Source organism: Geothrix fermentans DSM 14018, assembly GCF_000428885.1.
GTDB classification, from domain to species: domain Bacteria; phylum Acidobacteriota; class Holophagae; order Holophagales; family Holophagaceae; genus Geothrix; species Geothrix fermentans.
Genome location: NZ_AUAU01000016.1, coordinates 55,042 through 109,713 on the forward strand (window position 1 = coordinate 55,042; position 54,672 = coordinate 109,713).

Genomic DNA, 54,672 nt, shown 5'->3' on the forward strand with positions numbered 1-54,672 from the left:
GGCCCTGGTGCTCGTGGAGGAGGACAAGTGGCGCGAGGCCGAGCCCTATTTCGGCCGCGCCCTGGCCCTCACCCCCCAGGATCCCGAGGTGGTGGGCCAGTGGCTGGACGCCCTGGATCGCCGCCCCGCCAAGAAGGCCCTGGGCGAGGCCGGGAAGAACGCCCGCCTGCTGGCCGAGGCCCAGCGCCTCCTCCCCGGCGTGCGCACCCGCGCCCGCGGCGTGGCCGCCGTCAGCGACGCCTACCTGCACGGCGGCCGGCCGGACCTCGCCTGGCAGGTGGCCCAGAACCACCTCCCCCAGGTGGACGCCCCCAGCCTCCTGCGCCTCCAACTCGGCAAGGTGGCCGCCAGCAGCGGCCTTCACCGCCCAGAGGGCCTCGCCGCCCTCGACCAGGTGCTCCGCGAACCCCTCGAAGGTGGCGCCGCCGGCTATCCCGGCGCCTGGTGGCGCAAAGGCCAGATCCTCCAGGGCCTCGGCCGCAGGGACGAAGCCCGCAAGGCCGCCCAGGAAGCTCTCAAGCTTGATCCGAAGCATCGCGGGGCGAGGGAGCTGATGGACGCATTGGAGCAGGATCGCTGACCTTTTGCGTCACTCCCTTGACGCATTCCCGGACCCGGGGCCCGCAAGGCCGCGGAACGCCGTCACGATCGCCTTTCAAACCAAGGATTCGCCTTCTTGCTGGCACCTTGGCACGGAGGTTGATACTTTATGCCCGGCAACCGCCCATAGGAGAGACCACATGAAGAACCAGAAGGGCTTCACCCTCATCGAGCTGCTGCTCGTGCTGGCCATCATCGGCATCATCAGCGCCATCGCCATCCCCGCCCTGCTCGGTCAGCGCGCCCGCGCCCGCGACAAGAGCTGCCAGGAGAACGCCACGGGCCTGATCTCCGATTCCATCGCCGCCTATGACCGCGCCTCCGAGGCCGGCATTGCCCCCGCCGATGGCGCTGGACTCTGGCTCGTCCTGACCACCGATGTGGCGCCCCTGAAGGCCGCCGCCATCCACGTCACCACGGACAAGAACCCCTGGGCCGGCACCGCTGGCGCCGCCAACAATGCCTTCAGCGTCATGGCAGCGCTTGGCACCGCGGATGAGGCTGGTGCCCGCGCCCTGGCCACCACCCTCGGCACCGTGGGTTCCGGCTTCCTGCCCCCCACCGCCGCCGCTGCCGGCGTCCCCGGCGTGGCCGGCGCCATCGGCGTGGGTGTGCAGCTGAACGGCACCTTCAAGGACGGCACGGGTGCGGACCAGTCGGTCTTCACCAAGGTCGGCGCCATCGACTAACACGATTTCCAGTCGTGCGACGGGGATCCCAACTGGGGTCCCCGTTTTTTGTGAGTTCCATCCAGATCGCCCCCGGATTCCCCCGTGGGCCGTGGATGGGCGAGAATGAACGTGGAATCCTGGGAGTGACGAGATGACCGTGGCCATCCAATCGGCGGGGCTGACACGCCGCTTCGGGAAGATGCTGGCGATCCAAGGGCTGGATCTCTCCGTCCAGGCCGGAACCATCACGGCCTTCCTGGGGCCCAACGGCGCAGGCAAGACCACGACCATCTCCCTGCTCCTCGGTCTGCTGAAGGCCGATGGCGGCACCTGCGAGGTTCTCGGGCTTCCGCCTGGCCATCCGGAGGCCCTGGCCAGGATCGGAGCCCTGGTGGAATCGCCCTCCCTCTACGATCACCTGACCGGGTGGGAGAACCTGGAGATCACCCGGCTGATGCGGGGCGCCCCCGCCTCGGACATCGACCGGGTGTTGAAGCTGGTGGATCTGGCGCGGGACGCCCGGCGCCCGGTCCGGGAGTACTCCCTGGGCATGCGCCAGCGGCTGGGCATGGCCCTGGCCCTGCTGGGGGACCCGCGGCTGCTCATCCTCGACGAGCCCACCAACGGGCTGGACCCCTCAGGCATCCAGGACATGCGCGAGCTGATCCGCAGCCTGCCCAGGCAGGCGGGGACGACGGTGTTCCTGTCCAGCCACCTCCTGGCGGAGGTGGAGCAGGTCGCGGAAGACCTGGTGGTCATCCACAAGGGGCGGCTCCGCTACCAGGGTTCCACGCTGGGCCTGGGGACCGCTGGCCCGGCGGAGCTGATGGTGCGCGTGGGCGAGGCGACCAAGGCCCAGGCGGCCCTTGGAGCCTTGGGCTTCCCGGTCCGGGAGGCGGATGGGCGCCTGTGGATCCAGGCCACGGAGGAGGAAGCGCCGCGGATCGCGGCCACCCTGGTGGAGCAGGGGTGCACCCTCTACGAGCTGGCACCCCACAAGGTGAATCTGGAAGCCCGGTTCCTGGCGTTGCTGGAGGAGGCATGACCGCCCTGCGGCCCTTCTTCCAGGCTGAACGGGTCAAGTGGCGCAAGAGCTGGCTGCTGGTCACGGCAGTCCTGGCCCCCCTGTGCCAGACGGGCTTCCTGGCGGTGATCTTCTGGTTCTCCGAAAACCGGATCCGCATGTTCAAGCCGGGCTTCCAGTTCTGGCTGGAACTGAACTTCGCGGCGTGGAACCTGGTGGTGATGCCCATCGTCACGGCCCTCATCTGCGAGCTGTCCTGGGAGCAGGAACGGGAGGCCCGGGCCTGGAACCTGCTCCTGATCCAGCCCGTACCCAGGCGCACCCACTACCTGGTGAAGGTTCTCAGCCACTTCGCCTTGATCACGGCCTCCCTGGTGCTGCTCGCCCTCCTGCTCCTGCTCGGCGGGCTCGTCCTCCAAAGCCGGCCCGGCTTGCTGATGGGCCCCCTGCCCCTGGCCACCTTCGCGCGGTTCCTCGGCTATTCGGCCTTGGCCCTGGCGGCGGTGGCGGCCTTCCAGACCTGGCTGGCCATGCGGATCCCCGGATTGTGGATCGGCTTGGCGGCGGCCCTGGCCGGAAGCTGGCTGACCCAGCGGCTGGTGGATGGATCCGCCCTGATTCAATTCCTGCCGTGGGGGTTGGCGGCCCAGGCCACCCTCGTGTTCGAGCGCTGGCGCCTCCTTCCGTGGGCGCACGCTCTGGGCAATCTGGCCTCCGCGGGGGTGCTGGTGCTTCTCGGAGCCAGCGATTTCACCCGGCGCCACGAACCCCGCGCCTGAGGAGCATCCCGTGCGACCCTTCACCCGCCTGATGACCGCCGAAGGCCTGAAATTGCGCCGCTCCCCGGCCCTTCGCCTGGTCTGGCTGCTCCCGCTCCTGTTCATCCTCGTGGAGGGGTTCTTCATCGAGCGCCCGTTCCTGAGCCTCCGGACCCTGACGCCGAAGGCCCAAACCACCTGGGACCTGCTGCAGGTCAAGATGGTGGTGGCCCTGTGGGGCGGGTTCTTCCACCCCCTGATGCTGGCCATCCTCCCGGCCCTGATCTTCAGACCCGAGCACCGGTTCAAGACCTGGCGTCACCTGCACGCCATGCCCCTGGCCCGCCGCGGCATCTTCCTGGCGAAGGCCATCTACACGCTGCTGCTGAGCGCGGCCCTGCTGATCCTCATCGGTCTGCTGCTCGCGGTGGAGCGGAAGTTCATGGGATGGATGAACCCCCTGTTGGCCTTCCCCTTGCACGGGCTGCAGGTGGCGAAAACGCTTGGCTGGTTGTGGCTGGGCAGCCTGCCCGTGATGGCCATCTATCTGTGGGTCTCGGACCGCATCAACAGCCTGGCGGTGCCTGTGGTCTTCGGCCTGGTGGGCCTGCTGCTCACCATCGCCCTCACCGGCCAGGAGCTGCCCCAGCCCTGGCGCCGCGACCTCATCCCATGGGTGCTGCCCTATGCCGCGGCAGAGCAGGTGATCCACCAGGGGCCCGCCCAGCAGGAGGGGCACATGGCACTGAAGGAGTTCCAGCCGGAGCCCAACGTGCTGCGCCTCCCCAGCGGGAAGAAGATCCGCACCTGGCAGAACGTCCCCGATGAGGTGCTGTTCCCTCCGCCGCCGCCGACACCCGCCTGGCTGTTGGCTGCGTTCAGCCTGGGTGCCGGCGTGCTGCTCCTCGGCCTCGGCTATGCAGACGCCGGACGGAACCGGGTCTGACCGGTCACATCCTCCGGGCTGGGCTCCGGCTCAGTGCAGCCGTTCCAATTCCTGTCCGGCCTGGTTGGTCTTGTAGGCGGTAGCCCCGTTCAGATGGGTGTCCTTGACCGTCAGGGTGTAGGTCAGGCCGCTGGCATCCACCACCAGGTTGTAATCCATCTTGCTGTTCCCCTGGGGCACGAAGGTCGGGAGGAGGGTCGGGCCGCTGGCGGCGCTGCCGTCGGCCTTCCAGTCGTAGGTGCCGGCCACGGCGTAGATGCCCGACTCGGCCCGGCGGTTCTCAAGGGACATCTGGAGGGTCTTGGTGTTGGCCATGGCGTCGCCGATGACCCGGGCCCGGCGCCGCTGCCCCATGTAGCTGGGGATGGCGATGGCGCTGAGGATGCCGATGATGGCCAGCACCAGCAGCAATTCGACCATGGAAAAACCGCGGGCCGAACGAGGGGAGCGACGCGAGAGTCGGGACAATAAGCCGGACATGGAACCTCCATTGGTTCTGGATCGGATGCAAGGGCCGTGCGAACCCAGGTCAATCCTTCCCGAACACATTGGCCAGGTTGAAGATGGGCAGGTACATGGCGACCACGATGAAGCCGATGATGCCGCCGAGCATGGCGATCATGATGGGTTCCATGAGGCTGGTGAGATTGGCCACGGCGTTGTCCACCTCGTCCTCGTAGAAATCGGCCACCTTGGCCAGCATGGCATCCAGGGCGCCCGTGGCCTCGCCCACGCCCACCATCTGCACCACCATGGGCGGGAAGACCTTGGTCTCCGCCAGGGGCGTGGCGATGTTGCGGCCCTGCTCCACGGCATCCTTGGACTTGAGGATGGCGTTCTGGATGACCATGTTGCCGGCGGTGCGGGCTGTGATGTCCATGCCTTCGAGGATGGGCACGCCGGAGCTGATGAGGGTGCCGAGGGTGCGGCAGAAGCGGGCCACGGCGGTCTTGCGGAGGACATCGCCGATGATGGGGATCTTCAGCATGAGCGAATCGATCTGGAGGCGGCCCGCGGGCGTCTTGTAGTACTGGCGCAGGCCCACCACGATGAGCGCGATGGCGATGATGATGATCCAGCTGTAGTTGATGAGTATGCTGGAGAGGGCCATACAGACCAGGGTGGGGAAGGGCAGCTTGCTGCCCAGGCCGTCATACATGGCCGAGAACACGGGGATGACCTTCACCATGATGATCACCACCACGGCGATGGCGATGGTGATGACGGCCACGGGGTAGGTCATGGCACCCTTCACCTTGGCGGTCAACTTCACGGCCTTCTCGATGTAGCCCGAGAGGCGCTGGAGGATGACGTCCAGGATGCCGCCGCTCTCGCCGGCGCCCACCATGTTCACGTAGAGGTCGTCGAAGGCCTTGGGGTGCTTGGAGAGGGCCGCCTGGAGGGTGAGGCCCTTCTCCACATCCAGCCGTACGGCCTCGATGATCTTCTGGAAGCCCTTGTCCTGCTGCTGGGCACCCAGGATCTCCAGGCACTGCACCAGGGGCAGGCCCGCATCGATCATCACGCTGAACTGCCGGGTGAAGATGGCCAGTTCCTTGGGTTTCACCTTGCCGAAGGACTTGGTGCCCTTGGCGGCCATGGCGCTGATGGACGTGACCTCGATGCCGTTGCGCTTGAGGGTGGCCGTGGCGGCATCCCGGGAGTCGGACACCAGGACGCCCTCCTGGGCCTCCCCCAGACGGTTCTTGCCTTTCCAGGCGTATGCGGGCATGCGGACCTCGGCGAGCTAGGAACGGTGGTGAACCCAGGATAGGCAGGAATGGATCAGTGGTGAAGACCTAATGGGTCGAGCAGAAAGGTTTAGGTGTACTTGATGTTGGGGTTCCGTCCGCCCAGGGCGGGGTTGCTGGTGGTGGCGGACTGGGCGGCGGCGGCGGCCCGGCCGCCGGCGGCGCCCACACCCACGCCCCGGTTGATGAGCTCCCGCAGCTCATCGGTGTTGGAGGAGTACTCGAAGGCCTGCTCCTGGGTGATCTCCTTGCGGAGCACCAGGTCCGAGAGGCTCTGGTTGAAGGTCTGCATGCCGTACTTGGACTGGCCGGACTGCATGGTGCCGTAGATCTGGTGGATCTTGTCCTCGCGGATGAGGTTCCGGATGGCGGAGTTGGGGATCATGATCTCCAGGGCCAGGGCCCGGCCCTTGCCGCTGGCCTTGGGGATGAGGCTCTGGCAGATGACGCCTTCCAGCACCAGGGAGAGCTGGGCGCGGATCTGGGCCTGCTGGTGGCTGGGGAACACGTCCACGATGCGGTTGATGGTCTGCACCGTGCTGTTGGTGTGCAGGGTGCCGAAGGTGAGGTGGCCCGTCTCGGCGATGGTGAGGGCCGATTCGATGGTCTCCAGGTCGCGCATCTCGCCCACCAGCACCACGTCGGGATCCTGGCGCAGGGCCGAGCGCAGGGCCTTCTTGAAGCTGTGGGTGTCCGCGTGGATCTCCCGCTGGTTCACCAGGGCGCGCTTGTGCTTGTGGACGTATTCCACCGGATCCTCGATGGTGAGGATGTGCACGGGCTCCTCGGTGTTGATCTTGTCGATCATGGCGGCCAGCGTCGTGGATTTGCCGGAGCCCGTCACCCCGGTCACCAGTACCAGGCCCCGCGGCTTGTCGCAGAGGGCCTGGACCGAGGGGGGCAGGCCCAGCAGGTCGAAGCTGCGGATGTTCTCGGGGATGGTGCGGAACACGCCCGCCGTGGCGCCCCGCTGGTTGAAGACGTTGGCGCGGAAGCGGGCCACGCCCTGGAGGCCGAAGGAGAAGTCCACCTCCAGGTCCTCCTCCAGGCGGTGCTTCTGCTGGTCCGTCATGACGCCGTAGCAGAGCCAGCGGGTCTGGGAGGCATCCATGGGCGGCAGCTTGAGGGGCACCATGCGCCCGTCGATGCGGATCTGCGGCGCGGACTCCGTGGTGATGTGGAGGTCCGTGCCCCCGTACTCCACCATCGTCTTGAGCAGCTGCTGCAGCGGAGCTACGTAGTTGGAACCGATCTCGCTCATTTGAACCTCAGGAAAGGCAACTGCTTGGACAGGATTAACAGGATGAAAGGCAGGATTGACAGGATTAAGGCTGGCGCGGGGATCGGAATTTCTTTTTGATCTGGAGGCTTCGGGCGCCGAAATTCAGCAGCAAGGCCCGTTCCAGGCCCGTGGCAGTCAGATAATTGACGACCTGAACTTCGTGCTCGGGGAGGATGGTCTGCACCGCCTTCAATTCGAGGATCAGCACACCTGCGACCAGGAGGTCCGCCCGGTACACCCCCACCAGTTCGTCCCGATAGCGAACCTCAAGTTTCACTTCTCGCTCAAACGGGATGCCCTCCAAAGCCATCTCAAGGGCCAGGGCATTCTGGTAGACCGCTTCGCTGAAGCCAGAGCCCAATGAGGAGTGCACCCGCATCGCCGCTCCGATCACCCGGCCTGACAATTCATCCTCAGCGGATTCGTCTCCCATCAGGCAATCCTTCTTTTAAATCCTGTTAATCCAGCTTTCAATCCTGTTAATCCTGTCAAAGAACCCGCCGTGTGGGTCGGCGCCTACAACACGGTTTCGCGGATGATCTCTTCGATGGTGGTGACGCCGTCGAGCACCTTGCGGCAGCCGGAGCGGCGGAGGGTGATCATGCCCTCCTTCTGGCCCTGCTCACGCAGCTCGATGGCGGAGGCGCCCGTGAGGATCATGTCCTTGAGGGTCTCGGACATCTCCAGCACTTCGTAGAGGCCCACGCGGCCCTTGTAGCCGCGCTTGTTGCAGACATCGCAGCCCACGGGTTTGTAGAAGGTGATGCCCCGCTGGATCTCCTCGGGGGTGAACCCCACTTCGCGGAGGGCCTCCTCGGGCTGGTGGTGGGTGTCCACCGCCTTGCAGCTGGCGCACAGGCGGCGCACGAGGCGCTGGGCGCAGATGATGTTCACCGAGGTGGCCACCAGGAACGGCTCCACGCCCATGTTCATGAGGCGGTTGATGGTGCTGGGGGCATCGTTGGTGTGGAGGGTGGAGAGCACCAGGTGGCCCGTGAGGGAGGCCTTGATGGCGATCTCGGCGGTCTCGAAGTCCCGGATCTCGCCCACGAGGATGATGTTCGGGTCCTGCCGGAGGAAGGAGCGCAGCGCGGCGGCGAAGTTGAGGCCGATCTGCTCCTTCATCTGCACCTGGTTGATGCCGGGGAAGTTGAACTCGACGGGATCCTCGGCGGTGAGGATGTTGGTGTCCACGGTGTTGAGCTTGGCGATGGAGGAATACAGGGTGTTCGTCTTGCCCGACCCCGTGGGCCCCGTCACCAGCACCATGCCGTAGGGCTTGGAGATCTGGCGGTCCCAGCGCTCCAGGCTCTCGGGCTCGAAGCCGAGCTTGGTGAGGTCGAGCATGAGCTTGTCGCTGTCCAGCAGCCGCAGCACGATCTTCTCGCCGAAGAGGGTGGGCAGGATGCTCACGCGGTAGTCGATGACCTTCTGCCGACCGCCCATGTTCACCCGCAGCTTGATGCGGCCATCCTGGGGCAGGCGCTTCTCCGCGATGTTGAGCTTGGCCAGGATCTTCACGCGGGAGGTGAGGGGATCCTTCAGCTTGAGGTTGGGCCGCATGACCTCCTGGAGGATGCCGTCGATGCGGAACCGGATGCGGTAGTTCTTCTCGTAGGGCTCGATGTGGATGTCGGAGGCGCCTTTCTTGATGGCGTCGATGAGCACCATGTTCACGAGCTTCACCACCGGCGCGTCTTCACTGCCCTTCTTCAGGGCACCGACGTTGATGCTCTCCTCGTCGTCGTCCGTGGTTTCGTATTCGGCGTCGGCATCCAGCTCCTGCTCCAGATCCTGGAGGTCGAAGTGCTCGTCCTGCTCGTTGAACGGCTTCCCGCCGCTGGTGTCCGTGGGTCCGGCCGCCGGCACGCCGCCACCCATGGTGGTCCGGGCGCCCTGGTTGTCCGCCAGGCGCACGCCGCTGGAGCCGCCGTAGTACCGCTCCACGGCCCGGACCAGGCCCATCTCGCTGGAAACGACGGGATCCACGTTGTAGCCCGTGTGGAACCGCACGTCATCCATGGCGAAGATGTCCGTGGGGTCGGACATGGCCAGGGTGAGCACGTTGCCCGTGCGCTGGAGGGGCAGCACCTTGTGCCGCTGGGCCAAGTCCTTGGGGATCAGGGCGATGACCGTGGGGTCGATGGGCGGCCACTGCTCCAGGTCCGCCGCCGGGACGCCGTACTGCATGCCCAGGAAGCTCACGATGTCCTGATCCGAACAGTACCCCTGGCGCACGACGATGCTGCCGAGCTTGCCGCCCTCGCGCCGCTGGATCCTGATGACATCCTCCAGCTGGGCATCCGTGATGAGCTGGGCCTTGACGAGCATTTCCCCGAGCTTGCTGACCACTGCTGCCTCCGGATGGGGTGAGGCGATGGTAACACCACCCGGGGCGCCCCCAGACGCGGCCCATTGTATGCTTGCGCCATGCCCGTCCAAGGAACCCCGCCCCAGCGCCTGCTGCTGGCCCGGCAGCTGATCCGGGAGAAGGGATTGTCCAGGACGGACCTCGCCCTGCTTGAGGACATTCTCCGGGAAGGGGCCGGCGACCTGGATCCCCTGCTGGAGGCCCCTTCGCGGGAGGCCGCCCCCGTCCGGGAATCCCCGGACCAGGCGAACCTGAGGCACCACCTCGGCCTCTTCCTGGCCTTCCTGCACCAGCTCTCCCCCCAGCGGCTGGAGGAGACCCGGCTGCCCATGGGCCCGGTCCTCCAGCACAGCCTGGGCCGCCTGGAGGAGCTGACCGCGACGGCCCACCGGGAGCTGATGGTGGAGCAGGAGCAGCCCGCCTGGGTGGGGCTCCTCCTGGACCTCATGGCCTCCCTCCGGGTCATGGCCCCTCCGTCGGGCGGGGACGCAGCGGCGCTCCGGGGCCTCTGGGCCGCCTTCCTGCAGGATCACCGGGATTCCTTCCGCCAGATCCTGGCCGCCCTCCAGACCTGCGCCGAAGGACCGGAGACCGTGGCCGCCCTGAACGCGCAGATGAAAGTGGTGAACCGGGCCATCCAGGGCCGGGGCCGGCTGGAGGAATCCCTGGCCCGGCTGGCGGAGCAGCTGGAGGCCTGCATCCCGCCGGAGTTCCATGCCCGGGCCGAGCCCCTGCTGCTGCTGCACCACGTGGTGTCCAACCTGCGCCTCGGCCTGATGCGCCCCCTGGACCCGGGCGCCCACTGGCCCGCCGTGGAGCAGGTTCGGGGAAGCCTCCGCTGGCTCTGGGACCACCTGGGCTGGGTGCTGCCCCGCATGGACGCCGAGCTGTTCCGGGACCGCGTCCCGGCCGATCTGAGGCAGCTGCTGCAGGAGCTCCGCCGGGAGGACCGGACCGTCTTCTCCGTGGTGGCCCAGGCCCTGGTCAGCCACATCTCGCTCCTCGGCCTGATGGAATCCCTGCGCCAGCCGGCGGAACCCGGCGCCCAGGACCTCTTCGCGGCCGTGCCCACCTTCCTCGTCGTCGAATCCGAGCTGGGCCGGGTGGCGGAGCGCGCCTACGACCCCGCCCGGGCCGCGCTTCTGGATCCGGACCGGCCCGAGACGCCGCGCCTCCGGGCCTACCTGCGGCAGGCGGTGCTGAACCTGCGCCAGGACCAGGCTACCCTCCAGGGCCTCCTCCACCAGGCCCTGGCCGCGGGAGATCTCGAACAGCTGGCCCAGGCCCAGGACAACCTCCGGAGGCTGCTCGTCAACCACCAGAAGCAGCTGGCGGGCGAGCTGGTGGGGCTGTTCTCGCCGGATGTCCAGCAGCGGCTCTTCCCGGATTCCCCAAGCCTGATGGAAGAGGGCGAGCGGCTCCGGCTGCGCATCCAGCGGCTCTGGGAGCAGGTTCCGCCCATCCACGCCCACCTTCTGCTGAGCCTGGAGCTCCAGGACTGGCCGCGCCTGGCACTGGGTCTCGCCCAGGCCTACCGCCACCTCCTCGCCTTCCGCCGCAGCGCGGAGTTCCCCCTCATGCGCCGGCCGGACCGGGAGGAGGCCGGCCGGCTCATCCAGGACCTGGGCCGGCTGCTGGAGTCCCCGGAGGAAGTGCACCAGGCCCTCCGGGACGCCATGGACGTCCTTGGGGAGCTGCTCCGGTTCCTGGAACTGTTCATGCTCCGCATCAACGCCCGCGTCCCCCTGATCCGCCGCGACCTCGAAGTGGCCCAGGAATCCCTGAAGCTCATCGCCGGCCTGAACGGAAACCCCACCGGCCCGGAACGCACCCGGATCTCGCACCGGCTGATCCAGAACGCCAAGCGCCTGGGGGTCCGGGACGCCCAGGCGCTGACCCTCCTGAAACGCTGGGTCCGCGCCGAACGCGGCCAGAAGGAAGGCGCCCCGCCGGTCCTGGACCAGCTCGCCGCCCATCTGGGCCAACTGGTCCTGAGGCTGGAAGCCGCGTTGGGCTAGGATTGCCTAATAGAACCCCCTTCGGGAGCCCCATGCATCGCATCCACTGGCTGGAACCCCATCCCTCCCGGGCGGGCGATGCATTGCGCGAGGCCCTCGCGGGCTGGGGGCACGAGGTGGTGCCGGGAGCGGGTCCGGGATCGCTGGTGCTGGTCGCCGAGCGGCCGGACCCGGCCCTGATCCCCCTGGAGGGATCCGAGATCCTGTGGTGGGTCCAGCGGGCCGAAGCCGAGGAGGTCAGCGCGGTGCTGGGCCAGCGGCCCGGCTGGGTGCTCCTCCAGGACCGCCCCCTGGAGGCCGCCCGGGAGGCCCTCCGGCAGCTGCGCCAACGGGACCTCGGCAGCGAGGGCTGGCTGCGCCAGATGCTGCACCTCGCCACCCTGGACGACCTGCTCAAGCTCATGCTCGGCCGGGCCATCCGGCAGTCCCGGGCCCAGGGCGGCGCCATCTGGATCCGGAAGGAGGACACCTTCTTCCAGCGGGCCGGGGACGGATCGTTCCCCGAGGCCCCCCTGCCCCGCCCGGAGGCCCTGGACCTGGTGCACCGCGGGAAGGGGTTCCTGCTGGCCGCTTCGGAGCAGCTGGGCCTCCTGCGCCTGGTGGACCCCCGGGAGCCGCCGGAGCGGTTCCTCACGGGGTTCGGGGACGTGGAGCCCCTGCTGCTCAATGCCTGGCGGCTGGAGGAGAGCCGCGCCCTGTCCTTCAAGGACGACCTCACGGTGGCCCAGAACCGCCGCTGCCTGGAGGCGGAGCTGCCCCAGGCCGTGCGCGCGGCGGCCGCCAAGGGCGAGTCCGTGGCCCTGGTCTTCATCGACGTGGACGACCTCAAGCAGGTGAACAGCCAGTACGGCCACCCCGCGGGGAGCATCGTGCTCGAGGCCGTGGCCCGGATCGCCCAGCGGCTCTGCCGCGCCCACGATCGCCTCTACCGCTACGGGGGGGACGAGTTCTGCATCCTCATGCCGGGAACCCTGGCCCGGGGCGCCCAGAAGCTGGCGGAGCGCCTGGTGCAGGTCGTCCTGAGCCAGCCCGTGGCCCTGGGCGACGAGCGCCTGGCCATCTCCCTCAGCGCCGGCGTCGCCGCCTTCCCCGAGCACGCGGACGGCGCCGGCCACCTCATCGAGGAAGCCGACCGCGCCCTGCTCCGCGCCAAGCGCGAGGGCAAGCGGCAGGTGGTGGTGGCGGGGGCATGACACCCATTCGCGTTCAATCGTAAGAGATCCACCACGGAGGCCCAGAGCATGGGCACACGGGAAGCGGCGGGTCCGGATGCCCCAAAAAGGATCCGGACTCGCCGCCTCCCGTGGCTTCCGGCTTGGCCGGAAGCGGCCTCCGGCCTGCCCATGACGGAGGAACACGGAGGCCTCCGTACCTCCTCCGTGGCCCCGGTGTCTCCGTGGTGAAGCTCTAGCATTGAACGCTTGGTGGTGTTGAGGCCCTACTTCCGCTTCTTCTTCCGGCCCTTCTCCGCTCCGAACACCTTGGCGAGGAAACCCTCCTCGCCTGCTCCGGCGGGCTCACCCTCCAGGCTCCGGCGGAGCTGCTCCAGGAGCTCGCGCTGTTCGCCGGTGAGGGACTTGGGCACGGCCACCCGCAGGTGCAGGTAGAGGTCGCCGCGGCCGGCGCCCTGGAGGCGGGGGACGCCCGCGTTCACCAGCTTCACCACGTGATCGGCGGGAGTGCCCGCGGCCAGCTTCACCTTGTCGGGACCGTAGGGGGTCTCCACCTCCAGGGTCCCCCCTGTCACCAGCAGGGGCCAGGACACCTCCAGGCGCTGGTGCAGGTCCAGGCCATCCCGCTCGTACTTCGGATCCGCCTCCACGTCGAAGACCACGTACAGGTCGCCGGTGCGGCCCCCAAAGCGGCCGGCCTCGCCCTGGTTCTGCAGGCGGAGCCGGGTGCCCCGGTCCACGCCCGCGGGCACCTTGAAGCTGACCTTCGACTTGCGCTGGATGCGGCCCTCGCCCCGGCACTCGCGGCAGGGCTTGGGGATGATGCGCCCCTTGCCCTCGCAGCGAGGGCAGGGCGTGAGCATCTGGAAGAAGCCCTGGCGCATGGCCACCTGGCCCGCGCCCCGGCACTGGGGGCAGGTCTCCGGTCGGGTCCCCGGCTCGCAGCCGGAGCCGTGGCAAGTGCCGCAGGCCTCCAGGCGCGGGATGCTCAGTTCCACGCTCTCCTTGCCGAAGATGGCGTCCCGGAAGCTCAGCTTCAGGTTGTACTGCAGGTCCGAGCCCCGCTCCTCGCCGGTGGACCGGCGACGGCCCCCACCGCCGAAGAGGTCCCCGAAGAGGCCGCCGCCGAAGAAGCTGCCGAGGATGTCCTCGAAATCCGCGAACTGGTTCGGGTCGAACTGGAACTGCTGGCCGCCCCCGGCGCCTCCCACGCCCGCATGGCCGTACTGGTCGTAGGCCCGCCGCTTTTCGGGGTCCGACAGCACGCTGTAGGCCTCGGCGGCCTCCTTGAACTTCTCCTCGGCTTCCTTGTTGCCCGGGTTGCGGTCGGGATGCAGTTCCATGGCCAGCTTGCGGTAGGCCTTCTTCAGCTCGTCCGCCCCGGCCTCCTTGGATACGCCGAGCACTTCGTAGTAGTCACGCTTCATGTTTGATCAGTCCTCAGTCTTCAGTCTTCAGGGCTCAGTCTTCAGTGGCGGCCCCCATTCGGGCGGCCGGCTGATCCGGGCGTCTTGTCGAATGAAACGGCAAGACCCGTCACCAGGCGAGCCACTTCCTGGGACAACCCAATCAAGTCTCCATTCTCACCCAAAAAGCCCAGTTGCTGGGCGAGGTCCAGCTGGAATTCGAGTTCCCCCTCAGATCCAAGGGCGATGTCCACGAATCTAAGGAAGTCCTGTTCGCTCCGACGGGCACAACCCTCCACGAGATTGGAGGGAACAGATACCGCGGACCGGCGCAGCTGAGAGGCGAGCCCAAACCGCTCTTCTGAGGGAAATCCTGCCGTGGCGCGGTACACCTTCAGGGCCAGCTCCCGGGCCTTTGCGAAAGCCACCAGCTGGGGTGATCCCTCATGGCGGCTCCACACGCATGGTCCTGAACGGCCTCACTGAAGACTGAAGACCGAGGACTGAAGACTGGATCTCAGTTCGGTCCCGCCCCCTCCTGGTCCTCGTGCTCCAGGGAGGCCATCATGGCTTCGCTGGCGGCGAGGACGGCGTCGGTCAGCAGGTTCTGGGCCTCGAGCAGCTGGCCCTCGCAGGCCCGCAGGGCCTCGGAGTCCTGGGCGGCCACGGCCCGCCGGGCCCTGGAGAGCACGTCCCGGATCATGGCCTGCTGATCCTCCCGCAGGAACTTGCCGCACTCCGCGAAGCTCTTGTCGCAGGAGAAGATCAGCCCCTCGGCGGAAGCGATGTACTTCAGCGCGTCCCGCTTCTTCACGTCGGTCTCGGCGTTGGCCAGGGCCTCGCGGATCATGCGCTGGATCTCCAGCTCGGAGAGGCCGGAGCTGGGGCGGATGCTCAGGCCCTGCTCCAACCCGGTCATGAGGTCGCGGGCGGAGACCTTGACGATGCCGTTGGAGTCGATGTCGAAGGCCACTTCGATCTGAGGCACGCCCTTGGGCAGGGGCGGCAAGTTGATGAGGTCGAAGCGGCCGAGGCTCTTGTTGTGCTCCGCCAGCTCGCGTTCACCCTGCAGCACGTGGATCTCCACCCGGTTCTGGTTGTCCGTCACCGTGGTGAAGGTGCGGGCGTCGCGGGTGGGGATGGTGGCGTTGCGCTGGATGATCTTCACGAAGCCGCCGCCCTGGGTCTCGATGCCCAGAGACAGGGGCGTGACGTCCAGCAGCACCAGGTCCTTGATGTCGCCTTTCAGCACGGCGCCCTGGATGGAGGCGCCGGTGGCCACCACCTCGTCGGGATTGATGCTCCGGTTGGGCTCCTTGCCGAAGAAGTCCCGCACGAGGCGCTGCACCAGCGGCATGCGGGTCTGCCCGCCCACCAGGATCACTTCGTCCACCTGGTTCGGCGTCTTGCCGCCCTGCTCCAGCGCATCCTTGATGGGGATCAGGGTCTGCTGCACCAGGCCGCGGGCCATGCCCTCCAACTGCTCCCGGCTGAGGGTGGCCTCCAGGTGCTGGGGGCCGCTGGCGGCCTGGGCGATGAAGGGCAGCCGGATGTCCACGCGCTCCAGGGTGGACAGCTCGCACTTGGCCTTCTCGCTGGCCTCCTTCAGCCGCTGGAGGGCCATGCGGTCCGAGGACAGGTCGATGCCGGTCTTCTCGTGGAACTGCTCCACGAGCCAGTTCTGGATGGCCAAGTCGATGTCCTCGCCGCCCAGGAAGGTGTCGCCGCTGGTGGCCAGCACCTCGAACACGCCGTCGTTCATCTCCATCAGCGTGAAGTCGAAGGTGCCGCCGCCGAAGTCGTAGATGGCCAGGATCTGCTTGAGCCCCTTCTTGTTGAAGCCGTAGGCCAGGGCCGCCGCCGTGGGTTCGTTGATGATGCGCTGCACGTTGAGGCCGGCGATCTTGCCGGCATCCTTGGTGGCCTGCCGCTGGGCATCGTCGAAGTAGGCGGGGACCGTGATGACGGCGTCCGAGACGTCCTCGTGCAGGAAGGCCTCGGCCGCCTGCTTCAGGGAGCGGAGGACGATGGCCGTGACTTCGGGCGGGGCGTAGTCGCGCTCGCCGACACGCAGCCAGGCATCCCCGTTGGGGGCGGCCACCACCGGGAAGGGGAGGCGGCCCACGGCCTCCTGGACCTTGGGGGCGCTGAACCGCTGCCCGATGAGCCGCTTGACGGCGAAGAGCGTGCGCTGGGGGTTCGTGACGGCCTGGCGCTTGGCGATGTGGCCCACCAGCACGTCGCCCTTGTCCGTGAACGCCACCACCGAGGGCGTGGTGCGGCTGCCTTCGCGGTTGGGGATGACGCGCGAATCCCCGCTCTCCATCACGCAGACGCAACTGTTCGTCGTTCCCAGATCAATGCCGATCAGTTTGCCTGCCATGGGTGGAACTCCGGGGGAAACGCTGCTTCATGATAGATCTAAGTCTTGACTCATCCAACAAAGCCAGGACCGGAGGCCGCTAGGACTTTCCCGGTTCCTGGAGCCGGTTCACCACCACGCGGGCCGGGCGCAGGAGCTGCCCCTTGAGGTTGTAGCCGCGCTCGTAGACCGCGGCCACGGCCCCATCCGGAAGATTCGGATCACTGAAGGTGGTGAGGGCCTCCGCGTGGAGGGCGTCGAAGGAGTCGCCGACCTTGAGCGGGAGGGGCTCCACGTTCATGCGGCGCAGGGCCTCCACGAACTGCTTCTGGATGAGTTCCACGCCGGCGCGGAAGGATTCCACATCCTGGTACGAAGCGCCGAGGCCCCGCTCGAAGTTGTCGAGCACCGGCAGGACCTCGAGGAGGATCTTCCGCTCCGCCTGCTCCACCGCCATGGCGATGTCGCGCTGGGCCCGGTTGCGGAAGTTGTTGAAGTCCGCCGCGAGGCGGCGGTGCTGGTCCATCAGCTCGGCCTCGCGCCGGAGCATCTCCTCCATCTGATGTTCGGCCTCGGTGAGCGCCGATTCGAGGTCCACCCGGGGCTCTCCCGAGTCCTGGAGATCGCCATCCCCGCCCGGCTGCCCATCGAAGCCGGAGGCCACCTCGTCGGCGACGGACTGGAGGTCCCCGTCCAGGGCGTCATCCAGGCTGAGATCCACCACGTCCTCGGGCTCTTCGGCCGGCGGGGCGGGCTTGTCATGGGGCTCGCGGGGGGTGCCTGTGGTCATGGCAGCAGTATACGCAAGAACGGTCAGGACCCGCCCTGCCGCCGCTGGATCTGGCGCGACCACCAGCGCAGGCCACCCATGACCCGGCCGTAGTCCATGCGCAGCGGTCCCACCAGGGCGAAGGTGACGTAGCCCGCCGGGCCGAGGCCCACGGTGCGCACCGCCGTGGCCAGGGGCCAGCCCTCCAGGTAGGGGTTCTCGGAGCCCAGCAGCAGCTGGACATCCTGGGAGGCCCGGTCCGCGAAGGCGTTCAGGAGGCGGGCGAGGCGGCCCCGCTCCTCGAAGGCCGCCACCAGACCCCGGAACCGGGCCACATCCTCGAATTCGGGCAGCCCGCCCAGGCGGCCGAGGCCGGACACCAGGACCGGGGGATCGCCCGCCGCCCCCTCCTCCGGCCAGCGGGAGGCCAGCTCCTGGAGGCGGGTCCGCAGGGTCTCGCCTTCCCGGGCCCCCGCCTCGAGGGCCTCCAGGAGCCGCGACCGCATCTCCACAAGGGTCAGGCCCGCAAACTGGGCGGTGGCGTAGTTCCCCAGCTCCGTCAGGACGGTATCCGGGTAGTTCCACGGGTTGTCCATCAGGCGGTGGTCCACCTCGCCGAGGCTGCCCACCCAGATGGCCACCAGGCGCCCGGGCCCCACGGACACGAACTCCAGGCGCACCAGGCGGCTCTGCGTCAGCGGCAGGGGGAGGGCCACGCAGACGCCGCCCATGACCTCCGCCAAGGTCCGGCTGGCGTGGCGGGCCCAGGACTCGGGATCCAGCTCCAGGCCGTCCAGGGTGGCAGCCAGGCGGCCTTCCAGCTCGGGATCCGGGGCCTGGGCCTGCAGCCAGCGGTCCACGTAGTAGCGGTAGGCCCGCTCCGTGGGCACACGTCCCGCGGACGTGTGGGGCTGGGCCACCAGGGACTCGTCCTCCAGATCCGACAGCACGTTCCGGATGGTGGCGCTGGAGAGGGGCTCGGGGAAGCGCTTGGCCAGCAGACGGGAGCCCACCGGCTCCCCCGCCTCGAGGTAGGCCTCGATGAGGGTGCGGAGCACGGATTCGCCGCGGGGATTGAGGTTGGGGGTCGCCATGGTGGGTAAACTTTGTCGGGCTGTCATACTATATACCCCCCAACGGAGGTCCCATGCGCACCATCCTGACCCGTCTCTCCCTCGCCGCAGCGCTCGTTCTGGCGGTGGGATGCAACCGCAAGAGCGAGGCTGCCATCCAGGCCGAAGAGGCCGCCAAGACCGCCGAGGCCAAAGTTGCCCAGCTCGAGCAGCAGCTGGCCGAGGCCAAGTCCGGCAAGGTCACCGGCGCCGACGCCGACACGGTCCAGCAGGTGACCAAGTCCCAGGTGAAGGCCCTGGAGCGCCAGGTGGCCGATGCGAAGCGGCGGGCCGAGGCCAAGAAGCAGGAGGCCGCCGTCCTGGCCTCCGCCCCCGCCCCCAAGGAGGCCCCCAAGGCCGTGGTGGTGGAAGTGCCCACAGGCACGAAGCTGGAGATCGCCCTGGCCCGTGAGCTGGCCACGGACAAGGACCAGCCCGGGGATGCCTGGGAAGGCTCCCTGGCCTCGGACGTGGTGGTGGACGGCAAGCTGGTCTGGAGCGCCGGCAGCTCCGCCCGCGGCGTCGTGACCCAGAGCGCCGCTGCGGGCCGCCTGAGCAACGGCCAGGGCGCCCTCGGCATCCGGCTCACGGAGATCGCCGGCGTCGGCATCGACACGGACACCCACGTGGTCGTGGCCACCGCCCGCGGCGAGCGCAACGCCAAGTACATCGGCGGTGGCGCGGCCCTCGGCGCCCTGGTGGGCCTGCTCTCGGACAAGAAGCACCAGGGTGACCACGCCCTCGGCGGCGCGGCCATCGGCGCCGCCGCCGGCACCGCCGTGGCCGCCGGCACCGCCGACACCGTCATCCGCATCCCCGCCACCAAGCCCGTGGCGTTCAGCCTGACGAGCCCGGAGAAGGTGACGCTGAAGAAGTAGCTGGTGGCTATCGGCTATCAATCAAAAAGGAAGCGGGAGGCGAGCCTCCCGCTTCTGCTTTTACTGAAAGCTGACAGCTGATAGCCCCCTTCACGCCTCCAGCGCCTGCAGCCGCTCGGCCTCGAAGGCGGCGCGCAGGGGCTCGATGATGGGCTCGATCTGGCCGCCCATGAAGCTGTCGATCTGGTGGATGGTGACGCCCACGCGGTGGTCGGTGACGCGGCCCTGGGGGAAGTTGTAGGTGCGGATCTTCTCGCTGCGGTCGCCGCTGCCCACCTGGGACTTGCGCAGGGCCGAGTGGGCCGCGTCGGCCTCCTCCTGGGCCTTCTGGAGCAGGCGGCTGCGCAGCACGGTCATGGCCTTGGCCATGTTCTTGAGCTGGCTGCGCTCATCCTGGCAGCTCACCACCGTATTCGTGGGCAGGTGCGTGAGGCGCACGGCGGAGTAGGTGGTATTCACGCTCTGGCCGCCCTTGCCGCCGGAACAGAAGGTGTCGATGCGCAGGTCCTTCTGGTCGATCTGGATGTCCACCTCCTCGGCCTCGGGCATGACGGCCACGGTGGCGGCGGAGGTGTGGATGCGGCCCTGGGTCTCGGTCTTGGGCACGCGCTGCACGCGGTGCACGCCGCTCTCGAAGCGGAAGAGCGAATAGGCGCCGTCGCCCTGGATCTCGGCCACCACTTCCTTCAGTCCCCCCTGCTCGGCCTCGCTCTCATCCAGCACCGTGACCTTGAAGCCCCGGCGCTCGGCGAAGCGCACGTACATCCGGAACAGCTCCCCGGCGAAGAGCGCCGCCTCCTCGCCGCCGGTGCCGGCCCGCACTTCGAGGATGACGTTCTTGGCATCGGCGGGATCCTTGGGAATGAGCAGGCGCCGGATCTCCGCCTCACCTTCCGCGATGGCCTTCTTGAGGTCGGGGATCTCGAGCTCCGCCATCTCGCGCAGCTCCGCGTCCATGGACTTGTCGCCCAGGATGAGCTCGGCCTCCTCCAGCTGCTTCATCCGCGTGCGCTGCGCCTGGAAGGCGAGCACCACCGGCTCCAGCTCCGCGCGGAGCTTGGTCAGCTCCCGCAGGCGCTTGGGATCGGAGACCACGGCGGGATCCTGCAGCTGCGCCTCCACTTCCTGGAAGCGGGCGTCCACGGCTTCAAGTTGATCGAGCATGTCCCACCTTTTCGGCTACCTCCGAATTCCGGCAAAGCCGGGATTTGGAGCACACAAAAAAGAAGAACGGGCCGATGGTTCGGCCCGTTCTTTGGAATGCGGAAGCTAGGCTTCGGTCGTCTCGGCGGCGGCTTCGGGAGCGGCGGCCGGGGCTTCCTTCTTCGCGTACTTCTTGTTGAACTTCTCCACGCGGCCCTCGGTGTCCATCAGGCGCTGCTTGCCGGTGAAGTAGGGGTGGCAGGCCGAGCAGATTTCCACGCGCAGCTCCTTCTTGGTGGAGCGCGTCATGAACTCGTTGCCGCAGGCGCAGTGCACCATCACGTCGTGCAGCTCGGGGTGGATCTTTTCCTTCATCTCTTCCTCCTGGGACCGACCGGATGCCCCCATGGGCGGGGTGAACGCACGCGGCTTGTCCACGCAAGACAGAAAGCATATCGCCAAATCCCTGATTCCTCAAGGAGCATTCCCGGAGGGCCGGGGATGGAGCCGGTTCAGCCCTCCTGCTCCCGGGGAGTCAGGACCCAGCGCTCGGCGAGAACCCGCCGCAGCCTCTGGGCCAGCATCACGCTGATGAGCACCGTGGCGTTGAAGCTCAGCTCCAGGGGCACCTGCCACCACTGGAACCGGATCCGGCCCAGGAACCCCGTCTCGATGGCGAACATGAAGGCCGTGAAGACCACGGGCTCCAGGAAGGTCTGCCAGAGAGGGCGTTCCTGGCTGTGGCGCTCCAGCAGGAAGCCCGTGTAGGCCCCGTAGAGCAGGCGTGTGGGCTTGAACCCGTGGTGGGTGGTGAACCCGAGGGGGATCGAGAGCAGGGACGTGAGCAGGACGGCCACGGCGATCCTCGCCCAGGGATCCAGCCGGAGCCAGTAGCGCCGCGCCCAGAAGTAGCCGGTCCCCACCGCCAGCCCCTGGGCCGCGGCGAAGGCCAGGCAGATGTACCAGCGCCAGCCTTCGAACCACATGTGGCTGCCCGTGGCCAGCCCGATGATCATGCCCGCGGCCAGGGCCGTGCCGCTGCGGTGGTTGGCGTCCTGGCCCTCGCCAGCTGTCAGCTCCTCGGCCAGCACTGTGGGATGTTCCTTCTCGGACAGCATCGCCGACATGGCCGATTCGCTGTCGATGCCCCGGGCTTCCGCCTCGTCGAGCAGGTGGGTCTCCAGCTCCCGGAGCAGGGTGAGGCGCCGCCGGCGCGTCAGGCCCTTGAGACCTGAGCCTACCGTCGAGAGATAGGCTTCCAGCGCCCGGAACACGACGGGACCCTAGGCCCTTGGCCCCACGAAGGCCTGGACCATGTCCACGAACTGGTTCCACTCCTTCTTCTTGGCCGCCAGGAAGGCCTGGCCCGCGGGCTGGATGGCGTAGTAGCGCCGCTCGCGCCCGTTCTCCTGGGTCTCCCAGTAGGAGGTGATGAACTCCGTGGCCTCCAGCTTGTGGAGCGCCGGGTAGAGGGCGCCCTCCTTGAGCGTGTAGGTGCCCCCGGTGCGCTGACGGACCGTCTCGATGATCTGGTAGCCGTACATGGGCCCCTCGCAGAGCAGCGACAGCAGCAGCAGGGGAGTGCTGCCCTTCAGCAGTTCACGGTCCACGGGGTCCTCCGGTTTAGTGGTCTCCATTGTGCCTCGCAAATTGAGGCCAGTCAAGGCATCGAGGTACAAATGTTTTTACAGGCAAAGGTGACTTCCGGGGCCGGTTATCGCGACAACCCGGGCGATCCACTCACTGGTCCGAATCCAGGACCAGCAACAAAAGCAGGGGGGGTCGTCCGCCTGGTCGGGATTCGAACCGGGCGGCTGCGCCGCCCACGGCTCGCGTCGGCGCCACAGAGGCTCCGTCTCTGCGAGCCCAAAGGCGAGCAGGAGGACAGCGCCAAGCGCTGTCCGTCAGACGGAGGTGGCGCCTTGGGCGATCCACTCGCTGGTTCGAATCCAGAATCATCAACAAAGGCAGGGGGCCGGATGGCCCCCTGCCTTTGTTGGTGCACCCGACTGGATTCGAACCAGCGACCTTTGGCTTCGGAGGCCAACGCTCTATCCAGCTGAGCTACGGGTACCGCGACCTTTACATGCGATTGGTTGTTTGAACGTTTTCGAATTTTCCTTCAACCAAGGCCCCTGGTGGTTCGGGAGGGGGGGGGGTAGACGAGAATCGACAATTTAGTAATCAAGACCCTACAACTGGTTGAAGTTTGGTAGTCCAGAATCGATTCTGATGCATCATTATCATATCAAAAAATTTTTTCATTATTACTATTTATCTTCAATATTTAGATATTTTAATACTTCATCCTTACAAAATAATTGCATTTTAAGCCTCTCGTTTTTGTCGTAAATTTCATACGCGTCAAATATTTTATTAATACGAACTTCCTGACTTTCATTGCTATAAAATGGATCTTTATCAATATCTTCTGGTCCTGAATATATGTCATGCATAAAGCGGCCATAATGTTCTAATGTAATAGATGAAATTAGATAATTGAAATTCTTTTTATCTTTTTCTTCTATAGCAAGCTTTTCTCCTTGCAAAATTGTTTCTTTAAATGTTGGCATTCCTTGATTTTTAAAAATTTTTTCGCCTAAAATCAAAACATTGTGAATTTGCCTTCTGGCTTGATCTTGGGCATGTACATAAATCGTATTTGTATAAACCATTGTCATTATGACCACATTTGCAATTATACCATATTTAGCCATGCTTCCCTCCAATATTTATTTTATAGGTAATCTGAGATACGAATAAATGAGCAGGATATTTAATTGTATTAGCTTCTATTGGACGCTGTAAAATATGTTTGTTTCTCGTTTTCAGTCTGTATGTAATAATTTTATTATTTATTGTTTTTTATTGCATTTGAATTGCCAATCATCACCAAAAAATCAATCACATTTTGATTGGTTGGAGGATTGCTGTTATATTGCTTGAATGTGAGTTTATTGTAATCATATGCAGCAATACTTGTAGTGATAAAATCATACATGGGATCCATAGAGCGGGAAGAATTGGAGCTTCCTGTGTCTATCCATGATCCGCGACGGGCAGATTTTAATAATTTACCAGATTTTGAATAATAATTTTCTTCTAAGGTTCTATACAGCCTATGCTCATCGACCACATTAAATTCAATTATTGAGTGAGAGTAGATACCAGAACCATCACCGGAAATTTTGGTAACATAAATAATGTTATGCAATCTATTTGGGAATCCGCCTTTAGGTACTAAAACACGCCATTCTATCCCATTAAATGCTGTCCATGATACTATATTCGATTTTTTGGGTAAATTATCAGTATGAGTGGGCCATAATCCAGATTGGGATTTATTTGATGATTTATTATTTGCATATAAAGAAATCCAACTAAGCAAGCATAACACAAATAATATTGTTAGTTTTGATTTACCTGTTGTTTTCATTGGCTCTCCTTGGCATGAAGTGTTAAATTTGCTTGATGTTTAAAAACATAGAATAGTCTGACAAACTATCTGGTTCTGATCCTATTACCCTCCGAAGATCAATTGAATAGCATTGAGTATGGATATCTTCCTTTCAAAAAAAAAAGGGGGGGGGAGTGGTACAACCATTCAGAAAGCCCAGACACAGAGTCATTTTATGGGCTTGACCGTCATTGGCGTTCCGCACTTTGGGCACTTCGGGGCCACCGGGTGCCGCTGATAGGTCTCTGTGTACCGGCAAGAAGCCTTCATGCAGGTGGCCTGATAGGTTTGAGGGCTCATGGATAACTCCCTGGTTGGCGTGGAATGACGAAAGGATCGTAAGGATGGGGGGCTCGGGTTTCAAGAAAAAATCGTAATTCGGTTCAAAAAATATTACTCCACCACTATCCATAACTTACGTCCTTCACGCCCCGCCTGGATAATCCTGAGAATGGCTTCCTGGCTATCAAGCAGGGGGGTGGTTTGGCTGTTTGGAAGGTCCAGCAGCATGGCTGAAGCCGATCCATGATTCGGCAGTGTGATGTTGCGTCCTTCCGTGGCCTGGGGTCGCGGGGGAGGCTGGTTTGGGACCTGCTTGGGTTGGAAGTCCTGGCCGCTTTCCAGGCTCTCCGTGCTGGTGCCAAATAGCTGGGCCAGAGCGGCAAGGGCTGCACCAGAAGGCCGGGACTTGTCTCGCTCCCAGGCCGATACGGCGGTCTGATCCGTATTCAAGGCAGCACCCAGTTCACCTTGGGTCCAGCCCCATGCAAAACGGACGAATCGAATGCGCTCCGCCAGCGTGCGGGGGGGACCGCTGGGAGAACCGGAGTCGTAGGGTCCGCGAGTGGGCATCTCGGTCAGGATGACTCAAACATCCCCACGGTGACACCAGGAATACGACCATTTCGTATCGCCATGTGACCAATTCATCTCATGTAGGCTTCGTAATATGGACCATGACTTCAGGCCAGCCTGGTTCAGAGGAGATCGGCCCCCCCTCCTGGGTCGGTTCAGATTCCCGTCGCCTCGGGCGTTATGTGGTGGGCCCAGTCCTGGGGCAGGGCGGCATGGGCGTGGTTCATGAGGCCTGGGACACCCTTCTGCGCCGAAGAGTTGCCCTCAAACGCCTGACCCAATCCAGCCCAGAGGCATGGGTACGGTTTCTTCAGGAGGGGCAGTTCCAAGCTCGGCTCCGCCACCCGAGCATTTGCCAAATCTACGATGCCGACACTGTGGAAGACCTGCCGGTCATCGCTATGCAGTTGATCCACGGTGAGCCTCTGTCCGATCTTCGCCCCAGGATCAATCGGGAGGACCTCCTGCGGATCCTCATGCAGGTGGCTCTTGCGGTCCATGCCGCCCACCAAGCCCAGATCCTTCATCGCGACCTGAAGCCCGGCAACATTTTGGTTGAAGAGGGCCCTGAAGGGTTTGTGCCCTTCGTGTGCGACTTCGGCCTGGCCAGGGATCTCTCAGGCCAAGGAATCACCCAGACCCACCATGGGCTTGGGACGCTCGGATTCATGGCTCCCGAGCAGCTCCACCCCCATCTCCCGTTAAGTCCTGCCACGGATGTTTACGGGATGGGTGCGACACTTCACGCGATGTTGCTGGGGCAGGCTCCAGAACCTGCCATCCAGGGTCAACTCTCCATTGATCGGCTTGGCAGCGGCGAGGGCTGGGATGACCTTCCCCGAGATATCCAGACCATGCTGGCCAAGGCCTTGGAATGGGATCCCAAGGACCGGTACCCTTCCGCCGCTGCCTTCGCGGAGGACCTGAGACGGTTTCTGGAAGGTGAGCCCTTGGTGGCTCGACCACTAGGCTGGATGGGGCGGGTTCAGCGTCGCATCGCCCATAGACCAGGACTCGCCACCACAGCAGCCCTTGGACTGCTGGCGGCCGTGGCCCTACTCGGATGGGGCTACCGGACGATCCAGTTCGCTCGCAAGCAGGCTCAGGCAGCCCAGCGCCTCGCCTTGGATACCAAGGATGTTGAGCATCTCCTTCGACTGGAGCGAATGCGACCTTTGCACGACATGCGCCCCGCCTATGCAGAGATCAGGCTTCGGATGGTTCGGCTGGAAGGGACCATCAAGGGCCTTGGAAGGGCGGCAGAGGGCCCAGGACACTACGCCCTGGGGCGTGGCTACATGGCCGTGGGGGATTCGAAGAGGGCCCTGAGCGAGCTTCAGGAGGCGTGGCGCAAAGGATTCCAGGTGCCAGACGTGGCCTATGCCCTTGGAAGAGCCCACTGTGACCTGTTCTGGGAAGCATCCACCCAGGCGGGTTTCAACGGCGACACGGCACGCATGAATGCGCTTCGCAAAGAACACATGGGCAAGGCTCTATGGTTCTTCGGCCAGGCGGGAGGGCAGAGTTTCGAGTCTCCAGATCTTGCGTTGGCTCGGATTGAGCGAGTGAAGGGCCATGCAGACACCGCTCTGGCGCTGGCCAGAAAAGCGTTTGAGGCCGATCCGTGGGAGGTCGAGGCGAAAACATCCGAGGCCTCTGCCCTGGCCCGTCTGGGGTTCGACCAGATGATCCGAGGGGAGTACGGCCAAGCCTGGGATTGGTTCAGGAAAGCAGAGGCAGCTTCACGCCAAGCTCGGGAACTGGCCAGAAGCGACGAGGGGGCCTATCAGACTGATCTGAACTGGAGGCTCGCCTGGGCTGGTTCCACGCTGGAACACGGCGAGATCGATCCTCGTTTCATGGAGCAAACCGAAGAGCTTTGCCGACAACAGCTTTCCATCAACCCAGAGAACCCTGAAAGCGTTGCAAATCTGCTGTGGGTGCAAGTTCTCAAGGCCTGGGCACTCCTCAATGCGGGCAAGGATCCCAGCGCAGTCATTGGACATGGCCTTGAATTGTATCGTTCGCTCACCTCGCCTACGGTCACGAACGCGAACATCAAGGTGGCCTGGATGGAGTTCCATCGACTGACGGCTGAATGGGATATGAGGAATGGCAGGGACCCTTCTATGCCCTTGAAGATTGCCGTGGGGGATGGTGGACATAGCGACTATCGGTTGCATGACTCTCTTGCCGAAGCCCTCCTTCTGAAGGCCAGATGGGACCTTTCACAAGGTCGGGATCCAAGTCCAGTGCTGGATCGAATGGAACCCGCCACTGAAGGCCTACACAAACGCAGGGTCGTGCATGGGTACCTAGATGCAGCCTTGGGGGAGGCACAACTGATTCGAGCCGGCTGGGCGATGAAGCAAGGACAGGATTCCCAGCCATTCATCGAGAAGGCGGAATCGTTCGCTCGGAAGAGCCTCGACTTCAATCCAAAGTCCGTCTTGCCTTACTGTCTCCTGGCGAAGATCCAATCGGCGAAGGCAAACCAGCCCGGTGCGGATCGCAGGAGATGGGTAGAGGAGGAGCGAACCTGGGTGGCAAGGGGTTTGGCGATCAAGCCCGGATATTGGCCGTTGTTTTCGCTGGGACGATCCAGCCATCGATAACCAGATTCAAGGATCTCGCTGCCCACCGCTTAGGCGGAGGCATCCCATGAGTAAGAAATTTCAATCCGAGCTACTGAAAAATCGCAGGCGTTCTGCACTAGCCGTTCCACAAACCCAGCCCCAAGAATCGATCAAGCTTGAGCTTGATCCTGATGACCCGGCGGAGTGGTACCTCGACCTCATCGGGGAATGCCTGACGATCCTCAGAGGTAAGCTCAGAGAAGGTCCCAGAGAATGATTCAGGTTCATCGGATGATGACCCAGACACTCTTCCCAATCTCCAAGGCCTTCCGAATTTGACTACTAATATCGGTAGCCTCGGCGGATTGGTTCATTTCATATCGAAGACCAGTCTTGTAGGTCCGAATTTCCGCATGGCCTGACTTGGTTGGATGTAGCACGACGGAAATTGGCTCAAGCACCGGCGGCCTTGGTGGGGCCTCATAAATTCGCTCCGTCGATAATCGCACCCAAGGCACCCCTAGCCGCTCAGAAATTCTGGACTGGCTTTCTCGATCTGTGGTGTACGACCGGTGCTCCCAGGCATAGATGTTTTGCCGGCCCATCCCCAAGTACTTTCCCATCTGAGTCTGATTCAGTCCCCAGGCCTCGCGGATGAATTTCATGTTGTGCGAAATGTAATCAGCAATGCTCAACCCACGCCCTCACGAATTCATGCTCAAAGAATAACGGCGAAAGGGTGGGCTCCGACACCCACCCTCTGTCACCACGTCTGCTCCCGGAAGACTACAGTTCGATGGTCTCATCATCCCAGAACTGAGGGGTGGCCCTGCGCACTTCAACCGTAGAGGGGGAGACCTCATCAATGTCACCGAGGATTTTGATCCTGCCATTGCCGATGCGGATCATGTCTTCCACCGTCAGGGGAGAGGTCGTGTCGACTGTAGAGGGCGATGACAGGGATGGAGGGGTTCTTTTGGCCCCTTGTGATTGAGGCCTCGACATCTCTGGTTCGATCTTAGGAACCCCCTTCATCCCCTCCACCTCCGCCATCCACCCCAAAAATGCCTGGTCCATTGCCTCCTCTTCTGGGTCCTTTATCAGGAGCCACTTTCCCCGGGGACCACCGTACTTTACGGGTTCACCCCCATCCACCGGGCCAGTAGCAGGTAGCTGGTCGAAGCGTCCGCCATCCTGGCACTTTACGAGCATCCAACGGCGCCCACTCTTGTCAGATCCTGGAGCCTGCACGAACTGGCTACCAGCAACCACACGCTCCTTGTACTGGGCCAGCATCTTCCCCACCTGCACAGTGGAAGGGAGATCATCCTTCTTGGCCCCACGACACAGGATCTCCATGGCTTCCACAGCTCCCGCGAACTCGAGGGGAGACTTCTTCACGGCCATGAGGAATTCTGAGGCGAGGTGAGGGCCTCCAGCTGGAAAGGCCATGCCCCAGGCCTCGACTAGGACGCGAAGGGACTCCGACTCGATGTCACCAGACGAAGCGATTTCGGACCTTGCTTCGCAGGGGTCCACATTGCAGACCCAGGCTACTGCACCACGGACGAGCTTGGACCACCCCTCGTAGGATCCGAAGGGCTTCAGTCCCTGGCTTGGACGGCCAGCAGCGATGAAGGCGCGAAGAACCGTCAAAGCCGCTGCCACCAGGGAACCCCTGTTGGCCTTGATGTGGTCCACGAGGTGGGGATGGACGAACCCTCCGCGTTCTTCAGGGCGCTCCAATGGGCTTTTCAACCGGATGGGCACGGTTCTGCGGTTGAGGTCAGCGACCAGAACCACGTTGTTGCCCGTGCCGAACCAGGTGGTGACCAAGGGGAACTCAGGATTACCAGTCCTACCCAGGACTCGTCCCTTGAACGTGTTCGCAGTCAGGACTGCGGCAAAGGGACCATTTCCGAAGGTGCCCGTGATGTTGTCTACTAGCACTAGTGGCGTGCCGTCCTGGGCGACTCCCACGATTCGTTTCTCTTCTTCCTCCTCCCTTGTCGAGTGCGTCATCCTCGGGAAGGTCCGTCCCGTGGCTACGTAGGCGATGGTCTCCATGAGCAGGGTTTTCCCGGTGCCACGTGTGTTCGCATCCGCCAGGAAGAAGGGCACAGGCTCGTCGAGCGCAAGCCGAGCGAACGGAGTCAGGAGGGCAGCCAGGTAGGCAGCCTGATGGCACTCCCCATCAAAGGGGAAGTCCACAGCCAGATCCTTGAGTTTGGCCATCGCTTCTACTGCCTCTGCTTTTGTGGGCTTGTTTTGAACCGAAGGGAAGTCCTGAGGTGGCAGGTAGAGTAGTTGGGAGTTGGCGTCGTAGCCTTCGACCTGGAGCAGGCTCAAGTCAGCACGAAGCACAGGGGTCTCGATGACACCACGAAGCCCAGGGAGCATGGGCCAGGCACCGCGAGCCTGGATGGCCTGGACGACCCATTTCGGAGGACGGATCTCCTCGCTCCTAGGCTCCCCAGCTGCGGTGAACGATGTCCTCTCCCACCTGGCAGCCTCAGACAGCAATTCCTCAAGTCGAGCATCAGGGATGGGCAGGATGATTGGAGCTTCTCCCCTTGAAGCCAGCTTTTCAGGGTCCATTTCGAAGGGCACATGGACCAGCGCACCAGCACGGGTGTAGACCTGGTTCAGGGAACTCAGGGCTTTGATCGCCTCATCCACCACCTTCGGTTCGTCGGTGGTGACTCGGATGGTGGGGCGCTCTGCGATCTTTCTGGTGCAATGCTCTGCCACCACACTTCGACCGGCCAGATCCAGGACATCCTTGAGGCCCCTGTTCTGGCAGGAGTCGTGGAAGCATCCGAACTTCGGCACCCCAGAAGCCGCTTGCCAGAACCAGGCATCCAGGCCCCCATTGTTGGAGTGCTCGGCATCGAAGGGACACTGACACTTGTGCATGTCCTCCTTTCCCTTGACTGGAGGACCGATCTTGCACCCCAGTTCCTGGAGGACACCAACCAGATCGAGGGTCCTCAGGTCAGCTTCGAACCCGTCACACCAGGGTTCCGTGGCTCTGGCCACAGGCCTCTTCGGAGGAGGTGGGAGGGTCCCCATCGGAATCGAGAGAGAGTCCCCCTCAACCTCGATGAACGCAGGTTCGCTTCCCGGCTTGGTGCATGGGAGGTAGTAGAGGCGGGCCACATCCTTGGTGGCAGCGAGATCCAGGGCAGCCCAGTGGGCCTCCAGATCCAGCGCCTTCAGGGCCCAGTCCACTGCCGCTTCCCAGCGAGAGGCAGGCACAGGCTCAGACAGGGGGATGAAGACGCGAAAGCGCGGCCAGGCCTCCGTGTGACTCCAGGTCGAGGCCAGGAAGGCTTGGGTGCCTCTGGCTCGGAGAAGCGAGGCAACCTCCTCCATCATGAGGGGGCGAGGGAGCACCCCCTTCTTCCGGCCTGTATCGGCAGTAGGATCTGGCTCGGAAATGCTGTTGTCCACATCAAGGACGAGCATCGTGAGCCATTGAGCGTTCACACGGCTTCGCGTGGTATTCGCAGCGAAGATTGTGGGGCTGATCCCACCGGCCTGGTTCTTGACAGCGCATACCCTTGGTTGGCGGAGGTGGTTGACCAGTTCGGGCCAGGTCGTGACGGACGGCTTGGGATGGATGTCCGTCACGCCGGAGAAGGCGCTCACAGACAGGGCGGTGGGAGAGTGGTGCATTGACATGGAGATCTCCATCAGGAAGTCCCATCGGGGACAGATGGTTCAATGCGCGTCAAAAGGGGTGCAAACGCGAAATATATTAAAATTATTTTTGGCTAATTGTTGTTATATATGACCGTTTTGGTAATTCAGTTTCAAGGACGGTTCACACTCGATGCCAAAGCGGTTCAAGGATGGTCTCGCCAAGTTTGGGGAGGTCTTTCACTACCGGCTTTTGCATCGGGGGAAGCTTTATACGGGGACGACTCGATGTAGGTCCCTGCCTGCCGCCAAGGAATGGCTGACAGCCTTCCGGGATTCTCTGGCCCTCGGTGATGTGGGTTTGAAGCATCGAGCCATCCCCACCTTTGGGGAGCTTGTCACAGAGTGGGTGCGGGCGCAGAAGGGCGTTGTAGGCCAGACCCATTGGCACGATGTGCAGGGAACGGTCCATCGACATTTCAAACCCCTGACCGTCCTCCGGCTGGATGAGGTAACCACAGAGAAGGTCGAAGCGATCCGAACGACCTACCTCCAAACCCGTAGCCCAGGCGGGGCCAACAATGTGCTGAAGCATCTCAACCTGCTTTTCTGTTGGGCCATTCATCGTGGCTACATCAAGGAGAAGCCCTACCGCGTGAAGAAGCTCAAGGTTCAGAAACGCCCCAGGGCAGTCCTCGGCTCAAACCAGGTGGCCGACTTTCTCCGGGTTGTAGACAAATCCCGGAACCCTCACGTGAAAACGGCGATCAGACTCATGCTGGGCCTTGGACTTCGAGAAGCCGAGGCCCTCGGAGCAAGATGGGAATGGATAGACTGGGCGCGAAAAATCTACACCCCGGGGCGAACGAAGGGAAAAGAAGCTGACCCTCTCCCCATCCCAGACTGGCTCCATGAGCATCTCCTGCAAACGACTCAGCCCCAGATGGAAGGCTGGATTCTACCGGCCCCCGATGGAAAACCACACCGCCCCAGATTCACCTGTAAGTCCATCGAACGCGCCGGGCGGAAAATTGGTGTCCCCGGTCTCACGCCACATCGAATGCGCGCAACCTTCGCCACGCTTCATAGCGAGCATGGGACCCCAATTCAGACCATTCAGCGAATGCTCCGGCACAAACAAGTCGAGACCACGGCGATCTATCTTGAGTCCTCTACCGAAGCCATGCGATTGGCTCAGGATCGTGTTTCGTCAGGTATGGGGCTAGGAAGTTCGAGTGTGGGCCAGACAGAGAGTGCTTCCAACGTGGAAAGGTTCGTGAGAGTAGGAGCCTGACAATCTTACAAGGCTCCCTTGAGTTACTTTGCCGAGCCCAGGACTTGAAGGTTTCTAGGGTCGATAAGTTGGTAAAGAGGGGCCTTTCTTATGATCAGCCCTTCTATTCGAATTATTCGATCACTGTTATGAGCTTGGACTACCTTCTGGTATTCGACCGGGTTCAATACCACTTGTACTCGCCTAATTTGCTTTGGGATAGGCTCCCACATGATGGTAATCATCCGCTTACGATCTTTTTCGGTTTTTGCAAAATCCCCATATACCTTGTGAAGATCAGAAACCACACCCGTCACAACTTGGTACGCAGGGGTTTCCTGTAATTGCAATTGCTTGGAGGCCATTTGGAGAAAAGGTTTTGCCTCAGGGGTGAGGAAGATCGGCTTGCTGAGAAAGTCAGCTCCTTCCGCCATTTTCCACCGCGAGGACCATTCAAATTCGTACTCTAGTTCCAGATTCGATTGCTTGCCCCAAAGGGATGCCATGGAGTCGCAGAGCCTTCGGCTGACGCCAAAATACGATTCCTCGACCAGCGGAGCGATGTCTTTCGATTCTGTAGCTTGAGAGACAGCAGATATCTCTCTAGCTATTCGTTCGATCACTCTTCGCTCGAAAGGGACCTGTGGAGTTTGGTCGCCTTGATGAATGGCAGTTCCTAAATCCTCCTGGATCGAGTCGGGCAGCGGAGTGAAAACGGTGAATCCAAAACTCCCTGGAAAAGTATGACCCAGCCTGCTCATCTCCCCGAAGGGTGGAAGCTTAGTCTTCTGCTGCAAGGTCATAGATTTCTCTATTCGATTTGCATCATTCCCGATCGAGATAAAGGAATCTAACACCTTTGTTGCTGTTCCAATTGGTATCGAATCTGCACGGCGACTCGGAACCTTTTTCCGGATGATGTCGGAATTCATTGCGACGAGGTTCTTAGCTAATTGTTCTTTGCTAGATTCGTAGTAGCTTGACAGGACACCCAGTGCCGTTTCAATTAGCGGATGGGAGTCAAATACTTCACTCCGAGTCGGAAGTAAAATATTTATTGGTTCTCCAAAATCATCCATTTCAGGTGAAATAAAGCTTTCACACCTTCGATCATTCGAAGGTTGCTTTCTCCATCCCTTTACTACAAGGTAAGTCCCAAGTTCTTCAGAGCCCACAATCAGGTCGCCAACTCGAACATATGCACTCATGTCAGTGCCTCCCGGCGCTTTACCTTGCCAAGAAGGATGCTCAGTGATTCCGGTGTTACAAGATTCTCCTTAGGAATCTGGAGCCGGTGGAACCCTTTGTTTGAAGCTAATGAGGTTTCCCCGACAAAATACCAGTAACAGCATTTCCGCATAACAAGCTGTGATTCATCGAAACTTGTCCAGGCATCGGAATCAGGTGGCAAGCAATACAGCAATAAGATAATTTGTGAAAAATGCAGGCTGTTTTGGTGAGCCATCTTGTTAAAGGCTTGTCGAGTGATCTTGTATTCAATGAATGGGCCTGTATCCCGCCATTTACGTGTGGACTTCAACTGATAGTGGAGTTCACAACCTGTCGGTACTGGCCTCCCTCCCATCATTGTCAGAAGAGAAAACCGGCCATCGATTCCGTAGTCGTACACATCTTCTTGAATAGGGCCGAGGTTGACCCTTACCCGACTGGCGAGTGCGTGAACATAGGCTCTGTTCAGCATTTCCATCGAATGCGGTTCGGTGATCACCGAGGGACTCCCTTGGGCTTGGGCTGGCTGGAGCGTAACAACCCGGACCTTCCATCGGCAAGCGGGGCGTGTGCCCTCACCCTTGTTTCAGATCGACCCCTTGAGGTTTCTCAGGGCCAACTTTTCGAGGCGGGTATGCGGGCAAATCGCCCTGACACAGGACAAACTTGAAAATCGCGCCAAGTGGAGTTCATACAAGTCCACCGAAACAAACGGTTGATCCTCAGTGAACCTTGGCTTCCTTAGCCAACGGGCTGAATTCGGAGGCCGCCGAAGGACTCTGAGGAGGGGGTTCCTGGTCCTCAGATCGCCGGGCACCTCGAAGCATGAACGGTGAACCTCGTTGTCAAATTCGTCTCCAAATCGGCGCAAACTGGCGCCTGCATTGGGCTCTTGGATGGCATGGGAAGCGTCTTGCGCCCACTTGTTGCCGACGGGGGGCATCGAACCTGAAAGAATTAAGCCCTCCAGATTCATCATCTAGAGGGCTCATCTGTTGGTGTACCCGACTGGAATCGAACCAGCGACCTTTGGCTTCGGAGGCCAACGCTCTATCCAACTGAGCTACGGGTACTGCGGCCTTCCATCATGCCTTCGATCAGGCATGGGTTCAAGGTTGGGGCTCCGGGACGTGGATTCTCACGCCCCGTGGTATCGGAGGCCAACGACCCTCAGCCCGGCCCGGCCACGGTGCGCCGGCGGACGCTGCCGTTGGCCTGGGCGAAGTAGCGGCGGACGCCCCGGGTGATGGCGTCGGCCACCTTGGCGCGGAAGGCCGCGTCCTTGAGCTTGGCCTCCTCCTTGGGATTGGAGATGAAGGCCACCTCCACGAGGACCGCGGGCATGGCGGCGCCACGCAGGACGATGAAGGGGGCCTGCTTGACGCCGCGTTCCTTGATGCCCGCCAGGCGGTTCAGCTGGCCCTGGATGGCAACGGCCAGCCGCTCGGAGTCCTGGAGAAAGGCCTTCTGGGCCAGGTCGTCCAGGATGCTCGCCACCACGCTGTCCGCACTGGGGGGGGCCTCCCCGGCCCCGGCGTTCTCCGCGGCCACCACCTCGTCGTCATCCCCCTTCCCCAGGCTCAGGAAGTAGACCTCCGAGCCCTTGGCGGACCGGGTGCGCGCGGCGTTCAGGTGGAGGCTGATGAAGAGGTCCGCACCCTGGGCATTGGCGGTCTTGGCCCGGTCCCAGAGGGGGATGAAGGTGTCGTCTCCGCGGGTGAGGATGGCCTCGAAGCCCGCGGCCTCGAGCCGGGTCGCCACGGCCCGGCCGATCTCCAGGGCAGCCGCCTTCTCCTTCAGCCCCTTGGGACCCTTGGCCCCGCTGTCGTCGCCGCCATGCCCGGGATCCACCATGACCTTCAGGCGCGGGGGATGGACCGCGGCGCCCGCGGGTTTGGGACTTTGGCCCCAGGACAGTAGGCTGAAGGTGGCGAGCGGCAGGATGCTCAGGAGTCGGATCATGGCCCAGTCGGTGAAAGGCATGCGGGATCTGTTCGGGGCGGAGCTGCGCTGGTTCCAGCATATCGAGGAAACCGCCCGACGCGTGTTCGGCCGCCACGGCTACGGGGAGATCCGCACGCCGATCCTCGAGGAACTCGATGTCTTCAAACGCAGCGTAGGGGAAAGTTCCGACATCGTGAACAAGGAGATGTACGAGTTCACGGACCGGGGCGGCCGCCAGGTCGTCATGCGCCCGGAGAACACCGCCGGCGTGGTGCGGGCCGCCATCCAGCACAAGCTGCTGGCCTCCAGCGATCCCGTGTTGCTCTACTACATCGGCCAGCAGTTCCGCTACGAGCGCATGCAGACCGGCCGCTACCGCCAGTTCTGGCAGATCGGCGCCGAGAGCTTCGGCGTGGCCACGCCCGAGAGCGAGGCAGAGAGCCTGCTCATGCTCCACAGCTTCCTGAAGGAACTGGGGCTGAAGCAGATGGTCTTCTCCATCAACAGCGTGGGCACGCCCGAGTCGCGGCCCGCGTTCTATGAGGCCTTCCGGGCCTTCTTCGCCGAACGTCAGGATCGGTTCTGTTCCGACTGCCACCGGCGGATCCAGTCCAATCCGCTGCGCGTATTGGACTGCAAGAATGAAAGCTGTCAGGCGGCTTTGGAGGGCCACCCGGTCATCACGGACTACCTGGACGAGGGCTCAGCGAAGCACCACGCGCGGCTGAAGGTCCTGCTCACGGAGCTGGGGATTCCCTTCGAGGAGAATCCCCGCCTGGTGCGCGGCCTGGACTACTACACCCGCACGGCCTTCGAGCTGCTCAGCTCCGACCTCGGCGCCCAGAGCGCCCTGCTGGGCGGCGGGCGCTACGACCTGCTGGTGAAGCACCTGGGCGGCCCCGATGTGCCCGCCTTCGGCTGGGCCATCGGCCTGGACCGCCTGGCCATGGTGCTGCAGCAGATCCGCGGCGAGGCCCCGCACGCCGCGCCCGCCCTGCTCATCCCCCTGGGCGAGCGGGCCACGGGGGAGGCCTTCAAGCTGGCGCGCCGGCTCTGGGACGCGGGCCTGGCCCTGCAACTGGAGACCCGGGGCGGAGCCCTCAAGAAGGCCATGGCCACGGCCAACCGCACCGGCGTGCAAACCGTGCTCATCCTGGGCGACGGCGAGCTCGACGGTGGCACCCTCACCGTCAAGCACATGGCCACCGGGGAGCAGGAGAGCTGGCCGCTGGCCGAGGTGGCCGCCCGGCTGGCCAAATCCTGACTGGCATGGTAAGGTAATCCCTTCGTGATCGCAGGCGACCCCGGTCTCCGCCTCTTCTCAGTCCGAATACCCCCTTTTCCGCCCTGACCGGGCCCCCGGACACCTTCCGCGGGCGGGCCCTTCCAGGAGCGACCATGTCCTTCGAAACCCTCGGGCTGATGCCCGAGCTGCTGCGCGCTGTGCGCGAGCAGGGCTACGAAACCCCCACCCCCGTCCAGGCCCAGGCCATCCCCCTGGTGCTGGAGGGCCGCGACCTGCTGGCCCGGGCCCAGACCGGCACCGGCAAGACCGCGGGCTTCACCCTCCCGATGCTCCAGCGCCTGGCGCCCCAGGCGAGCACCTCGGCCTCGCCGGCCCGCCACCCCATCCGCGCCCTCATCCTCACGCCCACCCGCGAGCTGGCCCTGCAGGTGGAGGAGAGCGTCCGCGCCTACGGCAAGCACATCCCCCTGCGCTCCACCACCATCTTCGGCGGCGTGAACATCAATCCCCAGACCAAGGCCCTCCGCGCGGGTGTCGAGATCCTGGTGGCCACCCCCGGCCGCCTGCTGGACCACCACCAGCAGGGCAACCTCAACTTCAGCCAGCTCGAGGTGGTGGTGCTGGACGAGGCGGACCGCATGCTCGACATGGGCTTCATCCGCGACATCCAGAAGATCATCGCCCTGCTGCCCGCCAACCGGCAGACCCTGCTGTTCTCCGCCACCTTCACGGACGAGATCAAGCAGCTGGCGTCCAAGTTCCTCAAGAACCCCGCCTCAGTGCAGATCACGCCCCAGAACACCGCCGCCGAGCTCGTGCGCCAGGTGGTCCATCCCGTGGACCGGGAGCGCAAGCGGGCCCTGCTGGCGCACATCATCCAGACCCGCAAGCTCGAGCAAGTGCTGGTCTTCACCCGCACCAAGCACGGCGCCAACCGGCTCTCCGAGCAGCTCGACAAGGACGGCATCTCGTCCATGGCCATCCACGGCAACAAGAGCCAGCCCCAGCGCATCAAGGCCCTGGAGGACTTCAAGAAGGGCGCGGTCCGCGTCCTCGTGGCCACGGACATCGCGGCCCGCGGCCTGGACATCGACCAGCTGCCCCATGTGGTGAACTACGAGCTGCCCCAGGTGCCCGAGGACTACATCCACCGCATCGGCCGCACGGGCCGCGCCGGCGCCGAGGGCGAGGCCCTGTCCCTGGTCTGCGTGGACGAGCACAAGCTGCTGCGCGACATCGAGAAACTCCTGCGCAAGGAGCTGCCCAAGGACGTGATCCAGGGCTACGCCCCGGACCCCAGCATCCCCGCCGAGCCCATCCAGACCGGGCGCCAGGGGGGTGGGGGCGGGCGGGGCCGCGGCCCTGCCCGGGGACCGCGCCCCAGCGCCGGCCAGCCTCCCCGCGGCGAGCGGGGCCGCCATCCCGCCCGTCCCAGCTCCCGGGGGAAGTAGCCTCCCGGGGACAGGGGACGCCCACGGGCATTAAATTGACGTATACCCCTTGACACGAGGGTAGTGCCGACGCAGCATTGTTGCTTATGCAAGAACATGCCGCCGACCCCCTCTCTGACGCTGGCCTCGGAACCCTGGCCGCCGCCGTCCGGCGCGTCCTCAAGCAGGTGATCTGGGCCCGCCTGACGCCCTATGGCCTGAGCCCCCAGCAGTTCTGGGTGATCCTCGTGCTCCTGGAGAAGGGCCCCTCCTCCCTCCACCCGCTGGCCCAGCAGGTGTGGATGGACGACCCCACCGCCAGCCGCGTGGTGAAGGCCATGGTGGGCCGGGGGTGGCTGACCACCAAGCCGGACCCCCGCCACGGGCGCCGCATCCTCATCGACATCGCCCCCAGCGCCCTGCCCATGGCCCGGGAGCTCCAGGGCCTCTCCACGGAGATCCGCGCGGCCATGGTCGCCGGCCTCTCCGCCGAACAGCAGGAGATGATGCAGGGCGGCCTCCGCACCATGATCGGCAACCTGGAGGGGATGTACCTGGCCGCCGCCCAGGTTTCCACCCGGGACAAGGCCCCGGTGCCATGACCGCGCCCCGGCGGGGTACCATCATCACAGCCGCCGCAGCGGTCCCGCCCGCCTCCGCACCACCCCAGCCGGCCGAGCGCCTGGTCGGGATCTCTGCCTGAAGGCCCACGTCCAGACACGCCAGGCCCGGTGCATCCGTGCCCCGCCCCTCCGACCCCCGCTCGAAAAGGCCTCGACTCACGCCATGGACGCCACCGACCCGATCCCGTCCCACCTTTCCGGCGCCGGCCGCCCCATCCTTCTGCGCGGATGGCGCCTCTGGGCCCTCCTGGCCGCCGCCGCGGCCGTCGCCCTGGCCCTCCTGGCCCGGGGCGGGAAGAAGCCAGCCGCCGCGAATCCCGCGGGCGGACGGCCCGTGCCCGTGGTGGTGGCCACGGCCCGGAAGGGGGACATGCCCGTGAGCCTCACGGGCCTCGGCACCGTCACCGCCCTGAACACCGTGACCGTGAAGAGCCGGGTGGATGGCCAGCTGGTGCGCGTGGCCTTCGCCGAGGGGCAGATGGTGCGCCAGGGCGACCTCCTGGCGGAGATCGACCCCCGGCCCTTCCAGGTCCAGCTCATGCAGGCCGAGGGTCAGCTGGCCAAGGACCGGGCCGCCTTCCAGAATGCGCAGGCGGACCTGAAGCGCCTCCAGGGCCTGGTGGCCCAGGGCATCATCTCCCGCCAGCAGCTCGACACCCAGAGCTCCTCCGTCGCCCAGTACGAGGCCACCCTCAAGGCGGACCAGGCCCAGGTGGAGAGCGCCAAGCTGAACCTGACCTACAGCCGCATCACAGCGCCCATCGCCGGCCGCGTGGGCCTCCGCCAGGTGGACGCCGGCAACATGATCCGGGCCTCGGACGCCAACGGCCTGGCGGTCATCGCGCCCATCCAGCCCATCAACGTGCTCTTCTCGGTCCCCGCGGACAGCATCCAGAGGGTGCTCGGCCGGACCGCCAAGGGCGGCAGGCTGCCGGTGGAGGCCTGGGACCGCGACCTCAAGACCCGCATCGCCACGGGCTCCCTCGCGGCCGTCGACAACCAGGTGGATCCCGCCACGGGCACCGTCCGCCTCAAGGCCCTGTTCACCAACGAGGACCGGACCCTCTTCCCCAACCAGTTCGTGAATGCCCGCCTGCTGGTGGACACCCTCCACCAGGTGGTGATCGTGCCCACGGCCGCTGTGCAGCGCAGCCCCCAGGGCGCCTTCGTCTATGTGGCGAAGGCCGACGCCACTGCGGAGATGCGCACCATCGAGGTGCTCGCCACCGATGGCGACGACACCGCACTCAAGCAGGGCGTGGCCCCCGGCGAGACCGTGATCACCGACGGCCTCGAGAAGCTCCGCCCCGGCAGCAAGGTCGCCCTGCCCAAGCCCCCGGCCGCGAAGGGCTGACCCCATGAACCCATCCCGGCCCTTCATCCTCCGGCCGATCGCGACCTCGCTGCTGATGGCCGGGCTGCTCCTGGTGGGCCTCCTGGCCTTCCGCCAGCTGCCGGTCTCGGCCCTGCCCCAGGTGGACTACCCCACCATCCAGGTCGTCACCTTCTATCCCGGCGCCAGCCCCGAGGTCATGGCCTCCGCCATCACCGCCCCCCTGGAGCGCCAGTTCGGCCAGCTGCCCGGCCTGAACCGCATGTCCTCCTCCAGCTCCGGCGGCAGCTCCATCATCACCCTCCAGTTCGTGCTGGACCTGAACATCGACGTGGCCGAACAGCAGGTGCAGGCGGCCGTGAACGCCGCAGGGACCTACCTCCCCCGCGACCTCCCCAATCCGCCCATCTACAGCAAGATCAATCCGGCCGACGCACCCATCCTCACCCTGGCCCTCACCTCGAAGACCCTGCCCCTGTCGAAGGTGGAGGACTTCGCGGACACCCGCCTGGCCCAGAAGATCTCCCAGCTGCCGGGCGTGGGCCTCGTGAGCATCAGCGGCGGCCAGAAGCCCGCCGTCCGCATCCAGGCCAATCCCGGCGACCTGGCCGCCAAGGGCCTCACCCTGGGCGATGTCCGCACGGCGGTGGCCCAGAGCAATGTGAACCAGGCCAAGGGCAGCTTCGACGGCCTGCGGCAGGCCTACGCCATCGGCGCCAACGACCAGCTCCTCTCCAGCGAGGAGTACCGGCCCCTCATCGTGGCCTACCGGAACGGCGCCCCCGTGACGCTGTCCGAAGTGGCCACCGTGAGCGACGACGTGGAGAACGCGCGCCTGGCCGCCTGGAAGAACACCACGCCCGCCGTCATCCTCAACATCCAGCGGCAGCCCGGCGCCAACATCATCGCCGTGGTGGACCGGGTGAAGGACCTGATGCCCCAGCTCCGGGCCTCCCTGCCCGCCGCCGTGGAACTCAACATCCTCACGGACCGCACGGTCACCATCCGCGCCTCGGTGGCGGATGTGGAGTTCGAGCTGATGCTCACCATCGCCCTGGTGGTCATGGTGATCTTCCTGTTCCTGCGCACCCTCGCGGCCACCATCATCCCCAGCGTGGCCGTGCCGCTGTCGCTGGTGGGCACCTTCGGCGTGATGTACCTGCTGGGCTACAGCCTGAACAACCTCACGCTCATGGCGCTCACCATCTCCACGGGCTTCGTGGTGGACGACGCCATCGTGATGATCGAGAACATCATGCGCTACATCGAGGAGGGCGAGCCGCCCCTCCAGGCGGCGTTGAAGGGCTCGGGCCAGATCGGCTTCACCATCCTCTCCCTGACCGTCTCGCTCATCGCCGTGCTCATCCCCCTGCTCTTCATGGGCGACATCGTGGGCCGCCTCTTCCGCGAGTTCGCCGTCACCCTGAGCGTCACCATCCTGGTGTCCGCGGTGGTGTCACTGACGCTGACGCCCATGATGTGCGCCAAGCTGCTGAAGCACACGCCGGCCTCTGAGCAGGGCCGCTTCTACCAGTCCTCGGAGCGGGTCTTCCAGCGCGTCATCGCCTTCTACGGCCGCACCCTCACCTGGGTGCTCAAGCACCAGACCGGCACGCTGGTGGTGGCCCTGGCCACCCTGGCATCCACGGTGCTGCTCTACCTCGCCATCCCCAAGGGCTTCTTCCCCGTGCAGGATACGGGCGTGCTGCTGGGCATCTCCGAGGCCCCCCAGACCGTCTCCTTCCCGGCCATGGCCGAGCGGCAGCAGGCCCTTGCGGCCGAGATCCTCAAGGATCCCGCCGTGGAGAGCCTGTCGTCCTTCATCGGCATCGACGGCACCAACACCACCCTCAACAGCGGGCGCATCCAGATCAACCTCAAGCCCCTCGAGGAACGCGGCCTCAGCGCCACCGAGGTCATCCACCGGCTCCAGCCCGCCCTGGCCAGGATCGAGGGCATCCGGCTCTACCTCCAGCCCGTGCAGGACCTCACCGTGGAGGACCGGGTCAGCCGCACCCAGTACCAGTACACGCTGGAGGACGCGGACCCGAAGGAGCTCAACGAGTGGGTGCCGCGGTTCGCGGAGCGCCTATCGGGGCTGCCGGAGCTGCGGGACGTGGCCAGCGACCTGCAGAACGCCGGCCTCCAGATCCGCATCATCCTCGACCGCGCCACGGCCTCGCGCCTGGGCATCACCCCCCAGATGCTGGACGACGCCCTCTACGACGCCTTCGGCCAGCGGCAGGTCTCCACCATGTTCACCCAGCTGAACCAGTACCGCGTGGTGCTGGAGGCCCGGCCCGGCCAGTACCAGCGGCCCGAGGATCTCCAGGCCCTCTACGTGCGCTCGGCCTCCGGAGGCTCCGTGCCCCTCGGCGCCTTCACCCGCATCGAGACCGTCCCCGCCCCTCTCGCCGTGAACCACCAGGGCCAGTTCCCCACGGCCACGGTGTCCTTCAACCTGGCCCCCGGCGCATCTCTGGGCGACGCCGTGAAGGCCATCCAGCGGGTCCGCCAGGACATCGACCTGCCCCCCAGCATCAAGGCGGGCTTCCAGGGCACGGCCCAGGCCTTCGGCGCCTCGCTCTCGAACACGCCCTTCCTCATCCTCGCGGCGGTGCTGACGGTCTACATCCTGCTGGGTGTGCTCTACGAGAGCTACATCCACCCGGTGACGATCCTCTCCACCCTGCCCTCGGCCGGCGTGGGCGCCCTGCTGTCCCTGATGATCTGCCGGACGGACTTCAGCGTCATCGCCCTCATCGGCATCATCCTGCTCATCGGCATCGTGGAGAAGAACGCCATCATGATGATCGACTTCGCCCTGGAGGCCGAGCGCAAGGACGGCCTGCCGCCGGAGGAGGCCATCTACCAGGCCTCCCTGCTGCGCTTCCGGCCCATCATCATGACCACCATGGCGGCCCTGCTGGGCGGCGTGCCCCTGGCCCTGGGAAGCGGCGTGGGCGCCGAGCTGCGGCGGCCGCTGGGCATCGCCATCGTGGGCGGCCTCATCTTCAGCCAGATCCTCACGCTCTACACGACGCCGGTGATCTATCTGGCCTTCGACCGGCTGGCCCGACGCGTGCGCCACTGGCGCGGCGCGCGTATGGCTTCGCCAGAAGAACAGGAATCATGACCTTCCTCGCACCCTCCATGCCATGCCGCCGCCCTGGCGGCGGCATGCTCCAGGCGGAACGCCTGGAGCCGGCGGAAGCATGAGCATCTCCACCCCCTTCATCCGCCGCCCGGTGGCCACCACGCTGCTGACGGTGGCCCTGGCCCTGCTGGGCGCCATCGCCTACCAGTTCCTGCCGGTCTCGCCCCTGCCCCAGGTGGAGTTCCCCACCATCCAGGTGTCGGCCAACCTGCCGGGGGCCAGCCCGGAGACCATGGCCTCCTCGGTGGCGACGCCCCTGGAGCGCCAGTTCGGGCGCATCGCGGGCATCACGGAGATGACCTCGGCCAGCTCCCTGGGGTCCACCAACATCACCCTCCAGTTCGACCTCAGCCGCAACATCGACGCGGCGGGCCGGGACGTGCAGGCGGCCATCAACGCTGCGCGCGGCGACCTGCCCTCGAACCTGCCGAACAATCCCTGGTACCGCAAGGTGAACCCGGCGGATTCGCCCATCCTCATGCTGGCGCTGACCTCGAACATGATCCCCCGGGAGCGCATGTACGACGTGGCCTCCTCAGTGCTCCAGCAGAAGCTGTCCCAGATCCAGGGCGTGGGCCAGGTCTTCGTGTGGGGCGGCGCGCTGCCGGCGGTGCGGGTGGACGTGAACCCGGCGGCGCTGAACGCCCAGGGCATGGCGCTGGAGGACGTCCGTCTCGCCATCGCCGCGGCCAACATCAACCGGCCGAAGGGGGACATCTCCAGCCCCACCACCACCTGGTCCCTGGCCACCACGGACCAGCTCATGAAGGCGGCGGACTACCAGCCCCTCATCGTGCGGTACCGGAACGGCAATGCGGTGCGCCTGTCGGACGTGGCCCAGGTCACGGACTCCGTGGAGAACGTCCGCAACCGCGGCCTCTCGAACGGCGTCCCCGCCATCATCATCCCCATCTTCCGCCAGCCCGACGCCAACATCATCGACACCGTGGACCGGGTGCGGGCCATCCTGCCCCAGCTCCAGGCCTCGCTGCCCCCCACCATCGAGCTGAAGGTCCTCATCGACGCCACCCGCACCATCCGCGCTTCGGTGAAGGACGTGCAGCTGGCCATGGGCATCTCCATCGGGCTGGTGATCCTGGTGGTGTTCGTCTTCCTGCGCAGCGTGCGGTCCACCCTCATCCCCAGCGTGGCAGTGCCCATCTCCCTCATCGGCACCTTCGGCGCCATGTACATGCTGGGCTACACCATCGACAACCTGTCGCTCATGGCGCTCACCGTGGCCACGGGCTTCGTGGTGGACGACGCCATCGTGGTGGTGGAGAACATCACGCGCCACCTCGAGGAGGGCATGCAGCCCATGGAGGCGGCCCTCCACGGCGCCAAGGAGATCGGCTTCACGGTGGTGTCCATCAGCATCTCGCTGATCGCCGTGTTCATCCCCATCCTGCTCATGGGCGGCATCGTCGGCCGGCTGTTCCGCGAGTTCGCGGTGACCCTCTCCGTGGCCATCGTGGTGTCCATGGTGGTGTCCCTCACCACCACGCCCATGATGTGCTCGCGCCTGCTCCGGCCCCACGGGGAGGAGCGGCACGGCCGGATCTTCATGGCCACGGAGCGCGCCTTCCAGTGGATCATGCGGCACTACGAGACCTCGCTGGCCTGGGTGCTGCGGCATCAGCGCTTCACCCTGGGGCTGGCCCTGGGCACCATGCTGGCCACGGTCGGCCTCTACATCGTCATCCCCAAGGGCTTCTTCCCCCAGCAGGACACGGGGCGCCTCACGGGCTCCATCCAAGCGGCCCAGGACATCTCCTTCGCCGGCATGGAGAAGCTGATGACCGGCTACGTGGCCATCGTGCAGGCCGATCCCGCGATCGAGAGCGTCACCGCCTTCATCGGCGGCGGCAACACGGGCCGCATGTTCTGCTCGCTGAAGCCCAACGATCAGCGCAAGGAGACCGCCGATCAGGTCATCGCCCGCCTGCGCGGTAAGACCGCCCACCTCCCCGGCGGCACCCTCTACATGCAGCCGGTCCAGGACATCCGCATCGGCGGCCGTCCCTCCAGCTCCCAGTACCAGTACACGCTCCAGGGCGACGATGCCCGGGAGCTGTTCGACTGGGCCCCGAGGGTGCTCCAGAAGCTTCGCACCGTGCCCCAGCTGGCGGACGTCAACTCCGACCTCCAGAACAAGGGCCTGGAGGCTTCGCTGGTCATCGACCGCCCCACGGCCTCGCGCCTGGGCATCACGCCCCAGGCCATCGACAGCACCCTCTACGACGCCTTCGGCCAGCGCTTCGTCTCCACCATCTACACCACCCTGAACCAGTACCACGTGGTGATGGAGGTGGACACGCCCTTCATGCAGACCCCGGACGGCCTACGCCACACCTACGTGCGGGCCGCCTCAGGGGACCTGGTGCCCCTCAGCGCCTTCACCACCCTGCAGCGGCGGAACACGGCCCTGTCCGTGAACCACCAGGGCCAGCAGCCCTCCGTGACGCTCTCCTTCAACCTGCCTCCCGGCGTGGCCCTGGGCGACGCCGTGGCGGCCATCGACGCGGCCCAGCAGGACATCCGGCTGCCAGGCTCCATCCGCGGCAGCTTCATGGGCACGGCCCAGGCCTTCAAGGCCTCGCTGTCCAACCAGCCCCTGCTGCTGGCGGCGGCGCTGCTGGTGGTCTACATCGTGCTGGGCGTGCTGTACGAGAGCCTCATCCACCCGCTGACCATCCTCTCGACGCTGCCCTCCGCGGGCGTGGGGGCCCTCCTGGCCCTGCTGGCCTTCCGCACGGAGCTGAGCGTCATCGCCTTCATCGGCATCATCCTGCTCATCGGCATCGTGAAGAAGAACGCCATCCTCATGATCGACTTCGCCATCGAAGTGGAACGCCGGGAGGGCAAGACCCCCGAGGAATCCATCTTCCAGGCCTGCCTGCTGCGCTTCCGGCCCATCACCATGACCACCATGGCGGCCCTGCTGGGCGGCCTGCCCCTGGCCATCGGCATGGGCACCGGCTCCGAGCTGCGGCAGCCCCTGGGCATCGCCATCGTGGGCGGCCTCCTCTTCAGCCAGCTGCTGACCCTCTACACCACCCCCGTGATCTACCTCTACATGGACCGGGTCCGGCTGCGGTGGGAGCGGTACCGGGCCTCCCGGCGGGCCCTGGCCGCCGCCACCGAGCCCTGAGGGCACCTTGGCCCCGGGCGACTGGTCCATGGAAGCGCCACACCCCTCCCGCAGCGGCCTTCCTCTGGGCCTGAAGGTGGCGATGGGGGTCCTGGCCATCCCCGTTTTCCTCGCGCTCTTCCTCCTCGGCCAGTCCAAGACCGTCGAGGCCCAGGCCTGGCCCGTGATCCGCAGGATCAACCTGCGGCTGCAGACCGACGACGGCGCGGCGGGGCTCTACCGGGCCAATCCCGCCCTGGCGCGGACCTACCCCACCGAGGACGCGTTCCTCGATCAGGTGCGGGCCCACCGGGCCTCCTTCGCCAGCCTGCCGGACCTGCCGCCCAAGGCTGACCGCTACGAATGCCATGCGGGACCCAACGGGTTCCGGGCCTCCGTGCAGGGCTCTGACGAATCCTGGGCCACCTTCGAGGTGAGGCAGAACATCCTCTTCGAGAAGGTCCCAGGGGAAGGCGTACTCCGCCTGGAGTTCTCGCCCACCAAGGAGCCCAATGCCCGGGAACGGAGGGCCCGGCGAAGGGCCGAGGCCAGCCTGGACTGGCAGCGCTACCGGGATATCTGCGCCCTGCTCGCCTCGGAGGACGGCACCCGGTCCCTCTGGCGCCGGGAACCCGGCCTCCACGCCGCTTTCCCTCGCGAGGACGGGCTGCTCTCCTTCGCGGCGGCGACCCGGCCGCACCTCCACCCTCTTCCGGATTCGGATCGACTGTCCCAGGTGCGCCTGCTCCGGCAGGTCCGGGACCACACCGTGCGTCTGGGCTACCCCTTTCAGACCGGAACCCTGACCGCCGTCTGGACCGAGGGCCGGCTCACCGGCCTGGAATTCACCCCCCGGTAACCGCCCCCGGAGCCGCTCCGCTTGAGCCCCGCCTCCCCGGATGCGATCCTGTAGGGCTATGAAACTCGATCGGCTCGGCGACTTCCAACGCACCCACCGCAACGGCGACCTGCGCCTCGACCATGCGGGGCAGACCGTGCGCCTGTTCGGCTGGTGCCGGCGCGTGCGCAACCTCGGCTCCCTGGTCTTCCTGGACCTCCGCGACCGCTGGGGCCTGGTGCAGCTGGTGGCCAACGAGGAGACCGCCGATCCCGAGCTGCTGGCCCGGCTCAAGGCCGTGCGCAGCGAGTTCGTGCTGGCGGTCGAGGGGGTGGTGGCCGAGCGCGAGAGCAAGAACCCCAACCTGCCCACGGGCGACGTCGAGGTGCGCCTCACGGGCCTGCGGATCCTCAACACGGCGGCCCCCCTGCCCTTCCCCCTGGAGGACGAGGGCGTGGGCGAGGACCTGCGCCTCACCTACCGCTTCCTGGACCTGCGCCGGGAGCAGCTCCAGCGCAACCTCCGCCTCCGCAGCGAGGTAGCCAATCTCACCCGCAACCACTTCCGGGAGCTGGACTTCATCGAGGTCGAGACGCCCATCCTCACCAAGTCCACGCCCGAAGGGGCCCGCGACTACCTGGTGCCCAGCCGCGTGCACGCCGGCGAGTTCTTCGCCCTGCCCCAGAGCCCCCAGCTCTTCAAGCAGCTGCTCCAGGTGAGCGGCTTCGAGCGCTACGTGCAGATCTGCCGCTGCTTCCGTGACGAGGACCTGCGCGCCGACCGCCAGCCCGAGTTCACCCAGGTGGACATCGAGATGAGCTTCGTGCGCCAGGAGGACGTGCAGGGCGTCATCGAGCCGCTGGCGGTCAAGCTGGCCAAGATGGTCGGCAAGGACGTGACCGCGCCCTTCCCCCGCCTGCCCTACAGGGACGCCATGGAGTGGTACGGCTCCGACAAGCCCGACCTCCGCTGCGCCGTGAAGATCCAGGATGCCACCAGCCTCTTCGCCCAGAGCGGCTTCAACCTCTTCCGCGCCGCCGCCGAGAGCCAGGGCCAGCGCCGCGTGCGGGCCCTCTTCTTCCCCGGCGAGGCCGCGGGTTCCCTCAGCCGCAAGCAGCTGGACGAGCTGGGCGAGGCGGCCAAGCAGCTGGGCGCCGGCGGCCTGCCCTACGCCAAGTGGGGCAAGGACGGGCTGTCGTCCAGCTTCAAGAAGTTCCTCGATGAGGGCGCCGAGATGGGCCTGAAGTCGCATCTCGGCGTAGAGAAAGAAGGGCTGGCGGTCTTCGCGGTGGGCACGGACGCCCAGACCAGCCGGGTGCTGGGCGAGCTGCGGCTCCGCCTGGCGCGGCAGTTCGGGATGATCGACGAGTCCCGCTTCGACTTCCTCTGGGTGGTGGACTTCCCCCTGCTGGAGTGGAGCGAGGAGGCCGGCCGCTTCGTGGCCTGCCACCACCCCTTCACCAGCCCCCACCCCGACGACCTCGACCTGCTGGAGACCGATCCCGGGAAATGCCGCGCCGTGGCCTACGACCTGGTGCTCAACGGCTTCGAGGTGGGCGGCGGCAGCATCCGCATCCACGACGCCGAGACCCAGAGCCGCATGTTCCGGACCATCGGAATCGGCGAGGAGGAGGCCCGGGCCAAGTTCGGCTTCCTCCTCGACGCCCTCAGCTACGGCGCCCCGCCCCACGGCGGGCTGGCCCTGGGCCTGGACCGCCTCGTCATGCTGCTGGCGGGCGTGGACAACATCCGCGAGGTCATCGCCTTCCCCAAGACCGCCCAGGCCCGCTGCCTCATGACGGACGCCCCCAGCCCCGTGGACGAGCGCCAGCTGCGCGAGCTGCACCTGGTGCCCGAGGCCGGCCACCAGACCTACCGGGTGGGCGCGGTGTTCTTCGAGAGCGCCGAGGGGGGCAGTCCGGAGCTGCGCGGCCAGGCCCTCCAGCAGATCAGCCAGATGGCGCCCCGGCAGGCCCAGGGCCTCGTCACCCTGGACGCCCAGGGGCAGATCCTGGACGCCCAGACCCTCAGCGGGCCCACCTTCGAGTTCTGAGGCCCGTGGAACCTTCACCGGCCTGGGACCATCCTTCAACGACGCTTCGGCCCTCGGGGTCTTTTTTCTGGGAGATTCGATGATCCAGGGATTCCCTAGCCGGGACGGGCAGCACGGCGTGGAACACGGCCTGAGGGCCCTGGCGTCACGGTCCCTCCGCGGGCTGCGCCGGGCCGGGCTCCTCCTCCTTCCGGCCCTCCTGGTCCTGGGCGTGGCCTGCTCCGGCAAGAAGTCCAACTCCGCCTCGGACCCGGGCACGCCGCCGGCCGTCACCTCCAACCCGACGAGCGTCAGCACCGTCACCGGCCGGCAGGCCAGCTTCGCCATCCTGGCCACCGGCGCCCCCACGCTCGCCTACCAGTGGGCCAAGGACGGCCAGCCCATCCTGGGGGCCATCGGCGCCACCTACACCCTCTACCAGCCCCGGGTGGAGGATGCGGGGAGCTACACGGTGACCGTGACCAACGCCTTCGGCACCGCCACCAGCGGCGCGGCCACGCTGACCGTGCTCGCCGCCGTGCCGTTCAACGCGCCCGGGGGCCTGGCCTATGACGCCTCGGGCAACCTCTTCGTCTCCGACATGAACGACCACACCATCTGGAAGGTGGATGCCACGAACCACCGGACCCTGGTGGCGGGCAGCTCCGGACTGCCGGGCTCGGCGGACGGACTCGGCGGCGATGCCCGCTTCAACCATCCCGGCGGCCTGGCCTTCGATCCGGCCGGCAACCTGGTGGTGGCGGATACGGGCAACCACACCCTCCGGCGCATCACCCCCGACGGCACGGTGACCACCCTGGCCGGCGCGCCGGGCGTCCCCGGCTCCGCCGACGGCGCGGCGGCCCAGGCCCGCTTCAACGCCCCCTTCGGCGTGGCGGTGGACGGGACCGGCGCGACCTACATCGCCGACACCCAGAACCACGCCATCCGCCTCATGGCCCCGGACGGCACCGTCTCCACCTATGCGGGGACCGCCGGAGCGCCGGGCTTCGCGGACGGCACGGGCGCCGCCGCCCGGTTCAACCAGCCCAACGGCCTGGCCCTGGCCGCCAACGGGACCCTCTACGTCGCGGACTACGGAAACGCATGCATCCGGGCCGTGGCACCCGGGGCCCTGGTGACCCGCCTGGCGGGCCAGGCCAACACCCCCGGCTACGCCAACGGCAGCGCCCTCTCGGCCCAGTTCCGGGCGCCCGTGGGGCTCGCCCTGGATGGCGCCGGTGTCCTGTGGGTGGCCGACACCTCCAACCACACCATCCGGCGCATCGGAACGGATGGCGCCGTCACCGGCCCCGCCGGGTCCGGTGGAACCGCCGGCAATGCGGACGGCACGGGCACCGCGGCCCTCTTCGCCCTCCCCTGCGGCATCGCCGTCACCCCCGCCGGCAACCTGGCGGTGGCGGACACGGGCAACCACCTGCTGAGGACCGTGACGCCCGCCGGCGTGGCCACCACCTTCACCATCCCCTGATTCCCGGCCAGATTCCGGCCCCGATCCCGGCCGACAGGGACGCCTTCATTCCCCCCTGGCCCCAAGGGCCCGGGGGGTTATTTTGGCGGCATGGACACCACGATGGAGGTCCGCGCGGCCGCGGTGGCCGGGACGTTCTACCCGCGGGACGGGGGTGAGCTGGGCTGCGCCGTCCAGGCCATGCTCGCCGACGCCGCCCAGGCCAGCCCCTGGCTCGGCCAGCCCAAGGCCCTGATCGTCCCCCACGCGGGCTACATCTACTCGGGGCCCGTCGCCGCCAGCGCCTACGCTCCGCTGGCCCGGCAGCGGGGCCTCGTCGAGCGGGTGGTCCTGGTGGGACTCGCCCACCACGTGGCCCTGGCCGGCTTGGCCCTGCCCGGGGCCTCGGCCTTCGACACCCCCCTGGGGCGGGTACCCGTGGACGGGGAGGCCGCGGCCCTCCTCCGCCCCCTGGCCGGCGTGAGCGTGAACCCGGCCGCCCATGCGCGGGAGCACGCCCTCGAGGTGCAGCTGCCCTTCCTCCAGCAGGTCCTCGGGACCTTCCGGATCGTCCCCCTGGCCGTGGGCCACGCCTCGGCGGATTCGGTGGCGGCCGCCATGGAGGCCCTCTGGGGCGGGCCCGAGACGCTCATCGTCGTGAGCTCGGACCTGTCCCACTACCTGCCCTATGAGCACGCCCAGGCCATGGACCGCCGGACCTGCGCCAGCATTTCGGACCTGGACCCCCTGGCCAGCCACGAGCAGGCCTGCGGCGCCACCGCGGTGAACGGCCTGCTGCTTGCGGCCCGGCGCCACGGCCTCAGGCCCCACCTGCTGGACCTGCGCAACTCCGGAGACACGGCCGGGGACCGCAGCCATGTGGTGGGCTACGCCGCCTTCGCCTTCACCCAGGAGGGCCCCCGTGCCCATTGACCGCGGTCCGACCCTCATCGCCATCGCCCGGGGCGCCATCGCCGCGGAGCTGGGCCGCAAGGCGATCCCCTTCGAAGCCGCCCCCTGGCTCGAGGAACCCGCCGCCACCTTCGTCACGCTCCACCGCCTCGGCTCGCTCCGGGGCTGCGTCGGCACCCTCGTCCCCCGGCGGCCCCTGGGCGAGGACGTGGCCGCCAACGCCCGCATGGCCGCCTTCCACGATTCCCGCTTCCCGCCCCTCACCTGGAGCGAGTTCGACGACACGGAGCTGGAAGTCTCCATCCTCTCCCCCCTGGAGCCGGTCCCCTGCGCCGACGAGGCCGAGCTGCTGGCCCAGCTCCGGCCCGAGGAGGACGGCCTGGTGCTGGCCTGGCAGGGGGACCGCAGCGCCTTCCTGCCCCAGGTCTGGGACCAGCTGCCCGATCCCCGGGACTTCCTCGCCCACCTGAAGCGCAAGGCCCGGCTGCCCATGGACTTCTGGCGGGACGGGCTGCGGTTCTCCCGCTTCACCGTAACCCGGTTCCAGGGGGCGGGGGTGGGCACCCGCGGGTGAGGCCATGGACGCCGCCCTCCATCCGGCCCGCTGGTGGCACCGCCTCGAGGACGGGCGCCTCCAGTGCGACCTGTGCCCCCGGGACTGCAAGCTGGGGGAGGGCCTGCGCGGCGCCTGCTTCGTGCGGCAGCACGTGGACGGGCGGATGGTCCTCACCACCTACGGCCGCTCCTCGGGTTTCTGCATCGATCCCATCGAGAAGAAGCCGCTGAATCATTTCCTCCCGGGCACGAAGGTACTCTCCTTCGGCACTGCGGGCTGCAACCTCATGTGCAAGTTCTGCCAGAACTGGGATATCAGCAAGGCCCGCGACATGGACCGCCTCACGGACCAGGCCTCGCCCGAGGCCATCGCCCGGGCCGCCGAGGCCTCGGGCTGCCGAAGCGTCGCCTTCACCTACAACGACCCCGTGATCTTCGCGGAGTACGCCATGGACGTGGCCGACGCCTGCCACGAGCGGGGCCTCCGGGCCGTGGCCGTCACCGCCGGCTACATGCACGCCGAGCCCCGCCGGGCCTTCTACGCCAAGATGGACGCCGCCAACGTGGACCTCAAGGCCTTCACCGAGGCCTTCTACGCCCGGCTCTCCGTCGCCCGCCTCCAGCCGGTCCTGGACACCCTGCGGTACCTCCGGCACGAGACGGAGGTCTGGCTCGAGATCACCACCCTCCTCATCCCCGGCCAGAACGATTCGAGCGGGGAGATCGCGGCGCTGTCCGACTGGGTGGCCCGGGAGCTGGGCCCCGACGTGCCCCTGCACTTCAGCGCCTTCCACCCGGACTACAAGATGATGGACCTGCCCCGCACCCCCGCCGCCACCCTCACCCGGGCGCGGGAGCTCGCCCTGGCCGCGGGCCTCCGCTACGTCTACACCGGCAATGTGCACGACCGGACCGGCGGGACGACCCGCTGCCCCGCCTGCCACGCGGCCCTCATCGTCCGCGACTGGTACGAGATCGAACAGAACCGCCTGCCCGACGATGGCCGCTGCCCCGACTGCGACACTCGGATTCCCGGACACTTCCAGGCGTCCACCCAGCCCTTCGGCAACCGCCGCCTCCCCATCACCCTCACCCGGGAATGAGGGGTGCGCCGTGGGCCCACTGTTGCTGCTCCCCGCCCTGCTGGCCCCGGCGCCAGGAAAGGAGGCCCGCATGGAGCTCCGGATTCCCGCCTTTCAGAACGGGGCCCCCGTCCCCCGCGCCCACACCGCGGACGGGGCCGACCACTCCCCGGCCCTCCAGTGGGACGATCCGCCCCCCGGCACCACCGCCTTCGCGCTGATCGTGGACGATCCCGACGCCCCCGCCGGCACCTGGGTCCACTGGCTCCTCTATGACCTGCCGGGCTCGGCCCGGGCCCTGGCGGAGGACCAGCCCCGCACGGCGGACCTGACCGGCGGCGGGCGCCAGGGGAAGAACAGCTGGGGCCGCCTGGGCTGGAACGGCCCCTCGCCGCCGCCGGGGAAGCCGCACCGCTACGTCTTCCGCCTCTTCGCCCTCTCCACCCCCCTGGGCCTGCCCTCCGGCGCCACCCGGTCCCAGGTGGACACAGCCATGAAGGGCAAGGTCCTCGCCGAGGCCACCTGGATGGGCACCTACGGGCGGTAAGGAGCGCGGTCAAGCATGGCCTCGCCTGGGGAGCGGGAGGTCGCCCAGGGACGGCCCGAAGGCGTGATCAAGCGACCCCATCTAGCTCTTCTTTCAGCGAGCTACGCCCCGTTCTGGGGGTCCGGAATCCAAGTTCCGGAGGTGTGGTAGGAACCGAATCGGAAATCCGGGTGGATCCGGGACAGTGGGATGGCGCCGGGCTTTAAATACCCATCACCAGCGCCGTTAGGAGAGGCTGAGTCATTCCCTAAATCCTGACCCTTGAATGATATGGAATGCCCTCAAAATGGAATGGGGGGTAATACCTCTTCCGGGAGAGCCAAGATGCCAAACTTCGCATCCATCCTTAAAGAAGAAATCCTCCGGCTCGCCCGGAAGGAGGTTCGGAACGAAATCGAGGGTCTCAGGAAAGCCTCCAGCCAATACCGCAGTGAGATCGCCCAGCTGAAGCGGCGCGTGGATCAACTGGAGAAGCAGCAGGCCCGCGTGTCGAAGAAGGTTCTCAGCAAGCCGGAAACGCCGGAAGGCAAGGAAGAAACCACCCGCATCCGCTTCAGCGCGAAGCGACTCGCCGCCCAGCGGAAGAAACTTGGCGTTTCCGCGGCGGACCTGGGCCTGCTCCTCGGAGTCTCCGGCCAATCCATCTATCACTGGGAAGCCGAGAAGAGCCGCCCACGCCCGGCCCAGCTCCAGGCGATCGCCGCGCTCAGGAAGATCGGGAAGCGCGAGGCGAAACGAATGCTGGCCGAGTTGGCCAGCGCGGAGACCAAGGAAGGCTGAGAAACTGGCTCATGCGCCTCACGCTCCGCCACAAAGCCCAGGCCATTCTCCGGGAGGCGGGTTGGGACCTCACGCCGCCCCCGGTCATCTGGTCGCCGCGCATGGCCCGCTGCGCGGGGCTGTTCGTGATCGAGAAGGATGCCCGCGGCACCTGGCACCCGGAGATCCGCCTCTCCATCCCCCTGCTGCGCCGCCGGGACTGGCCCTGGCCCCAGCAGGTGTGCGGGATGAACTGCCACGACCCCGAGCAGGTGCAGCAGCGCATCCTCGAGCACGAGCTGATCCACTACAAGCTC

47 protein-coding genes and 2 tRNA genes (1 of these 49 only partly in view) are annotated in these 54,672 nt (G+C 65.6%); 26 read left to right on the forward strand and 23 right to left on the reverse strand.

The annotated features are described in order from the left end of the window. The 5 genes from G398_RS0106790 to G398_RS0106810 form a co-directional block, all read left to right on the forward strand. Window positions 1–580 carry the 3' portion of a tetratricopeptide repeat protein gene (locus G398_RS0106790; RefSeq protein WP_157492311.1) on the forward strand. Its footprint begins 503 nt before the window's first position, so only the last 580 of its 1,083 coding nucleotides appear in the window; its start codon lies off the left edge, out of view; it ends in the stop codon at window positions 578–580. 160 nt (window positions 581–740) lie between these two features. Then, a complete protein-coding gene (locus G398_RS21915) occupies window positions 741–1,289 on the forward strand; it encodes a type II secretion system protein (protein ID WP_043484059.1) in 549 nt (182 codons plus the stop codon). A 133-nt stretch (window positions 1,290–1,422) separates the two neighbouring features. Then, window positions 1,423–2,316 carry an ABC transporter ATP-binding protein gene (locus G398_RS21920; RefSeq protein WP_026853038.1) on the forward strand — a complete coding sequence of 298 codons (894 nt, stop codon included), beginning with the start codon at window positions 1,423–1,425 and terminating at the stop codon, window positions 2,314–2,316. Then, entirely contained in the window at window positions 2,313–3,074 is a 762-nt protein-coding gene (locus G398_RS0106805) for an ABC transporter permease (RefSeq protein ID WP_026853039.1), read from the forward strand. Before G398_RS21920 ends, G398_RS0106805 begins: the two co-directional genes overlap by 4 nt. A 10-nt stretch (window positions 3,075–3,084) precedes the next feature. Beyond that, entirely contained in the window at window positions 3,085–3,999 is a 915-nt protein-coding gene (locus G398_RS0106810; RefSeq protein ID WP_026853040.1) for an ABC transporter permease, read from the forward strand. Window positions 4,000–4,029: 30 nt separating this feature from the next. Here the strand turns inward: G398_RS0106810 and G398_RS16850 are convergent, their stop codons facing one another. The 5 genes from G398_RS16850 to pilB all read right to left on the reverse strand — a co-directional run bounded on the left by G398_RS16850 (window position 4,030) and on the right by pilB (window position 9,384). Beyond that, window positions 4,030–4,548, reverse strand: coding sequence for a type IV pilin protein (locus tag G398_RS16850; protein WP_084512143.1), 519 nt, complete (start codon window positions 4,546–4,548; stop codon window positions 4,030–4,032). Beyond that, the gene (locus G398_RS0106820; protein WP_026853041.1) at window positions 4,529–5,731 is read right to left on the reverse strand and encodes a type II secretion system F family protein; all 1,203 of its coding nucleotides are present in this window, start codon (window positions 5,729–5,731) and stop codon (window positions 4,529–4,531) included. Before G398_RS0106820 ends, G398_RS16850 begins: the two co-directional genes overlap by 20 nt. 89 nt (window positions 5,732–5,820) lie before the next feature. Then, window positions 5,821–7,011 carry a type IV pilus twitching motility protein PilT gene (locus tag G398_RS0106825; protein WP_026853042.1) on the reverse strand — a complete coding sequence of 397 codons (1,191 nt, stop codon included), beginning with the start codon at window positions 7,009–7,011 and terminating at the stop codon, window positions 5,821–5,823. A gap of 64 nt (window positions 7,012–7,075) precedes the next feature. After that, a complete protein-coding gene (locus tag G398_RS0106830; protein WP_043484064.1) occupies window positions 7,076–7,465 on the reverse strand; it encodes a GxxExxY protein in 390 nt (129 codons plus the stop codon). 83 nt (window positions 7,466–7,548) lie between these two features. Further along, entirely contained in the window at window positions 7,549–9,384 is a 1,836-nt protein-coding gene (pilB, locus tag G398_RS0106835; protein ID WP_026853044.1) for a type IV-A pilus assembly ATPase PilB, read from the reverse strand. 78 nt (window positions 9,385–9,462) lie between these two features. Between pilB and G398_RS0106840 the strand changes: the two genes are divergently transcribed. Both G398_RS0106840 and G398_RS19465 read left to right on the forward strand, forming a co-directional pair. Then, window positions 9,463–11,421, forward strand: coding sequence for a hypothetical protein (locus G398_RS0106840; protein ID WP_026853045.1), 1,959 nt, complete (start codon window positions 9,463–9,465; stop codon window positions 11,419–11,421). A gap of 32 nt (window positions 11,422–11,453) precedes the next feature. Next, window positions 11,454–12,614, forward strand: a complete 1,161-nt coding sequence (locus G398_RS19465; protein ID WP_052571626.1) for a GGDEF domain-containing protein — start codon at window positions 11,454–11,456, stop codon at window positions 12,612–12,614. A 245-nt stretch (window positions 12,615–12,859) separates the two neighbouring features. Here G398_RS19465 and dnaJ read toward each other — a convergent pair whose 3' ends face one another. From dnaJ to G398_RS0106870, 5 genes are all read right to left on the reverse strand, one after another. Then, entirely contained in the window at window positions 12,860–14,020 is a 1,161-nt protein-coding gene (dnaJ, locus tag G398_RS0106850; RefSeq protein WP_026853046.1) for a molecular chaperone DnaJ, read from the reverse strand. 41 nt (window positions 14,021–14,061) lie between these two features. Next, on the reverse strand, window positions 14,062–14,460 hold the full coding sequence (locus tag G398_RS22110; RefSeq protein ID WP_052571627.1) for a four helix bundle protein: 399 nt from the start codon (window positions 14,458–14,460) through the stop codon (window positions 14,062–14,064). A gap of 56 nt (window positions 14,461–14,516) precedes the next feature. After that, entirely contained in the window at window positions 14,517–16,382 is a 1,866-nt protein-coding gene (gene dnaK / locus G398_RS0106860) for a molecular chaperone DnaK (RefSeq protein ID WP_026853047.1), read from the reverse strand. Between the two features lie 79 nt (window positions 16,383–16,461). Continuing rightward, window positions 16,462–17,151, reverse strand: a complete 690-nt coding sequence (locus G398_RS19470; protein WP_052571629.1) for a nucleotide exchange factor GrpE — start codon at window positions 17,149–17,151, stop codon at window positions 16,462–16,464. Window positions 17,152–17,174: 23 nt separating this feature from the next. Then, complete coding sequence (locus tag G398_RS0106870; RefSeq protein ID WP_026853048.1) at window positions 17,175–18,224, reverse strand: HrcA family transcriptional regulator; 1,050 nt, start codon at window positions 18,222–18,224, stop codon at window positions 17,175–17,177. Window positions 18,225–18,277: 53 nt separating this feature from the next. Between G398_RS0106870 and G398_RS0106875 the strand changes: the two genes are divergently transcribed. Beyond that, window positions 18,278–19,120: a hypothetical protein gene (locus G398_RS0106875; protein ID WP_026853049.1), complete on the forward strand. Its 843-nt coding sequence runs from the start codon at window positions 18,278–18,280 to the stop codon at window positions 19,118–19,120. A gap of 90 nt (window positions 19,121–19,210) precedes the next feature. Here the strand turns inward: G398_RS0106875 and prfA are convergent, their stop codons facing one another. The 8 genes from prfA to G398_RS22160 form a co-directional block, all read right to left on the reverse strand. Continuing rightward, entirely contained in the window at window positions 19,211–20,284 is a 1,074-nt protein-coding gene (gene prfA / locus G398_RS0106880) for a peptide chain release factor 1 (RefSeq protein WP_026853050.1), read from the reverse strand. Window positions 20,285–20,389: 105 nt separating this feature from the next. Then, entirely contained in the window at window positions 20,390–20,638 is a 249-nt protein-coding gene (gene rpmE, locus G398_RS16870; protein WP_026853051.1) for a 50S ribosomal protein L31, read from the reverse strand. A 137-nt stretch (window positions 20,639–20,775) separates the two neighbouring features. Beyond that, window positions 20,776–21,537, reverse strand: a complete 762-nt coding sequence (locus tag G398_RS0106890) for a hypothetical protein (RefSeq protein ID WP_026853052.1) — start codon at window positions 21,535–21,537, stop codon at window positions 20,776–20,778. A gap of 9 nt (window positions 21,538–21,546) precedes the next feature. Next, the gene (locus G398_RS0106895) at window positions 21,547–21,873 is read right to left on the reverse strand and encodes a PadR family transcriptional regulator (protein ID WP_211229056.1); all 327 of its coding nucleotides are present in this window, start codon (window positions 21,871–21,873) and stop codon (window positions 21,547–21,549) included. 387 nt (window positions 21,874–22,260) lie between these two features. Beyond that, window positions 22,261–22,337, reverse strand: a tRNA-Arg gene (locus tag G398_RS0106900). A 196-nt stretch (window positions 22,338–22,533) separates the two neighbouring features. Further along, window positions 22,534–22,980: a hypothetical protein gene (locus tag G398_RS20695; protein ID WP_157492313.1), complete on the reverse strand. Its 447-nt coding sequence runs from the start codon at window positions 22,978–22,980 to the stop codon at window positions 22,534–22,536. A 134-nt stretch (window positions 22,981–23,114) separates the two neighbouring features. Beyond that, window positions 23,115–23,699 carry a hypothetical protein gene (locus tag G398_RS20700; protein WP_157492314.1) on the reverse strand — a complete coding sequence of 195 codons (585 nt, stop codon included), beginning with the start codon at window positions 23,697–23,699 and terminating at the stop codon, window positions 23,115–23,117. Between the two features lie 414 nt (window positions 23,700–24,113). Next, window positions 24,114–24,572, reverse strand: a complete 459-nt coding sequence (locus G398_RS22160) for a helix-turn-helix transcriptional regulator (protein ID WP_084512146.1) — start codon at window positions 24,570–24,572, stop codon at window positions 24,114–24,116. A gap of 104 nt (window positions 24,573–24,676) precedes the next feature. Between G398_RS22160 and G398_RS19475 the strand changes: the two genes are divergently transcribed. Beyond that, a complete protein-coding gene (locus G398_RS19475; protein WP_084512149.1) occupies window positions 24,677–27,190 on the forward strand; it encodes a serine/threonine-protein kinase in 2,514 nt (837 codons plus the stop codon). A gap of 46 nt (window positions 27,191–27,236) precedes the next feature. Then, window positions 27,237–27,428, forward strand: coding sequence for a hypothetical protein (locus G398_RS21030; protein ID WP_169720626.1), 192 nt, complete (start codon window positions 27,237–27,239; stop codon window positions 27,426–27,428). A 509-nt stretch (window positions 27,429–27,937) separates the two neighbouring features. On the opposite strand, the gene G398_RS19480 is transcribed toward G398_RS21030, so the two are convergent. After that, window positions 27,938–30,382: a hypothetical protein gene (locus G398_RS19480; protein ID WP_169720627.1), complete on the reverse strand. Its 2,445-nt coding sequence runs from the start codon at window positions 30,380–30,382 to the stop codon at window positions 27,938–27,940. A 604-nt stretch (window positions 30,383–30,986) separates the two neighbouring features. Here G398_RS19480 and G398_RS20240 point away from each other — a divergent pair. Beyond that, complete coding sequence (locus G398_RS20240; protein ID WP_084512151.1) at window positions 30,987–32,087, forward strand: tyrosine-type recombinase/integrase; 1,101 nt, start codon at window positions 30,987–30,989, stop codon at window positions 32,085–32,087. 23 nt (window positions 32,088–32,110) lie between these two features. On the opposite strand, the gene G398_RS20705 is transcribed toward G398_RS20240, so the two are convergent. From G398_RS20705 to G398_RS16885, 4 genes are all read right to left on the reverse strand, one after another. Then, window positions 32,111–33,274 (reverse strand): hypothetical protein, encoded by a 1,164-nt coding sequence (locus G398_RS20705; RefSeq protein WP_157492316.1) that lies wholly within the window; start codon window positions 33,272–33,274, stop codon window positions 32,111–32,113. Beyond that, window positions 33,271–33,795: a DUF4365 domain-containing protein gene (locus G398_RS20245; RefSeq protein ID WP_084512154.1), complete on the reverse strand. Its 525-nt coding sequence runs from the start codon at window positions 33,793–33,795 to the stop codon at window positions 33,271–33,273. Before G398_RS20245 ends, G398_RS20705 begins: the two co-directional genes overlap by 4 nt. A 497-nt stretch (window positions 33,796–34,292) precedes the next feature. Next, window positions 34,293–34,369, reverse strand: a tRNA-Arg gene (locus G398_RS0106915). Window positions 34,370–34,466: 97 nt separating this feature from the next. Continuing rightward, window positions 34,467–35,258, reverse strand: coding sequence for an N-acetylmuramoyl-L-alanine amidase family protein (locus tag G398_RS16885; RefSeq protein WP_052571634.1), 792 nt, complete (start codon window positions 35,256–35,258; stop codon window positions 34,467–34,469). On the opposite strand from G398_RS16885, the gene hisS reads away from it, so the two are divergent. The 15 genes from hisS to G398_RS0106995 form a co-directional block, all read left to right on the forward strand. Further along, on the forward strand, window positions 35,257–36,504 hold the full coding sequence (gene hisS / locus G398_RS0106925; RefSeq protein ID WP_026853056.1) for a histidine--tRNA ligase: 1,248 nt from the start codon (window positions 35,257–35,259) through the stop codon (window positions 36,502–36,504). The two genes, G398_RS16885 and hisS, sit on opposite strands and share 2 nt — an antisense overlap. A gap of 134 nt (window positions 36,505–36,638) precedes the next feature. Continuing rightward, a complete protein-coding gene (locus G398_RS0106930; protein ID WP_026853057.1) occupies window positions 36,639–37,937 on the forward strand; it encodes a DEAD/DEAH box helicase in 1,299 nt (432 codons plus the stop codon). Window positions 37,938–38,023: 86 nt separating this feature from the next. Next, window positions 38,024–38,518 carry a MarR family winged helix-turn-helix transcriptional regulator gene (locus G398_RS0106935; RefSeq protein WP_026853058.1) on the forward strand — a complete coding sequence of 165 codons (495 nt, stop codon included), beginning with the start codon at window positions 38,024–38,026 and terminating at the stop codon, window positions 38,516–38,518. Between the two features lie 184 nt (window positions 38,519–38,702). Further along, a complete protein-coding gene (locus G398_RS16890) occupies window positions 38,703–39,893 on the forward strand; it encodes an MdtA/MuxA family multidrug efflux RND transporter periplasmic adaptor subunit (protein ID WP_052571630.1) in 1,191 nt (396 codons plus the stop codon). 4 nt (window positions 39,894–39,897) lie between these two features. Further along, complete coding sequence (locus G398_RS0106945) at window positions 39,898–43,008, forward strand: MdtB/MuxB family multidrug efflux RND transporter permease subunit (RefSeq protein ID WP_026853059.1); 3,111 nt, start codon at window positions 39,898–39,900, stop codon at window positions 43,006–43,008. 79 nt (window positions 43,009–43,087) lie between these two features. Then, the gene (locus tag G398_RS0106950; RefSeq protein WP_026853060.1) at window positions 43,088–46,180 is read left to right on the forward strand and encodes a multidrug efflux RND transporter permease subunit; all 3,093 of its coding nucleotides are present in this window, start codon (window positions 43,088–43,090) and stop codon (window positions 46,178–46,180) included. Between the two features lie 7 nt (window positions 46,181–46,187). Continuing rightward, on the forward strand, window positions 46,188–47,018 hold the full coding sequence (locus G398_RS0106955; RefSeq protein ID WP_026853061.1) for a hypothetical protein: 831 nt from the start codon (window positions 46,188–46,190) through the stop codon (window positions 47,016–47,018). Window positions 47,019–47,076: 58 nt separating this feature from the next. Continuing rightward, window positions 47,077–49,050 (forward strand): aspartate--tRNA ligase, encoded by a 1,974-nt coding sequence (gene aspS, locus G398_RS0106960; protein WP_026853062.1) that lies wholly within the window; start codon window positions 47,077–47,079, stop codon window positions 49,048–49,050. A gap of 79 nt (window positions 49,051–49,129) precedes the next feature. Beyond that, window positions 49,130–50,521 carry an immunoglobulin domain-containing protein gene (locus G398_RS16895; protein WP_052571631.1) on the forward strand — a complete coding sequence of 464 codons (1,392 nt, stop codon included), beginning with the start codon at window positions 49,130–49,132 and terminating at the stop codon, window positions 50,519–50,521. Between the two features lie 90 nt (window positions 50,522–50,611). Beyond that, window positions 50,612–51,433: an AmmeMemoRadiSam system protein B gene (gene amrB, locus G398_RS0106970; RefSeq protein WP_026853063.1), complete on the forward strand. Its 822-nt coding sequence runs from the start codon at window positions 50,612–50,614 to the stop codon at window positions 51,431–51,433. Continuing rightward, on the forward strand, window positions 51,423–51,986 hold the full coding sequence (gene amrA, locus G398_RS0106975) for an AmmeMemoRadiSam system protein A (protein ID WP_043484073.1): 564 nt from the start codon (window positions 51,423–51,425) through the stop codon (window positions 51,984–51,986). Before amrB ends, amrA begins: the two co-directional genes overlap by 11 nt. Before the next feature lie 4 nt (window positions 51,987–51,990). Next, on the forward strand, window positions 51,991–53,070 hold the full coding sequence (gene amrS, locus G398_RS0106980) for an AmmeMemoRadiSam system radical SAM enzyme (protein ID WP_026853065.1): 1,080 nt from the start codon (window positions 51,991–51,993) through the stop codon (window positions 53,068–53,070). Window positions 53,071–53,080: 10 nt separating this feature from the next. Next, window positions 53,081–53,596, forward strand: a complete 516-nt coding sequence (locus tag G398_RS0106985; RefSeq protein ID WP_211229057.1) for a YbhB/YbcL family Raf kinase inhibitor-like protein — start codon at window positions 53,081–53,083, stop codon at window positions 53,594–53,596. A gap of 324 nt (window positions 53,597–53,920) precedes the next feature. Next, window positions 53,921–54,376: a helix-turn-helix domain-containing protein gene (locus G398_RS0106990; RefSeq protein ID WP_026853067.1), complete on the forward strand. Its 456-nt coding sequence runs from the start codon at window positions 53,921–53,923 to the stop codon at window positions 54,374–54,376. Between the two features lie 11 nt (window positions 54,377–54,387). Continuing rightward, window positions 54,388–54,672, forward strand: a 285-nt coding sequence (locus G398_RS0106995; protein WP_026853068.1) for a SprT family zinc-dependent metalloprotease, incomplete at its 3' end; no start/stop codon positions are given.

Bases quoted from the DNA above. Each gene is read 5' to 3' on its own strand.
- G398_RS21915 (WP_043484059.1), top strand. From the start codon at position 741: ATGAAGAACCAGAAGGGCTTCACCCTCATCGAGCTGCTGCTCGTGCTG.
- G398_RS21920 (WP_026853038.1), top strand. From the start codon at position 1,423: ATGACCGTGGCCATCCAATCGGCGGGGCTGACACGCCGCTTCGGGAAG.
- G398_RS0106805 (WP_026853039.1), top strand. From the start codon at position 2,313: ATGACCGCCCTGCGGCCCTTCTTCCAGGCTGAACGGGTCAAGTGGCGC.
- G398_RS16850 (WP_084512143.1), bottom strand. From the start codon at position 4,548: ATGTGTTCGGGAAGGATTGACCTGGGTTCGCACGGCCCTTGCATCCGA.
- G398_RS0106820 (WP_026853041.1), bottom strand. From the start codon at position 5,731: ATGCCCGCATACGCCTGGAAAGGCAAGAACCGTCTGGGGGAGGCCCAG.
- G398_RS0106825 (WP_026853042.1), bottom strand. From the start codon at position 7,011: ATGAGCGAGATCGGTTCCAACTACGTAGCTCCGCTGCAGCAGCTGCTC.
- G398_RS0106830 (WP_043484064.1), bottom strand. From the start codon at position 7,465: ATGGGAGACGAATCCGCTGAGGATGAATTGTCAGGCCGGGTGATCGGA.
- G398_RS0106840 (WP_026853045.1), top strand. From the start codon at position 9,463: ATGCCCGTCCAAGGAACCCCGCCCCAGCGCCTGCTGCTGGCCCGGCAG.
- G398_RS19465 (WP_052571626.1), top strand. From the start codon at position 11,454: ATGCATCGCATCCACTGGCTGGAACCCCATCCCTCCCGGGCGGGCGAT.
- dnaJ (WP_026853046.1), bottom strand. From the start codon at position 14,020: ATGAAGCGTGACTACTACGAAGTGCTCGGCGTATCCAAGGAGGCCGGG.
- dnaK (WP_026853047.1), bottom strand. From the start codon at position 16,382: ATGGCAGGCAAACTGATCGGCATTGATCTGGGAACGACGAACAGTTGC.
- G398_RS19470 (WP_052571629.1), bottom strand. From the start codon at position 17,151: ATGACCACAGGCACCCCCCGCGAGCCCCATGACAAGCCCGCCCCGCCG.
- G398_RS0106870 (WP_026853048.1), bottom strand. From the start codon at position 18,224: ATGGCGACCCCCAACCTCAATCCCCGCGGCGAATCCGTGCTCCGCACC.
- G398_RS0106875 (WP_026853049.1), top strand. From the start codon at position 18,278: ATGCGCACCATCCTGACCCGTCTCTCCCTCGCCGCAGCGCTCGTTCTG.
- prfA (WP_026853050.1), bottom strand. From the start codon at position 20,284: ATGCTCGATCAACTTGAAGCCGTGGACGCCCGCTTCCAGGAAGTGGAG.
- rpmE (WP_026853051.1), bottom strand. From the start codon at position 20,638: ATGAAGGAAAAGATCCACCCCGAGCTGCACGACGTGATGGTGCACTGC.
- G398_RS20695 (WP_157492313.1), bottom strand. From the start codon at position 22,980: ATGGCTAAATATGGTATAATTGCAAATGTGGTCATAATGACAATGGTT.
- G398_RS20700 (WP_157492314.1), bottom strand. From the start codon at position 23,699: ATGAAAACAACAGGTAAATCAAAACTAACAATATTATTTGTGTTATGC.
- G398_RS22160 (WP_084512146.1), bottom strand. From the start codon at position 24,572: ATGCCCACTCGCGGACCCTACGACTCCGGTTCTCCCAGCGGTCCCCCC.
- G398_RS19475 (WP_084512149.1), top strand. From the start codon at position 24,677: ATGACTTCAGGCCAGCCTGGTTCAGAGGAGATCGGCCCCCCCTCCTGG.
- G398_RS21030 (WP_169720626.1), top strand. From the start codon at position 27,237: ATGAGTAAGAAATTTCAATCCGAGCTACTGAAAAATCGCAGGCGTTCT.
- G398_RS20240 (WP_084512151.1), top strand. From the start codon at position 30,987: ATGCCAAAGCGGTTCAAGGATGGTCTCGCCAAGTTTGGGGAGGTCTTT.
- G398_RS20705 (WP_157492316.1), bottom strand. From the start codon at position 33,274: ATGAGTGCATATGTTCGAGTTGGCGACCTGATTGTGGGCTCTGAAGAA.
- hisS (WP_026853056.1), top strand. From the start codon at position 35,257: ATGGCCCAGTCGGTGAAAGGCATGCGGGATCTGTTCGGGGCGGAGCTG.
- G398_RS16885 (WP_052571634.1), bottom strand. From the start codon at position 35,258: ATGATCCGACTCCTGAGCATCCTGCCGCTCGCCACCTTCAGCCTACTG.
- G398_RS0106930 (WP_026853057.1), top strand. From the start codon at position 36,639: ATGTCCTTCGAAACCCTCGGGCTGATGCCCGAGCTGCTGCGCGCTGTG.
- G398_RS0106935 (WP_026853058.1), top strand. From the start codon at position 38,024: ATGCAAGAACATGCCGCCGACCCCCTCTCTGACGCTGGCCTCGGAACC.
- G398_RS16890 (WP_052571630.1), top strand. From the start codon at position 38,703: ATGGACGCCACCGACCCGATCCCGTCCCACCTTTCCGGCGCCGGCCGC.
- G398_RS0106945 (WP_026853059.1), top strand. From the start codon at position 39,898: ATGAACCCATCCCGGCCCTTCATCCTCCGGCCGATCGCGACCTCGCTG.
- G398_RS0106950 (WP_026853060.1), top strand. From the start codon at position 43,088: ATGAGCATCTCCACCCCCTTCATCCGCCGCCCGGTGGCCACCACGCTG.
- aspS (WP_026853062.1), top strand. From the start codon at position 47,077: ATGAAACTCGATCGGCTCGGCGACTTCCAACGCACCCACCGCAACGGC.
- G398_RS16895 (WP_052571631.1), top strand. From the start codon at position 49,130: ATGATCCAGGGATTCCCTAGCCGGGACGGGCAGCACGGCGTGGAACAC.
- amrB (WP_026853063.1), top strand. From the start codon at position 50,612: ATGGACACCACGATGGAGGTCCGCGCGGCCGCGGTGGCCGGGACGTTC.
- amrS (WP_026853065.1), top strand. From the start codon at position 51,991: ATGGACGCCGCCCTCCATCCGGCCCGCTGGTGGCACCGCCTCGAGGAC.
- G398_RS0106990 (WP_026853067.1), top strand. From the start codon at position 53,921: ATGCCAAACTTCGCATCCATCCTTAAAGAAGAAATCCTCCGGCTCGCC.